This window comes from Capnocytophaga sp. oral taxon 338 str. F0234, assembly GCF_000192225.1.
In the GTDB taxonomy this organism is placed as follows: domain Bacteria; phylum Bacteroidota; class Bacteroidia; order Flavobacteriales; family Flavobacteriaceae; genus Capnocytophaga.
Genome location: NZ_GL872413.1, coordinates 163,488 through 218,194, shown reverse-complemented (window position 1 = coordinate 218,194; position 54,707 = coordinate 163,488). Strand labels below are relative to the sequence as shown.

Here is a 54,707-nt window from a genome sequence, read left to right as displayed (position 1 = left end):
AAAAAACCGTGATCAAAACATGGTCAAGAGCATCTATGATTACTCCTGATTTTGTAGGAGAAACTATCGCAGTGCACAATGGAAAACAATTCGTTCCTGTATATATCACTGAAAACATGGTAGGACATAAATTAGGAGAATTTGCACCTACTCGTTCTTTTAGAGGACATGCAGGAGCAAAAAATAAAGGTAAAAAATAAAAGCTATGGGAGTTCGTAAAAGAGAAAAAGCATTAGAGATTAAAGAAGCGAAACAAAAAGTGGCTTTTGCAAAATTGAATAATTGCCCTACATCGCCACGCAAAATGCGTTTAGTGGCAGATTTGGTACGCGGTATTCCCGTAGATAAGGCACTTGCTATTTTAAAGTTCAACCAAAAAGAAGCAGCAACTTCTTTGCACAAGTTATTACTTTCAGCTATTGAAAACTGGAAAGTTAAAAATGAGGGGGTTGATATAGAAACAGCACAAGTATTCATTAAAGAAATCCGCGTAGATGGTGGTGCAATGCTCAAAAGGCTTCGCCCAGCTCCACAAGGAAGAGCACACAGAATTCGCAAATGTTCCAATCACGTAACCATCGTATTAGGAGCTAAAAATAACACTGAAAGCTAAGATAAAGGTATGGGACAAAAAACAAATCCAATAGGAAATCGCCTTGGAATTATCAGAGGATGGGAATCCAACTGGTACGGAGGAAATGACTACGGTGACAAATTGGCTGAGGACGATAAAATCAGAAAATACGTTCATACTCGTTTGTCAAAGGCTAGTGTTTCTCGTGTAATTATTGAAAGAACCTTAAAACTTGTAACCGTTACTATCACTACTGCCCGTCCTGGTAGCATTATCGGAAAAGGAGGACAAGAGGTAGACAAGCTTAAGGAGGAACTTAAGAAAATTACTGGAAAGGATATTCAGATCAATATCTTTGAAATTAAAAGACCAGAACTTGATGCACCCCTTGTAGCAGCAAGTATTGCTCGACAAATTGAAAATCGTATTTCTTACCGTAGAGCAATCAAAATGGCTATTGCCGCTACTATGCGTATGAACGCTGAAGGTATCAAAATTCAAATATCTGGGCGTTTGAATGGAGCTGAAATGGCTCGTTCTGAAAGTTATAAGGAGGGACGTATTCCTCTTTCTACTTTCCGTGCAGATATTGATTATGCTATTGATGAAGCTCATACTACTTATGGACGTATGGGGATCAAGGTATGGATCATGAAAGGTGAAGTATATGGTAAGAGAGAACTTTCTCCATTGGTAGGAATGACTAAGAAAAACCTAAATGGTTCTTCTTCCAAGGAAGGAAACTCAGATGCAAAACGTGCTCGCCGAAGAAAATAATATTAAAATCAGTTAGCAATGTTACAACCAAAAAGAACAAAATATCGTAAGGCACAAAAGGGAAGAATGAAGGGAATTTCCCAAAGAGGACACCAACTCTCTAATGGGACATTCGGTGTTAAATCCTTAGAATCCGCCTTTATCACTGCTCGCCAAATTGAGTCCGCCCGTGTAGCGGCTACCCGTTATATGAAACGTGAAGGACAGCTTTGGATTAAGATCTTCCCAGATAAGCCTATTACCAAGAAACCTTTGGAAGTACGTATGGGGAAAGGAAAAGGGGCTGTTGAATACTGGGTGGCTGTAGTGAAGCCTGGAAGAGTCTTATTTGAAGTAGGAGGTGTACCTTTGGATGTCGCCAAAGAAGCTCTCCGCCTTGCTGCTCAAAAGTTACCCGTAACTACTAAGTTCGTTGTAGCGAGAGATTATCAAGATTAATTTTACTAACAATGAAACAGTCAGAAGTTAAAAATTTATCAGTCGCTGAGCTTGAGCAGAAGCTCACCGAACTTAAGAAAGCATATTCGGGAATGAAAATGGCTCATGCCATTTCTCCAATAGAAAATCCACTTACTATTCGTACTACTCGTAGAGATATTGCCCGTATAGCAAGTGAATTAACCCGTAGAGAATTACAATAATCATTGTGGCTTTAATATGGAAAAGAGAAATATCAGAAAAGAAAGAATAGGGGTTGTTACCAGTAATAAAATGGAAAAATCCATTGTGGTATCTGTCGTAAAACGTGTAAAACACCCTATGTACGGAAAATTCGTATTGCAAACTAAAAAGTTTGTTGCACACGATGAAAAAAATGACTGCAACATCGGTGATACCGTGCGCATTATGGAAACACGCCCACTTAGTAAAACTAAATGTTGGCGATTAGTAGAAATCATAGAAAGAGCGAAGTAATTATGGTACAACAAGAATCAAGATTAAAAGTAGCAGATAACACAGGAGCCAAAGAAGTTTTGACTATTCGTGTACTTGGAGGAACCAAACGTCGTTATGCTTCTGTGGGGGATAAAATCGTTGTTACCGTAAAGGAAGCAACCCCTAATGGAAGTATAAAAAAAGGACAAGTTTCCACTGCTGTAGTAGTAAGAACAAAAAAAGAAGTAAGGCGCCAAGATGGTTCTTATATTCGTTTTGATGAAAATGCTTGCGTACTACTGAATGCTGCTGGTGAAATGAGAGGTACCCGTGTCTTCGGTCCTGTAGCACGTGAACTCCGTGACAAGCAGTTTATGAAAATTGTGTCATTAGCACCTGAGGTGCTTTAATCTATGCAATGATGATAAAGCTAAAAATAAAAACAGGCGATACAGTACAGGTAATCGCTGGCGACCACAAAGGGGAAAAAGGAAAAGTACTCAAAGTGGATCGTGAAAAGAACAGAGCTATCGTGGAAGGTGTGAACTTAGTATCAAAACATACCAAACCCAGTGCACAAAATCCTCAAGGAGGCATTGTCAAAAAGGAAGCTCCTATCCATATTTCTAACCTTTCTCTCTTAGACCCTAAGAGTGGTGAGGTAACCCGTGTAGGATATGAAGTGCGTGATGGCAAAAAAATAAGAATTTCTAAAAAATCAAAACAAGTAGTGTAATTATGACATATATACCTAGACTCAAACAGGAATATAAGGAGCGCATAATTGCAGCTCTTAAAGAAGAATTTGGTTACAAAAATGTAATGCAAGTTCCTAAACTTGAAAAAATTGTAGTAAGCCGTGGAGTAGGGGCTGCTGTTGCAGATAAAAAGCAAATAGAATATGCCGTAGAGGAACTTACTAAGATTACAGGTCAAAAAGCCGTAGCAACTACTTCTAAAAAGGATGTAGCTTCTTTCAAGCTCCGTCGCGGTATGTCCATTGGAGCTAAAGTTACTCTTCGTGGAGAGCGTATGTACGAATTTTTGGACAGACTTATTACTACAGCTCTACCTCGTGTGAGAGATTTTCAAGGAGTAAAAGCAACAGGATTTGACGGACGTGGTAACTATAACTTAGGTATTACTGAGCAAATTATCTTCCCTGAAATTGATATTGACAAAATCAATAAAATTGCAGGTATGGATATTACTTTCGTTACTTCTGCTCATACAGATAAAGAAGCAAAATCATTATTAACCGAATTAGGATTACCTTTTAAAAAGAATTAATATGGCGAAAGAATCAATGAAAGCTCGTGAAGTCAAAAGAGCTAAATTGGTAGCAAAATATGCAGAAAAACGCAAAGCTCTTAAAAAAGCTGGTGATTATGAAGCATTACAGAAACTACCTAAGAATGCATCTCCTGTACGCTTGCATAATCGTTGCAAACTCACAGGTCGCCCTAAAGGATATATGCGCACATTTGGAATCTCTCGTGTGCTTTTCCGTGAAATGGCAAATAAAGGACTTATTCCGGGTGTAAAAAAAGCAAGTTGGTAATTAAAAAAGAAAAATTATGTACACAGACCCAATCGCGGACTATTTGACAAGAATTCGCAACGCCAGTAGTGCAGGGCATCGAGTAGTAGAAATCCCAGCTTCAAACCTCAAAAAGGAGATTACCAAAATCCTTTTTGATCAAGGCTATATTCTTAGCTATAAGTTTGAAGAAAATGATATACAAGGAATCATCAAGATAGCCCTCAAATACGATAAAGAAACTAAGGAACCTGTTATCAGAAAAATTGTACGTGTAAGCACCCCAGGGCTCCGCAGATATGTAGGGGCTAGCAAACTTCCACGTGTGCTCAATGGACTTGGAATCACTATCGTTTCTACCTCTCAAGGGGTAATGACTGGCAAACAAGCCAGAGCCCTTAATATAGGAGGAGAAGTAATTTGTAATGTTTACTAAAAAAATAGACTTAAAGCAATGTCAAGAATAGGTAAAGCACCCATCAGTATTCCTCAAGGAGTAACAGTTACTATCAAAGATAATATCGTTACTGTGAAAGGAAAACTCGGCGAATTAACTCAAGTGGTTAAAGGCGCTGTTATAAAGCAAGAAGATGGACAACTCATAGTGGAAAGACAAGGAGATACTAAGCAAAGCAATGCCTTACATGGTCTCTATCGTGCCTTACTACATAATATGGTAGTAGGAGTATCTGAAGGTTTTACCAAAGAGTTAGAACTTGTGGGGGTAGGGTACCGTGCAACTAATCAAGGACAAAAACTTGATTTAGCACTTGGTTTCTCTCATAACATCCTTATGGAACTCCCTCAAGAAATTAAATTAGAGACAATTAATGAAAAAGGGAAAAACCCGATCATTAAGCTTACTTCTCACGATAAACAATTACTCGGACAAGTAGCAGCTAAAATTCGTTCTTTCCGTAAACCAGAACCTTACAAAGGAAAAGGTGTTAAGTTTGTAGGGGAAGAACTTAGAAGAAAAGCAGGTAAATCAGCTTAAAACGTAACATAATGGCATTATCAAAAATAGAAAGAAGACAACGTATCAAGTACAGAATCAAAAAGACCGTTTCTGGAACTCCTGAAAGACCTCGTTTGGTTGTTTTTAGAAGCAATAGTGAAATCTATGCACAAATTATAGATGATACCAAGGGTGTTACTTTAGTAGCAGCCTCATCACGTGATAAAGATTTGAAATTATCAGGTACCAAAACTGAAAAAGCTAAGCAAGTAGGTGAATCCATTGCTAAGAAAGCGCTTGCAGCAGGTATTGAAACCATCTCTTTTGACCGAGGGGGTTACTTGTATCATGGACGTGTAAAATCCTTAGCAGAAGGAGCAAGAGAAGGCGGACTTAAATTCTAAGAAACTATGTATCAGAATTATAAAAATGTAGAATATGTAAAACCAAGCGGATTAGAACTAAAGGATCGCTTGGTAGGAGTGCAACGTGTAACTAAAGTTACCAAAGGAGGACGTGCTTTCGGTTTCTCTGCTATTGTAGTGGTAGGAGATGAGAATGGAGTCGTAGGACAGGGCTTAGGCAAATCCAAAGAAGTATCTGACGCTATTGCTAAAGCAGTAGAAGATGCAAAGAAGAATTTAGTACGTATTCCCCTTAATGGGACTACCCTTCCTCATGAACAAAAAGGGAAATTTGGAGGTGCTCGTGTATATCTCCAACCAGCAGCTGAAGGTACTGGAGTAATCGCTGGAGGTGCAGTACGTGCCGTATTGGAAGCCGTAGGTGTACATAACGTACTTTCTAAATCACAAGGCTCTTCTAACCCTCACAATGTAGTAAAAGCAACTTTTGATGCACTCTTAAAACTTAGAAGTGCTAAGAGAATTGCTGAGCAAAGAGGAGTTTCCTTAGAAAAAATGTTTAAAGGTTAAAAACAAGCACTATGGCAAAGAATATTATCGTAACACAAATACGTAGTAGCATAAAACGTGCCAAAACTCAAAAGTTAACTCTCGCCTCTTTGGGCTTGGGAGCTATTGGTAAGTCGGTAACTCATGAGGCTACCCCAAGTATCTTGGGAATGGTTAATAAAGTAAAACACTTAGTTTCTGTACAAGAAGCATAACAAAAAAGTAGCATTTAATTATGAATTTAAGTAATTTGAAACCTGCACAAGGTTCAGTACACAAAGAAGGGAAGCGCGTAGGTAGAGGACAAGGTTCAGGTAAAGGAGGTACCTCCACACGTGGACACAAAGGAGCTAAATCTCGCTCTGGGTTCGCTACCAAAATTGGCTTTGAAGGAGGACAGATGCCTCTTCAACGTCGCGTACCAAAATTTGGTTTCAAAAACTTCAACCGTAAGGAATATACAGGTATCAACCTTGGAAAACTACAAGAATTAGTGGATAAGGGGATTGTTACCGATACTGTAAATATAGATATTTTAGTAGAAAATCGTTTAGCTAAAAGATCTGATTTAGTAAAGATTCTTGGTGGAGGAGAGTTAAAAACAAAACTTAAAATCTCTGTTCATAAATTTACAGCTAGCGCTAAAGAAGCCGTTGAAAAATTAGGAGGAGAAGCTATAACGCTCTAATATAATATCTTATGAAGAAGTTTGTAGAGACCTTAACGAATGTTTGGAAAATAGAGGAATTACGTAACCGTATTATCCTTACTTTGGGAATTCTTTTGGTATATCGCTTTGGTGCACATATCATTCTTCCAGGGATTGATGCGGAGAAATTAAGTAATCTTACTCAAAAAACTTCGGAAGGAGGTTTGTTAGATATTCTTAATGCTTTCACAGGGGGAGCATTTGCTAAAGCCTCTGTATTTGCCTTGGGAATTATGCCTTATATCTCTGCCTCTATTGTGGTACAGCTTATGGGAATTGCCATTCCTTATTTGCAAAAGTTACAACAAGAAGGAGAAAGTGGACGTAGGCGAATCAATCAGATTACACGTTGGCTTACTATTGCTATTTGTATTGTTCAAGCTCCTGCCTATCTTTATTCCATCAGTGCTTTGGGAGTCCCTGAAGAAGCCTTCCTTTTAGGAAAAGGATTAAGTTTTATTATTCCTTCAGTAATTATCTTAGTAACAGGAACCATTTTTGCTATGTGGCTTGGTGAGAAAATTACTGATAAAGGAGTGGGGAATGGTATTTCTTTACTTATTATGGTAGGGATTATCGCTCGTATGCCTCATGCTTTCTTCGGTGAGATGAATAGGGTACATAGTCCTATGATTGTAATTGTAGAAATTCTTTTATGGTTATTGGTTATTTTGGGATGTATCTATCTTACTTTGGCTGTAAGACAAATCCCTGTACAATATGCAAGAAGAACTACAGGAGGGCAAGTAGAGAGAAATATCTTTGGAGCAAGACAGTATATTCCTCTGAAGCTTAATTCAGCAGGAGTAATGCCGATCATCTTTGCACAAGCAATTATGTTCGTTCCAGCTGCGCTAGCAGGTCTTTCTAAATCAGATTGGGCAATACGTATCCAGAACGCTTTCCGTTCACCTTTTGAGTTTTGGTATAATGTACTCTTTGGATTGCTTATTATCATCTTCACTTATTTCTACACTGCAATTACTGTTCCAAGTAATAAGATGGCTGATGACCTTAAGCGTAATGGAGGGTTTATACCAGGAGTAAAACCAGGACAGGAAACCAGTGAGTATTTGGATAAGATTATGTCTCTTATCACTTTCCCAGGTTCTTTATTCTTAGTAGCTATTGCAGTACTTCCTGCTATAGTCAATAAGATACCTTTATTGGAGATAGACCAACAATGGGCATTATTCTATGGGGGTACCTCCTTGCTCATCTTGGTAGGGGTAGCTATTGATACAATGCAACAAGTGAATTCATATCTACTCAACCGTCATTACGATGGTCTTATGAAAACAGGTAAAAAGAGGAGATAATGGCAAAGCAAGCAGCGATAGAACAAGATGGGACTATTATAGAGTCACTCTCTAATGCAATGTTCCGTGTGGAGTTGGATAATGGTCATGTGGTAACGGCTCATATATCTGGGAAAATGCGTATGCACTACATAAAGCTCCTTCCTGGTGATAGAGTAAAACTTGAAATGACTCCCTATGACCTTACCAAGGCACGCATTACTTACCGATATTAATAATAAAATTCGTTTTTAAAACAGACAACAGATGAAAGTAAGAGCATCTATTAAGAAAAGAAGCCCTGAGTGCAAGATTGTACGAAGAAAAGGGGTATTGTACGTAATTAATAAAAAGAATCCGAGATTCAAACAAAGACAAGGATAAATTATGGCACGAATAGCAGGTATTGACTTACCAAAACACAAAAGAGGCGTCATAGGACTTACCTATATTTTTGGAATTGGTAAAAGCAGAGCTAAAGAAATTTTAAAAAAAGCTCAAGTAGATGAAGACATCAAAGTAAGCGACTGGAACGATGAGCAAATCACTCGTATCCGTGAAGCAGTTTCATCCTATAAAATAGAGGGAGAATTGCGTTCAGAAGTGCAATTAAATATTAAGCGACTTATGGATATTGGTTGTTACCGTGGTATCCGTCACCGCTCTGGATTGCCTTTACGCGGTCAAAAAACAAAAAATAACTCTCGTACAAGAAAAGGAAAACGAAAAACTGTTGCTAACAAGAAGAAAGCAACTAAATAATAAGTAGCGATATGGCAAAAACAAATACAAAAGTTACCAAAAAACGTAAAGTAGTTATAGAATCTTCAGGAGAAGCACATATCTCAGCTACTTTCAATAATATCATTATCTCCTTAACTAACAAAAAGGGAGATGTGATTTCTTGGTCTTCTGCAGGAAAGATGAAGTTCAGAGGCTCTAAAAAGAATACTCCTTATGCTGCTCAAGTAGCTGCTGAAGATGCCGCTAAAATGGCTTTTGACGCAGGACTTAAGAAAGTACGGGTATTCGTAAAGGGTCCTGGAGTAGGTAGAGAGTCTGCCATCAGAAGTATTCATAATGCTGGGATAGAAGTTACTGAAATTGTTGATGTAACTCCACTTCCTCACAATGGTTGTCGTCCTCCAAAAAGACGTAAAGTATAACAAGTTATAACCTATGGGAGAGGGCTCCGATTATCGAAGGATAAGCCTTAATTCATAATCCTCTCTCACTTTTAAACAAAAAAATGTAAAATGGCAAGATATATAGGCCCTAAAAGTAAAATCGCTCGTAAATTTGGGGAAGCGATTTTCGGTGAAGATAAGTCTTTTGCTAAGAAAAACTATCCTCCCGGACAGCATGGAATTAATCGTAAGAGAGCAAAACGCTCTGAGTATGCAATCCAGCTACAAGAAAAACAAAAAGCAAAATATACCTATGGGATTTTGGAACGACAATTCCAAAATATGTATGAAAAGGCGCGCCGTAGCAAAGGAGTTACCGGTGAAGTATTGCTTCAACTCTGTGAAGCTCGCTTGGATAATGTAGTATATCGTATGGGGATAGCCCCTTCTCGCCGTGCTGCTCGTCAGCTTGTTTCTCACCGTCATATTACTGTTAATGGTGAAGTAGTGAATATCCCTTCTTACTCTCTAAAGGCAGGAGATATTGTAGGAGTACGTCACAAGTCACAATCGCTTACTGTGATAGAAAATGCCTTAGCAAGTAACAGCTCTGTATATGAATGGATTACTTGGAATCCTGAAAAAATGGAAGGTACTTTTGTGGCACTCCCTCAGCGTATTCAGATACCTGAAAACATTAAAGAACAATTAATCGTAGAGTTGTACTCTAAATAATATTAGTCAGCAGTCAGATTATGGCATTATTCAATTTTCAAAAACCAGATAAGGTTATCATGATTGAATCCTCCGAGTTCGAGGGCAAGTTTGAGTTTCGCCCCTTGGAACCTGGTTATGGACTCACCATTGGTAACGCATTACGACGAGTGATGCTCTCCTCCTTAGAGGGCTACGCAATCACTTCGGTTAAAATAGATACAGTAGAACATGAATTCTCCACAATCGCAGGGGTAGTAGAAGATGTTACTGAAATTATTTTGAACTTGAAGCAAGTGCGTTTCAAACTGCAAACAGAAGGAACCGATCATGAAAAAGCATCCATTTCTGTAACAGGAAAGAAACAATTGACTGCGGGTGATTTTCAAAAATTTATAACAGGATTTCAAGTACTGAACCCCGATTTGGTAATTTGTAATATGGAACCTGAGGTAGAAATCAAAATGGATATTACCATTGATAAGGGTATGGGATATGTTTCCGCTGAGGAAAATGCCAAACCTAATATGCCTGTGGGAACCATCCCTACTGATGCTATTTTTACTCCTATTAAGAATGTAAAATACAGTATTGAGAACTATCGAGTAGAACAAAAAACCGATTATGAAAAGTTGATTTTTGAAATCAAAACAGACGGGTCTATTCATCCTAAGGATGCCTTAATGGAAGCGGCTAAAACATTGATTCATCACTTTATGCTTTTCTCTGATGAGCGTATTACCATTGAACCAGAAGAGGTGGTACAGCCAGAAAGCTATGATGAAGAATCTTTACACATGCGCCAACTCCTTAAGACCAAATTGATTGATATGGATCTTTCTGTACGCGCACTGAACTGCCTCAAAGCAGCCGAAGTAGATACTTTAGGGGATTTGGTTTCTTTTACTAAAACTGATTTGATGAAATTCCGTAACTTTGGTAAAAAATCACTTACTGAACTTGATGAGTTGGTAGAAAGCAAAGGACTTACTTTCGGAATGGATCTGTCAAAGTACAAATTAGAAAAAGAATAGTAAATTCTGTTATAATATATTAATTCAACGAAAATGAGACACGGAGATAAAATAAATAATTTAGGAAGAACCGCCGCTCATAGGAAATCTATGTTGGCGAATATGGCTTGTTCTTTAATACAGCATAAGCGAATCAATACTACTTTGGCTAAAGCTAAAGCTTTGAAGATATTTGTAGAACCTTTGATTACCAGATCTAAGGAGGATACTACACATAATCGTCGTATAGCATTCAGCCGATTACATAGCAAATATGCCGTTACTGAACTTTTCAAGAATATTTCAGTGAAGGTAGCTAACCGTCCAGGTGGATACACCCGTATCATCAAACTTGGTAACCGATTGGGAGATAACGCTGAGATGGCTCTTATTGAATTGGTAGATTATAATGAAGCAGGATACTCACCTAAGGGAACTGCTAAGAAAAAATCTACTCGTAGGGGACGAGGAGGGAAAAAGGCAGCAGAGCAGCCTACTCCTGAAGCGCCACAGGCAAAGGAAGAGACTTCCTCTGAAGCATAAAATAAAAACCGCCTTAAACATAGGGCGGTTTTTTGTTGTAAAATGTCTTGAAAAAGTGTACCTTTGCTTCTTAAAGTAACAGGTAATGACAAGTATCAAGCAAAGAGAAGAATTACAAGCCGCTATTTGGAAGATAGCCAATGAAGTACGCGGCGCGGTAGATGGTTGGGATTTTAAACAATTTGTTTTAGGTACCCTTTTCTATCGTTTTATCAGCGAGAATTTTACTAATTTCATCGAAGGTGGCGATGAGAGTGTGCAGTACGCCGAGCTGCCCGATGAGGCTATTACCCCTGAAATAAAAGACGATGCTACGAAAACTAAGGGTTATTTTATCTACCCCTCTCAGCTGTTTGTAAATGTAGCTAAAAATGCGAATACCAATTCCAATCTCAATACCGATTTAGCAGCTATCTTCTCGGCTATCGAAAGTTCCGCCAATGGCTACCCGTCCGAAGCCGATATTAAAGGACTGTTTGCCGACTTCGACACTACCTCCAACCGCCTTGGCAATACCGTTGAGGAAAAAAACAAACGCCTCGCCGCGGTAGTTAACGGAGTGGCAGGGCTTAGTTTTGGCGATTTTGAAAACCACCAAATTGACCTCTTTGGCGATGCTTATGAGTTCCTCATCTCTAACTATGCTGCCAATGCAGGCAAATCGGGTGGGGAGTTTTTTACCCCTCAGAATGTATCAAAACTCATTGCGCAATTGGCTTTGTTGGGGCAATCATCAGTAAACAAGATTTACGACCCTGCTTGTGGGTCAGGCTCTCTCCTACTACAAGCTAAAAAACACTTCGATGACTACCAGATAGAAGAAGGTTTTTTTGGGCAAGAAATCAATCATACTACCTACAACTTGGTGCGTATGAATATGTTCTTGCACAATATCAACTATGACAAGTTCAATATTGCATTAGGCGATACGCTCATAAACCCCTGCTTTGGCGATGAAAAACCTTTTGATGCCATCGTTTCCAATCCTCCTTATTCGGTGAACTGGATAGGTAGCGACGACCCTACCCTTATCAACGACGACCGTTTTGCGCCAGCAGGCGTATTAGCCCCAAAATCTAAAGCCGACTTTGCCTTTGTATTGCATTCCCTCAGCTACCTTTCGGCTAAGGGGCGTGCCGCTATTGTGTGTTTCCCTGGTATCTTTTACCGCGGAGGTGCCGAGCAGAAAATACGCAAATACCTCATTGATAACAACTATGTAGAAACTGTTATCGCCCTACCGCCCAACCTCTTCTATGGCACCAGCATTGCGGTTAATATATTGGTACTTTCCAAACACAAACCCGATACCCAAACCCAATTTATAGATGCCAGTGGTGAGGACTTTTTTAAGAAAGAAACTAATAACAACGTACTTACTGATGACCATATAGCGCATATCGTTAGCATTTTTGCCGACAAAGAGGCGGTACCTCACACCGCTGTGCAAGTAGACAACCAGCAGATAGCCGAAAATGACTACAACCTATCCGTTAGTTCGTATGTAGAAGCAAAAGACACCCGTGAGGTGATAGATATTCAGCAACTCAACGCCGAAGTAGCGCAAACCATCATACGTATTAATGAGCTGAGGGCGGATATAGAGGAGATTATTAGAGAAATAGAAAACTAATTGATAAATATGGAAGCGCAAAAAGAAGAAATCATACTTTATCAGCGTGAAGATGGTGCTGTACAAATAGATGTAAGGGTAGAGGGGGAGACTGTTTGGCTCACACAAGAACAGATGGCCACATTGTTTGGAAAGGGACGCACCACTATAACAGAGCATATCTCTCATATTTTTGAGGAAGGAGAATTGGATGAAAAAGTGGTATGTCGGAAATTCCGACATACCACTCAACACGGCGCTATAGAAGGAAAAACTCAAGAAAGAGAAGTAAAATATTACAATTTAGAGGTTGTTATTTCTGTGGGTTATCGTGTTCGTTCTGTACAAGGAACACGCTTTAGGCAATGGGCTACTGAGAGATTAAAAGAATACATTGTAAAAGGTTTTACGATGGATGATGAGCGCCTAAAAGGCAATGGAGGCGGAAATTATTGGAAAGAACTCCTCAATAGAATACGAGATATCCGCTCAAGTGAAAAAGCGCTATACCGACAAGTGCTCGATTTGTATGCTACCAGTAGGGATTACAACCCTAAAAGTGAAATAACCCTTACTTTTTTTAAAATAGTACAAAACAAACTGCATTATGCCTGTAGCGAGCAAACATCAGCTGAACTGATCTATCGCAGAGCAGATAGTACTAAAGATTTTATGGGGCTTACAACTTTTAAAGGAGCTTTGCCTACCCTAAACGAGGCTAAAATAGCCAAGAATTATCTTACAGAAGAAGAACTATTCCGCTTAAACCGTCTTGTTTCTGCCTTCTTTGATCTGGCAGAGCTTAAAGCGCAAACACAAAGCCCTATGTATATGCAAGATTGGGTGGATGAATTGGATAAATTTTCAGCCAATTACGGCAAAGGAGTATTGAAAGGAGCAGGGACTATTAGCCACGAACAGGCGGAGCAGAAAGCAATACAAGAATACCGAGCTTATGAAGCCCGCACACTATCGCCTATAGAACAATCCTATTTAGAGAGTTTAAAAGCATTGGAGAAAAACACAGCTAAGCTATTGAAAACAAAACACAAATAACAATGACACAAGAACCAAAAATATTCCCTTATATAGAACATCTCCTGCAAGGCGCTGAAGTAGTATGGAAACCTCTGGGAGAGATAGCGGAATATGAACAGCCAACAAAATATCTAGTAAAGTCAAGTAATTATAAGGATATATATCCTACTCCTGTATTAACTGCTGGTAAAACATTTATTCTTGGTTATACAGATGAAACAGAAGGTATTTATAAGGCTTCTATAAGCCCTGTTATAATTTTTGACGATTTTACAACAGCTAACAAATGGGTAGATTTCGACTTCAAAGCCAAATCATCAGCAATGAAGATGATAACCTCTAAAAATGAGAAAGAAGTATTGTTGAAGTATATTTATTATTGGCTAAACACTTTACCAAGTGAACTTATAGAAGGTGATCATAAACGACAATGGATTAGTAACTATGCTAATAAAAAAATCCCCCTTCCCCCTCTTTCTGTCCAGCAAGAGATTGTTCGTATTCTGGACAAGTTCACCCAGCTGGAGGCGGAGCTGGACTGCCGCAAGCGGCAGTATGAATACTACCGAAATAAATTATTGACTTTCAATGAGATAGGGGGGGGTACTGAGATAGTTTGGAAAACGCTAGGAGAAGTAGGCACTTTTATACGGGGCAATGGTTTGCAGAAGAAAGACCTCATAACAAGTGGTGTTCCTGCTATCCATTATGGTCAAATTTATACTTACTATGGGATTTCTGTGGAACAAACAATTTCTTTTGTATCTCGTGAAACAGCTGAAGGACTTAGAAAAGTAGATTATGGAGACGTGATAATAACAAATACAAGTGAGAATATAGATGACGTAGGGAAAGCTGTTGCCTATTGTGTTAAAGAACAAGGTGTAACAGGAGGACACGCTACCATTTTTAAACCTTCAGAAAAAATCATAGGTAAATATTTGGTTTATTATACGCAGACAACAGAGTTTTCAAACCAAAAAAGAAAGTACGCTAAGGGAACCAAAGTGATAGATATATCGGCTAATGACTTAACTAAGATTACCATTCCTCTCCCTCCCCTCTCCGAGCAACAACGTATCGCCACTATTCTTGATAAGTTCGATACTTTAGTCAATTCTATTAGCGAGGGGTTACCCAAAGAAATTGCCCTGCGCAGAAAACAATATGAGTATTATAGGGAGAGATTATTGTCGTTCCCCTCGTAGGGGTCAATGGTAATTGATCCTAAATATTGAGGAAGGATTGTTGTTTGAAGGCGAATTGCCTCACATACTCAGCTGCGCCAGCTCGCTGACTTTGCCCTTACAGATAAGATAAAATAAATTATAATCATATTATGACCTACAACACTATCGCCGAAACACAAAACTACATCGTTTTAGACAATTATACTAAGCTCTCTAAAGTGAGTGAAGCACCCGCTACTTACCAAAGCGAGAATGCTTTAGAACGCGAATTTATAGAGGATTTGGTAGAACAAGGCTATGAATACCTGCCACAGCTTACTACCCCCGCAGCACTCTTGAATAATGTGCGCACACAGCTACAAAACATCAACAGCGTAACCTTCTCCGATGCCGAATGGGCGCGCTTTGTAGAGGAATATTTAGATGCCCCCAGCGATAACTTGGTAGAAAAATCGCGCAAACTGCACCGCGATTATATCTACGACTTTGTGTTCGACGATGGGCATATACAAAATATCTATTTGGTTGATAAGAAAAATATCATTCGCAATAAAGTACAGGTCATCAACCAGTTCGAACAGAAAGGCTCTCACGCCAATCGTTATGATGTAACGATTTTAGTGAACGGGTTGCCCTTAGTGCAAATCGAACTCAAAAAACGAGGCGTTGCTATCCGTGAGGCGTTCAACCAAGTGCACCGCTATAGCAAAGAGAGTTTCAACAGCGAGAGTTCTCTGTACAAATACCTGCAACTCTTTGTCATTTCCAACGGTACCGATACCCGCTATTTTGCTAATACCGTAAAGCGTAATAAAAACAGTTTCGACTTTACGATGAATTGGGCAAAAGCCGATAATACGCTCATCAAAGACCTGAAGGATTTTACTGCTACTTTCTTTCAGAAAAACACTTTGTTACAAGTGCTGCTCACCTATTCCGTGCTTGATGTAAGCGACACACTACTGGTGATGCGCCCCTACCAAATAGCCGCTACCGAACGACTGCTCTGGAAGATAAAAAGTGCCTATCAGGCTAAGCACTGGAGCTCTCTCGACGGGGGTGGTTATATATGGCACACTACAGGTTCGGGCAAAACTCTTACCAGCTTTAAAGCGGCACAACTGGCTACCCAGCTCGATTTTATCGATAAAGTGTTCTTTGTCGTAGACCGCAAAGATTTGGATTATCAAACGATGAAGGAGTACCAACGCTTTTCGCCCGATAGTGTAAATGGCTCAGGTAGTACTGCCGGACTCAAACAGAATTTAAACAAGAACGACCATAAAATTATCGTTACTACTATCCAAAAACTCAATAACCTGATGAGGGGCGAAGAGCATTTGCCGGTATACGACCAGCAAGTTGTCTTCATCTTTGATGAGGCACACCGTTCCCAATTTGGTGAAGCGCAAAAGAACCTTAAAAAGAAATTCAAGAAGTACTACCAATTTGGTTTTACAGGCACCTCTATTTTCCACGACAATGCCTTGGGCAGCGAAACTACTGCCAGCGTGTTTGGTCGCGAACTGCACGCCTACGTAATTACCGATGCCATTCGCGATGAAAAAGTGTTGAAATTCAAAGTAGATTACAACGATGTACGTCCGCAATTTAAGGGTATAGAAACCGAGCAAGATGAAGCCAAACTCAGTGTTGCCGAAAACAAACGCCTCTTGCTACACCCCGAACGTATTAGGGAAATATCTACGTACATCTTGCGCAATTTTCGCCTCAAAACCCACAGGAATGAGGGCAGTAATAAGGGGTTCAATGCAATGTTTGCCGTTAGCAGTGTAGAGGCTGCCAAATGCTACTACCAAGAGCTCAACGCCTTGCAAAAAGATAGCGACCGACCGCTTAAGATAGCGACTATCTTTTCTTATACTGCCAATGAAGAACAAAATGCTATAGGCGACATTACCGACGAAACTTTCGAACCTTCTGCTATGGACGTCAGTGCCAAAGAGTTTTTAGAAAAAGTCATTACCGACTATAATGCGATGTTTAAAACAAGTTTTTCATTAGAAAGCAAATCGTTTGAAAACTACTATCGCGATTTGAGTAACCGTGTGAAAAATCAAGAGGTCGACCTCTTGATAGTAGTGGGTATGTTCCTCACTGGTTTTGATGCCCCTATGCTCAATACGTTATTTGTAGACAAAAACTTGCGCTATCACGGACTTTTGCAGGCTTATTCTCGCACCAATCGCATCTACAACAGCACTAAGAGCTTTGGTAATATCGTTACTTTCCGCGATTTAGAAAAAGCTACCATCGATGCTATTACCCTTTTCGGCGATAAGAGCACCAAGAATGTAATCCTCGAAAAAAGCTACCAAGAGTATCTTGAGGGCTTTACTGATATCATTACTGGTAAAGCTTGCCGAGGCTATAACGAAATTGTAAAAGAACTAAAAGAACAATTCCCCGACCCTGATGAAATTCACACTACAGCCGATAAGAAAGCCTTTGTAAAACTTTTTGGTGAATATTTGCAGGTGGAAAACATCTTGCAGAACTATGATGAGTTTGCCCATCTCAAAGCGCTACAAACGATTGATAAAAACGATCCTGAAGCGTTAAAAGCCTTTGCCGAGGAGCATTTCCTAACCGAAGAACAAGTCGCTTCTATGGTACAATTAGAGGTACTAAAAGACCGATTAGTGCAAGATTATAAATCCACTTATAACGATATACGTGATTGGGTAAGCAAGGAACGAGAGAATGCAGCGCAAGAAAAACAGTTAATTGACTGGGAAGAGGTGGTTTTTGAAGTAGATTTGCTCAAATCTCAAGAAATAGACCTCGATTATATCCTCGAACTCATCTTAGAACACCACAAAAAGAACAAAAACAAAGAGGCTTTAGTAGAGGAAGTGCGTCGCATTATCCGTGCCAGCATAGGTAACCGTGCCAAGGAAAGCCTTATAGTGGATTTTATCAACGAAACTAATTTAGATATTATTGACGACAAACCGACTATCATAGCAGCGTTCTTCACTTATGCCCAAGAGCGACAAAAAGCTGAAGCGGCTGAGCTAATCGCGGAAGAAAACTTAAATGAAGAGGCGGCTAAACGATATATACAGCTTTCTCTAAAACGAGAATACGCTAGCGAAAATGGCACTGACCTCAATAGCATTTTGCCTAAAATGAGTCCGTTAAACCCACAATATCGAACCAAAAAACAAACTGTCTTTCGCAAAATAACAGCTTTTGTAGAAAAATACAAAGGCGTAGGGGGTGAGGTATGATAATAGATTGACAAATGTTTTTTAAGTTTTTTTGGTCAGTATGTTTTTCTCAATCAATTAGTCATATAGACGAGCTAATTTCAAAAGTAAATGTGAAATAATTATATTGAAATGATAAATACTTTTCCACATAAGCAGGATAATCCCTAAAAAAGCCGTACCTTTGTGGCATAAAAATCATAAGTTATGTACGAAAAATACGAGCAGACAGCTCATTATATCCGACAATTTATTAAGGAACAGACCCCAGAATTTGCTATTATACTTGGCTCTGGACTATCTTCCTTACAGGATGAAGTAACCCCTATTGTGGAAATTCCCTATGCCGGCATTCCTAATTTCCCACAATCCACGGTAGAGGGACATGGTAACAAACTTATCTATGGTACTTTAGCAGGTAAGTATGTCCTTCTAATGAGCGGGCGTTTCCATTACTATGAAGGTTATCCCATGCAGGAGGTTACTTTTCCCATCCGTATTTTTCACCTTTTAGGAATAAAAAAACTCATTGTCTCCAATGCCTCCGGAGGGGTTAATCCTAATTTTTCTATTGGAGATATTATGGTAATTCGCGACCATATTAATATGTTCCCTGAGCACCCTTTGCGAGGCAGGAACTTGGAAAAATTTGGCACTCGTTTCCCTGATATGAGTGAGGCTTATAATCGTGCTATGATTACTCTTGCAGAAACTATAGCTAAGGAGCAGGGAACAAAACTTCAAAAAGGAGTATATGTAGGCTTGCAAGGACCTACTTTTGAAACTCCATCAGAATATGGTATGGTACGTGCCATAGGTGGAGATGCCGTAGGAATGAGTACTGTTCCTGAAGTAATCGTTGCTCGTCATCAGGGAATGAAGGTCTTTGCCCTCTCTATTATTTCAGATTTAGGAGGTGCTGGCATTGCTCCAAACGTATCTCATACAGAAGTACTCCATGCGGTGAATAATGCCATGCCGAAAGTATTGAACTTGGTGAGAGAGTTTGTAAAACGAGAAAATTCGTAAAATGAGATTAACTTTTTGAAAAGGCACTGAATAAAGTGTCTTTTTTTTATTCATAATAATTTATTCTTATTTTGTTTAATTAAAAATAAATCGTAAATTTGCAGCTTATTAAATATTTATATAAAATGAAAATGAGAATTTTGATTCCTGTTTTAGTAACAGGATTGTTCGTATTTGCCTCTTGTAGCAAAGAGGAAAGTAAAAAAGAAGAAAATAAGAAAGAGAAATCTGCTGTAGTGAATGCCTCAGGAACTGATTGGAAGTATTTCTCCTTTGCCAAAGGCAAGGAAGTTACAGTGGAAGACCCAAAGACTTCTTTGGATTGGGATATTGCTTTTAACCGTTATTATGTAAAGCTTAACGGAGGTGATTCAGGCAAAGGGCAAGCAGAGGTAATCAAAACAGATAAAACAGTCCTATCAGAGGTTAAAGAAGTACCTGCTTCTGGTTATAGTAAAGATAAGCAAGGAGTAATGTCATTAGGAATGCCTCCTAAGCCTACAAAAGGAAGTTTTTCTGCAACCATCTCGGGCGGTATAAAAGGAGAGAATACTACAGGCTATGTTACTATTGACATGGCTAATATGATGACAGGCAAGGGTGATATTTATGGTATAACCAAGTATGTATATGTGGTAAAAACGGCAGAAGGGAAGCCTTTGAAGCTACAATTTACCGATTATACAAGTAGTGAAGGAAAAGGAGGATATCCAGCTTTTAGCTATCAATTCGCTGAAGGAGGTAAATTTTAAATAAGGATAAAATAATCCATTTATTTTTTTTTATTCTAAATAAAATTGTATCTTTGCACCCACAAAATTAATAAAACTCGAAGTAAGATGAAAGTAAAATTTTTAGTGCCCGCACTTCTTGTAGGGCTCATGACCTTTACCTCTTGTAGTAAGGATGATAACAAAGAGGAACCTAAGCCAAAACCTACACCAGAAAAAACAGCAAAAGAAATTAAGAACTTAGATGCCTCCGATCAGCAGAAATGGACTTATTTCTCTTTTGAAACAGGTAAAGTAGTAGAAGTAACCAATCCTAAAACAAGTGATAATTGGGATATTGCTTTTAACCGCTTTAATATCCGTACCAATGGAGGTGTATCAGGCATAGGAGAAGCTGAAGTAGTGAATACCAACAGCAAAGATTTCGCTGCCATTACCAAAGCCCCTGCTGAAGGTTATCAAAAGGATACAAAGGTTAATGAATATGGTCGCCCTTTACCTGGACAGACACAGCCATCTATAACAGAAGTAGAGAAAAATCCTGTAATCTCAGGAACTGTAGAAAGTACAAATCCTAAAGGTTGGTATAACTACAAACGCCCAAAAGAAGGGGAAAACGCTCCTCACTTTGAGATTACTAAATATGTATATGTACTCAAAACAGCTAAAGGAGATAAATATGTAAAAATCCAACTTACAGGATATACTAATGATAAAAATAAATCAGGGTATATTACTTTTACTTATGACTTCTTAAGGGAAAAAGAAGCTCCTAAGCCTGTAGAAAAAGTAGCTTTGGATTTCTCTGGTAATGAAGCAAAAGAAGTACAATTGGATGCCACTGGAGATTGGAAATATTTTTCCCTAAAAAATGGAGAGGTAACTCCCGTTAAACCAGAAGAAGATCTCTCTTGGGATATTGCTTTCAAGGGGTATTATGTGAGACTCAATGGAGGTACTTCTGGGAAAGGAAAAGCAGAAGCTTTGAGATTGGAGGAAAAAGATTTTGCTAAAGTTATAGAAACTCCTAAAAAGGGATTTGAAAAAGATAAAGAAGTTATCTTTAAGAGTATGAAAGGAACAGAATCAAAGGAAAATGTCTCTCCCGTACTTACAGGAGGTTTTGGTTCTACCACAGGGGCTATTCAAATCAATCCCTCTCCTGAATGGAGAAAGAAAAATGGAGGTGTATTTGGTCCTAACGAATGGGTATATGTTATAAAAACAGCTGATGGTACTTATGCTAAGGTACAGGTAACCGACTTCTACAAAAAGATAGGAGATAAAAAAGCACCTAATTTTCCTAAGCTAAAATACCAATTGAGTAAAACTAAAAGCGAATAAAAGAAAATTATGAAAGTAAAATTATTATTTGCTACCTTATTAGTGGGGGTATTCGCACTTAGCTCTTGTAGTAAGGATGATAATAAGGAAGAGAAAAAACCTGCCAATGTAAAGCAGGAGAAAAATCTCAATGCAGGACAAAAAAAATGGGTGTATTATTCTTTTGAAAAAAATGCTATTGTAGAGGTGGCTGACCCTCAAAATAGTTTGGATTGGGATATAGCCTTTTTTGCCTACTATGTAAAACTCAATGGAGGTGAGTCAGGTAAGGGAAAAGCAGGAGTTGTAAAAGTTGGAGGGAATGATTTTTCTGCTCCTATCGCTACATTGCCTAAAGAAAAAGAATATATACAGGATGCTAAAGGGGTAATGTATTATGGGAGTTACCCTAACCTAACAGAAAGGAATGACACTTTTTCCCATTTACTTTCAGGAGGTTTTGATACCAAGACAGGTTATGTATCACTTAATCCTAAAAACATGCAATCTAAAGGAGGTAAGTGGCCAAATGTATATGCTCCTACCAAGTTTGTCTATATTATTAGAACCGCCAAGGGAGCTTTTGCTAAATTCCAAGTAACGGATTTCTATAATGATAGAACACAGGAAAACTATCCTTCTTTCCAATATATCCTCAGTGAGGATGGCAAGTTTTAGATAATAATACCTTTCTAATCTATGTGAATTGATAGAATTGCTATGTCTTTCCCAAGTATAGCAATTCTATTTTTCTTTCAATAAAAAGATTCAATAAATGTCAAAGATTTTCATTATTATAGGCTGCTTTTTTTCTCTGTTGAGTGTGAGGGCACAATATTCCTTTTCAGGGAAAGTTATTGATTGTCAAACGAAAGAACCTTTATCAGGGGTGACTATAGAGCTTACTTCTCTGAAGAAAAAGCTACAAACAGATGTTCAGGGACGGTTTTCTTTTCAGGGCTTACCCAGAGGGACTCATCATTTTTATGTAACTCAAGATGACTATGAAGGCAGTTTCTTTAAAGTATCTCTAAAAAGAGATGAGAAAAATTATATTTTTACTCTTTGTAGAAATAAGGAAGTAGAGGTAGGAGAAGTAGTAGTAACTGCTACCCGTACCGAGCGTAATCTTAAGAATGTACCTATTACAGTACAAGTGATAACCGCTAAGGATATACAGAAATCTCAGGCTCCTGACTTCCAATCTTTTTTGGAAAATGAATTTTCAGGGATCAACTTTACCTATAATGGAGGAATGCCTAATATTAATATGATGGGCTTCGGAGGTAAATATGTTCTTTTCCTTATGGATGGAGAACGCATGGCAGGGGAGACCTTTGATAATATTGATTATGATCGTATAGATTTGGATAATATTGAGCGTATTGAGATTATCAAGGGAGCATCTTCTTCTCTTTATGGTTCTAATGCACTGGGAGGGGTAATTAATATTATTACTAAGGAAACACAAAAGCCCTTGGAGATGAATGTAGGATACCTTTATAATACTAAGAAAGATCATAAAGCGAACTTATCCTTAGGAACTAAGCAAAAATGGGGAAGCATCCGTCTTTCCTCTTTCTATAATTTTAGAGAGCCTTATATTCTAACAGACAAGGAGCCTCTGAAAACCTACAAAAAGGATTCTATTATATATTCTGAGAAGGGGGAACTTAATGTTGCAGGCTATACCAATTATGGATTTACTCCTAAAGTAGGATTGGATTTCTCACCCAAATGGAATCTGACACTTACTCCAAGTTATTATTTTAGTGAACGAAATTCAGGGACAGAATCCTCTAAAAAGTTAAGAGATCGCTATTATAACTATACGATAGCACTTAAGTCCGATTATAAGATAAAGGAGGATAAAACACTTAGCCTTTCAGGAGCGTATGACCGTTATGATAAGTTTAAGTATTATAGAATTCTGAAAGAGAAAGATAAGAACTATGAAAATTCTATTTGGCGAGCAGGTGGGCAGTATAACCAGTCACTCTATAAAAAGCATTCTTTAGTAGTAGGGGCTGAGATGTCTTCGGATGAACTTTTAAGTTTCCGGTTTAATAATACGGGGACTGAAGCTAAAAAGAATGCTCAAAATTACACTCTTTTTACTCAGCAAGAGTGGGCTCTTTCTGATGCATTTACTTTAGTAACAGGAGTGAGAATGGACTATCATTCTCTTTTTAAGGGATTCCTCACCTATCGCTTGTCAGGAATGTTTAAGATAGAAGCCTTTACCTTTCGTGGAGGTTATTCTACAGGCTTTCGCTCTCCTACGTTAAAAGAACTTTATACTAATTGGTTTCATCCCTGGGGAGGAGGATTTCAGATTATGGGAAATAAGGATTTGAAGCCTGAGAAGAGTAATAATATTAACTTTTCTGTAGATTTTAATGCTAAGAAATGGAATATTACAGCCATGACTCAGTATTCCAAAGTGAAGGATAAGATTGCTTATCATTGGTCACGTTCTAATGATACCATTCGTTATATCAATTTTGATGGAAATACGGACATTATAAGTTCTGAATTTTCAGGAACATATCGTCCTAACAAATCTTTCCGTTTTAAAGGATCTTATGCCTATTATGTAACAAGCAAAAGTAGGGATGATGTACGTCCTCATACCTTCACTCTAAAAGCAGAATACGTAGAACAGACAGATATGAAATATCTCCCTAATATCATCCTTAGTGGGAAATATGTGAGTGAAACCAATATCTATGAGGAAGGAGATGCCTATACATATTATCCTTCTTATAGTATCTGGCGGCTACAATTCTCTAAAAAATTACCTTATCATCTTACCTTGAATGCTGGAATAGATAATCTTTTTGATTATATAACTAAGACTACAAGTTTTTACTCCAGCGTTTCACCCGGAAGAACCTACTTTGTAGGGTTAAAATGGAATTTGTAAATAAATAAAAAAGTATATGAAATATATTTATAATGTTACTTTTCATATAGAACAGGAAGTATTCCCTCAGTGGCAATCTTGGATAGAGCAACATTTTGATCGGTTGCTCAAGGAGAGTGAATTCCTACAGATAAGGCTTTTGCAGATACATACAGAACATGTCCAGAGTAAGGCATTCAGTGTGCAATATGAGGCAGATACAAAGCAGGCAATCACTCATTTTCAATCTGCTTTGGAGGAAAAATATAGGAGAGAACTCTTTTTACAATTTGGAGAAAAAGTACTTACTTTCGCTACTTTGCTTACGGTGGAGAAGGAAGTAAAGAAGTAGAAAATGTTAAATTTTGAGATTGTGAATAAAAAAGTTTTTTTTCATTTGTCAATTCAAAAAAAAGCAGTACCTTTGCACCTCAAAAATAAGAAGAAATATCAGAAAATATGAAAAAAGAAATACATCCCTCTAATTATCGTTTGGTTGTTTTCAAAGATATGTCCAATGATGATATTTTCATCACTAAGTCAACCATTGAAGCTAAAGATACTATTGAAGTAGATGGAGTAGAATATCCTTTAGTGAAATTGGAGATTTCTCGTACCTCACACCCTTATTATACAGGGAAGACAAAGCTTATTGATACAGCAGGACGTATAGATAAGTTCAAGAGTAAATATGCTAAATTTCAAAAATAGTAAAGGTTTTTCATAATAAATAAGTTTTAAAATTATTTTGGCAAACTCCTTCCTTTGCTGGGAAGGAGTTTTGTTTTTAGGAAATTTTAAAAAAAATAACAATTAACCTTGTTCTCTATAAAAAAAAGTGTAATTTTGCCCTTATTTTAAAAACCATGAAATTATGGATTTAGGACTTATCATAACATACATTGTCACAGCAATTTATTGTTTGTCATTGGTGCTTATCTTCTTCTATAGTTTGACTATATTAAACCTTGCTGTTAACTATTTGAAGAATAAAAATCAAAATAGCGAAGCACCTAAGTTCAATTTACTTGATCCCAATGAAATTCCTTATGTTACTGTACAGCTTCCTATTTATAATGAGAAGTATGTAGTACCAAGGCTTTTGGAGAATATTGCTAAGTTAGAATATCCTAGGAACAAATTGGAAATACAAGTATTAGATGATTCTACCGATGATTCAGTGGCAGAGACCGCGCGAATTATAGGAGAATTGCAGAAAACAGGCTTAGATATTGTTCATATACGTAGGGAAAAACGAGAAGGTTTTAAGGCAGGAGCTCTTAAGTATGGAACCGCTATTGCTAAAGGAGATTTTCTTGCTATCTTTGACGCTGACTTTCTTCCTAAACCTGATTGGCTCAAGCAAACAGTTATCTATTTCAAGGATGAGCATATAGGAGTAGTACAAACCCGATGGGGACATATCAATCGTAATTATTCTCTACTAACTAAAATACAGGCATTGGCTCTGGATACTCACTTTACTTTGGAGCAAGTAGGACGTAGTAGTAAAGGACACTTTATTAACTTTAATGGGACTGCAGGTATTTGGCGTAAGAAAACAATCTTGGATGCAGGTAATTGGGAGGGAGACACTCTTACAGAGGATTTGGATTTGAGTTATCGAGCACAACTTAAGAACTGGAAATTTAAATATTTGGAAGATGTAGAGACCCCAGCAGAACTTCCTGTAGTAGTTTCTGCAGCACGCTCTCAGCAATTCCGTTGGAACAAAGGAGGTGCTGAGGTATTCAGAAAATCCGTTCGTAATGTATTGGCTTCCAAGAATATTAGTTGGAAAACAAAGTTTCATGGAGTAATGCATTTGCTTAATAGCTCTATGTTCCTGTATGTGTTCTTAGTAGCAGTATTGAGTGTGCCAATGATGTATATTAAGAGTATCTATCCACATTTGGCTTGGGTATTTAAGGTAACTAGTTTCTTTATGGTTAGTACCTTGATATTATTCTGTTGTTATTGGATTACTTATAAAAATATTCAAGGGAAAACGTTTGATGATTTTGTGGATTATATCAAGCTATTCTTTAGTTTCTTCTCAGTAGCTTTAGGTTTTTCTTTGCATAATGTAACGGCTGTATTGCAGGGTTATTGGGGTAAAAAGACAGAATTCGTTCGTACACCTAAGTTCAATATCAGTTCCTTGAAGGACTCTTGGAAGGGTAATAAGTATATTAATAAAAAGCTTTCTCCCAATATGATTCTGGAATTTCTCCTTATGTGTTATTTCTTATTTGGATTGTACAGTGGTATTAAGCTTAATGACTTTGGACTCTTTCCTTTTCATTTGATGCTTACCTTTGGATTTGGATTTGTTTTCTATAAATCACTTATACCAAAGGCATAATAAACAAAATTGGTTTTTATTCTAGAGTAAGGCTTTGTTTGGAAAAATGAAGCCTTATTTTTTCGTTTTTCGTTTTTCATTTTTCACTTTAAGTTGTATCTTTGTGCCTTATTATTTAAGATGAATTTTATGAAGATATTAGTTTGTATTAATCAGGTGCCGGATACCACCTCTCAGATAAATTTTACTGCAGACCATAAGGCTTTTGACCCCTCTGGAGTGCAGTTTGTGATTAATCCTAGTGATGAAGCTGCCCTAATACGTGCTTTACAACTCAAAGAACAAAGAGGGGCTCATATTACTTTAGTACATGTAGGACTTTCGGACAGTGAGCCGGTGTTGCGTAAGGCATTTGCTTTAGGAGCAGATGAAATGATTCGGGTGGAGACAACACCTATGGATGGCTTCTTTGTTGCTCAGCAATTAGCCCCTATTGCTAAAGACTACGAAGTTGTATTCTGTGGGAGAGAATCTTTAGACTATAATGGAGGTATGGTAGGAGGGATGTTAGCCTCTCTGTTAGATTTTAATTTTGTAGATGATGTAATTGCTTTTTCATTGGAAGGGGCTATAGCCAAGATTACCCGTGCAATTGATGGAGGTAAGGAACTTTTGGAGAGCCCCTTACCTGTAGTAGTAGGTATCCAAAAAGAGATTATCCCAGAGGAGGAAATACGTATTCCTAGTATGAAAGGGATTATGATGGCTCGCAAAGCCCCTTTACAAATAATTTCACCGATAGAGGCTACCACACAACCAGCTATTGACTCTTTGGAAAAGCCAAAGGGGAAAGCCCCTATAAAAATGATTTCTCCGGATAATTTGGATGAATTGATAGAAGAACTTCACGATAAAAGAAAATTATTTTAAGCAAAAAATATGATTTTAGTATATACAGAATACCATAATGGACAATTTACTAAAAAAACATTAGAAACTATCTCTTATGCTAGAGCATTGTCCAAAGATATAATAGCCCTTACAATTAATGTAGAAGATCCTATTATTTTGCAACAATATGGAGTAAGTAGAATCATAAGGGTAACTAATCAGGAACTTTCCGTATTTCAGGCAAGAGCTTATGTGGATCTCATCAGGCAAATAGTTCAGAAAAAGCAAGTAAGTACAATACTGTTACCAAGCTCCGCTAATATACGTTATATGTCCCCTATGTTAGCTATAAAATTGGGAGCAAGTTATCTATCAAATGTAAGTTCACTTCCTAAGGAAGGTAAGGTACAAAAGGTGATTTTCTCCTCTAAAGCAATAGCTTGGATTCCTATTGCGTCTAAGCAAGTGATGACTCTTTCTGGGAATATCGTGGAGGTAACAGAAGCCCCTGTACAAGCTACTATAGAGGATTTCTCTGTAGAATTCTCTAAGGAAGATTTTCCCATTAAGCATTTGGAAACGCAGAAGTTTACTAATAAGATTTCCATAGATGATGCTTCTATTGTAGTTTCTGGGGGTCGTGGTATGCAAACTCCTGAAAATTGGCATATAGTGGAGGATCTTGCGGATGCTTTAGGAGCGGCAACGGCTTGTACAAAGCCTGTGTCTGACATGGGATGGCGCCCTCATAGCGAGCACATTGGACAGACAGGGAAGCCCTTAGCTTGTGATTTGTATATTGCGCTGGGAGTGTCGGGAGCTATTCAGCATATAGCAGGAGTAAGTGCCTCTAAGGTAAAAGTAGTTATTAATTCCGATCCTGAAGCACCTTTTTTCAAGGAGGCAGATTATGGAATTGTGGGCAACCTTTTTGACATAGTCCCTAAACTCACAGAGAAGATTAAGAACTTACCTAAATAATTGTATCTTTACTTTTAATTCTATGATGAATATCACCAAGGCTGTAAAACATTTGATAATTGCCAATATATTATTCTTTTTATTGGCACAGTTCCTGCCTGGATTACAGATGAATGCAGCTCTCTATTACTTTGAGAATCCGAACTTCCATTGGTGGCAGATATTTTCTCATTTGTTTATGCATGGTTCTCTGGCACATATTTTCTTTAATATGTTTGCCCTATATTCTTTTGGAGCCCCTTTGGAAAGCTACTTTGGAAGTAATCGTTTTATTGTGTTTTATTTTGCTTGTGGGATTGGAGCCGCCCTGTTACATACCGCAGTGAATTACTATGAATTTCATTCAGGAATAGAACTGTTACTTAAGGATGGATATACATACGACCAGATAACCAGTATGCTTGACCAGGAGAAAGTATATACTCATTGGAAAGACTTACTCCCAGAGAAAACGCTTGATAGTATGTGTAGTGCCTATATTTCTCCAGCGGTAGGAGCCTCTGGAGCTATTTATGGGATATTAGTAGCCTTTGGAATGCTTTTCCCAGATGCCAAGTTGATAATGATCTTCTTACCTATTCCTATTAAGGCAAAGTATTTTATTCCTATCCTAATAGCCTTAGATTTATTCTCTGGAGTTACCAAATTTCCTATCTTTGGAGGAAATATTGCTCATTTTGCCCATGTAGGGGGAGCTCTGATAGGTTTTATCCTGATGAAAATATGGCAGAAAAACTCTTTTAATGGCAAGCGATTGTATTAGTAAAATGAACTCGGTAATTACTAAAATATTTGCCAAACATTCTCTTGGAGTGGTCTATATATTACTTGTTGGGTATTTGTGTGGATATTTATTTCCTTCTATCATAGCATTCCTGTGGCAAACAACAGTTCCCTTTATCAGAGATATGTTTGCTCTCTCACAGAGTTTCTCCGCTTTGATGGGAAAACCGTGGACATTACTTACTTATAGTTTTTTTCATACAAGTTTTGGACATTGGTTCTTTAACATGGTTATGCTTTATTTTGTGGGAATATTATTTATGAATCTCTTTCCTCCTAAGCGATTTTTAGGAATCTATGCTATGGGAATTATTATGGGAGGTCTATTTTTTATACTTACTTATCAACTATTCCCTGTTTTTTCACAAAGAGAGGATTTTCTTTTAGGTGCTTCAGCAGGGATTATGGCAGTTTTAATATTTTTATCCACTTATACACCATTCTATAGGATTTACTTGTTTAGGATATTCTCATTACCCTTATGGATTTTAGGTGCTTTATTGATAATTATTGATTTGGCAAGTATTCCTATTAGTAATGCAGGAGGGCATATTGCCCATTTGGGAGGAGCCCTTGCGGGATGTTTGTATGCTTTATATCTTAAGAGGAATATTTCCTTCCTTTCGCTTAAGAGAAAGAAAAGACAGTCTTCTCAAGGGAGATATCCTAATAAGGCAACAGAAGAACGTATAAATGTTATTTTGGATAAGATTACCAGGAGCGGCTATGATAGTCTTACGAGAGAAGAAAAAAAATATCTATTTTTGGCAAGCAAAGAGAATGCTGATCAATAACTTTTTTGAATGCAACTTGTAACAGATACAACACACTTTCAATCCCCTAAGGAGAGTGCCCTTACCATTGGGACATTTGATGGTATACATATAGGGCATCAGAGAATTATTGCCCAAGTGGTAGATACTGCAAGGCAGAGGCATCTTATTCCTACAGTGCTTACATTCTTTCCTCATCCGCGTATGGTTCTGAATCCGTCCGCTCCCATCGCTCTTATACAGACCATAGAGGAACGGGCTAACTTACTGGAGAAATATGGAATAGAACAGTTAGTGATACAACCTTTTGATAAAGAATTTGCTTCTCTTACAGCGGAAGATTATGTAAAAGAAGTTTTGGTAAAGAAACTTAAAGCAAAGGTAATTATTATAGGCTATGATCATCGTTTTGGCAAGAATCGTTCAGCAGGAATAGAAGAGCTTAAAGCATTTGGAGAGCAGTATCATTTTGAAGTAATTGAAATTCCTGTACAGGAAGTGGATTCTCTTTCAGTAAGTTCTACTAAAATACGCAGTGCCCTTAATCAAGGAAATATAAAACAGGCTACCCATTACTTAGGATATCCTTTTTCTCTTTCAGGCAAGGTAGTTCATGGACAAAAGATAGGACGTACTTTAGGATATCCGACGGCTAATATACAAGTGGCAAATACTCATAAACTCATTCCAAAGATTGGAGTGTATGCTGTGTATAGTATTATAGAAGGGAAAAAAATATATGGGATGCTTTCTATAGGGAAGAATCCTACTATTGAAGGGAAAGGAGAAAGCATAGAAGTCTATTTCTTTGACTTTGATAAGGATTTGTATGGAAAGGAGATTAGGGTTTATTTTGTAGCTTTTTTACGTGAAGAAGTCAAGTTTCATTCATTAGAAGCCCTGAAAACACAGTTGAAAATGGATGAAAATATTGCCAGACAATACTTTGTATAGAGATTATTTAGGACTAACTGTTATAAGAAGCTGGTTATCATTATTTTATAAAAATAGAAGAAATCTATACAAATATAGAAAAAAATAATGAGAAACTTGTGGAGGAAAGAGAAAACTGTTATATCTTTGCACTGTAAAAGTTGAAAAGATAAATTGTTTTTCATATATTAGATTTTGTGGTTAGAATTGGTAAAAGAGAGCGCAGGCTCTCTTTTATTTTTATATGAAGTCAACACTCATAGGATTCCCTCTTTTCATCCCTATAAGAGTAGAGCTACTCCCTGAAGAGGTAGGGTCTCCTTTATAGATAGCCATCTCCAGATATCCTAACTTATTGAAGACTAAGAAAGGATTTCCTTCTGAATATTGTTGTTTTTCTGCTTGGTTATATTGGGTATAGATTTCTTCCACACTAATATTTTTGACTACCTGATAACGAAAATAAACGTTAAACCGCCTTCCTTGTGATTCTCTTTCCAGAAGTTCTTTTGTAATATTGGAAATAAGGTTCCCAAAATAGTCTATGTAAATAATACTTCCTTCTATACGGTTAGGATGTATCTTTGGCATAAAGTCAGAAACATATAAGTGTTCTTTATAAGGGATTCCTATTTGTGATAGAGGTGTTTTTTGGCAAAGAAGTTGAGCTATCTTTGCTGAAAAATCAAGAGTAGGAAATATAGAATATTCACTTTCAAGAGGGATACAATAAATCTCTAAATTACTTTCATTTCTGGTAAATAGGGAAATAAAACCATTATCAGCGACAATAAAGTATTGCTCATTATATTTAAGTACCAACAGGGGTTTTTTAAAGTGAAGTTCATTATTTACCCCTATAATGTGTATCGTCCCTTGTGGGAAGTAGCTATAGGCTCCCTGTAATAAGTAGGCAGCCTCTGAGATACTATAACGTTCTACTTGGTGGGAGATATCTACAATTCTAGCCTCTGGGAGTAAGTGATATAAGTGTCCTTTCAGAGCACCTACACTATAGTCCTGTTCTCCGAAGTCTGTAGTAAGGGTAATGATATTCATCAACAATCAAAAATGAATTTAGTATAAAATTCCTGGGGAGAATTATTCTTTTTCAAACTTTTTATAATTAAGGATTTCCTTTAAGCCTATTCAGGAAGTAACCTCTGCAACATCTCGTTCCTAATAGCTATTAAAAGTAGCTTCTGTACAACTTTAAAACCTACTTACTTAAGAATATGAGTAGGGGTACAATTAGAAAACTTTAATTTGAGCGCAAATGTAAGGAAAAAAGCGGAGATAAATTCATTTATTTCTATTTTCTTTTATTTTTCCACTTTAAGTGCTGTAGAATCATAGACAAATGACAAAGAAAGTTTTGAAACACTTCTAATTTATAGGAGTAAATGAGCTATTATTTATTCTTTTCCCTTTGATTATATTGTTCAAAGTTCATCAATCTTAATATGTGATGTAGCATAGTGAGATTTAACTAAAAAGACTATTACTAACACTCTTTAGGACAATATAATTCTATTGTTATTTGTTCAACAAAAATATAAATTTTGTTCTGTAGGTCTATTTTTTTTCATATTTTTTGAATCACCTAATAATTTTATAGATGCCTGTTTAGAGTCCTTTTAAGAGGCAAGATAACACAATAGAGAGAATAAAGAAAGATATCCTCTTATTTTGAAAATCAGATTGCTAATAATTCGGAATAAAATGTGAAAATATAATAAAGTGTGAGCTGCTTTTTTATTCATTCTGAAAAATATTGTACCTTTACCCTCTTAAAACAGAAAGTGTAATGAAATCATTTATAGGTGGTTTTTTTCTTTTTTCATTATTTTTAGTAGGTTGTCGCTCCACGAAGGTAACTAATACACAGGGAACAGCAGATAGTTCTTTAGGAACTAAAGAAATACTCTCCAATCATGTCCATTCTTTTCCTACCTTTGAGACTTTAGTAGGCACACTTGATGTATCATTTGATAATGGAAGGAAACAGCAGAACCTTCCTCTTTCATTTCGTATGAAGAAAAATGAAACTATTTGGCTTAGTGCACCCTTGGGAATAGCCAAAGCATTAATTACTAAAGATAAAGTACGGTTCTATAATAAGTTAGATGCAACCTATTTTGAAGGAGACTATAGTATCTCTCAGCAATACTTAGGGGTAAGCTTTACCTTTGAGATGCTTCAAAACTTACTTATGGGACAGCTTATCCTTAAGAGTAGGCATACAGAAATAGAACCAGATCATGAAAAATATAAGGGAAAGCTCTCAGCGGAGCATTTCGAGGTTGCCTTTGAGTTAAATTCTAAATTTCGTATGGAGACGACCGAACTTCTGCAGGAGAGTGAAAATCGTTCTCTACAGGCTTCCTATACATACCAAAGCTTAGATGATCAACTTTTCCCTTTGATAATCTCTCTGCTTGCCAGGCAAGAGGAAAAGGTAACAAAACTTACATTGCAATTTAACAATCTACAGAAAAACACTCCTGTTAGGTTCCCATATAATGTTCCTACAGGATACCAACCTTTAACCCTTAATCTATAATGTACCGTATTATATTATTTCTTTTTCTTATAGGTTCTCTCTCAGATGCTTTTGCGCAATCATCTCATAAACAGAGACAGTTGGAGCGACAAAAGAAAGCTCTCATGGAACAAATCCGAGAGATGTCCGCCCTGCGTTCTCAGCAAGCACAGGAAAGGAAATCTCTGTCCTCACAGATAGAAGAAATTAGTGAAAAGATCAATGCTCGTACGCAACTAATTCGCTTAACGAATCATCAAGCAAATCTGTTAAATCAGCAAATAAAAGAAAATCAATCCCAAATTACTACCTTAAAAGATGAATTGGCTTCTTTAAAAAAAAGTTATGCAGCTGTCATTGCCCAGTCTTACAAAACACATTCCCCACGGAGTAGATGGTTATTTTTGTTATCCTCAGATAATTTTGCTCAAGGCTATAAACGCTTGAGGTATATCCAACAGTATGCCCAGTATCGTAAGAAACAAGCGGTGGAAATCCAACAGAAGAGCACACTTTTGCAGCAATTGACGGATTCTCTTTCCTTACAATACCAATATCAACAGAATATTTTAGAGGAAAATCAAAGGGAACAGAATCGTCTTTCTCAGGAGAAAAAACAACAAGAAACATTGGTGGCTTCTATTAAGAAAAAAGAAGGAGAATATGCTACTGAAATAAGGAAAAAGCAAGCACAGGCTAATAAGATAGATAGGGAAATAGATCGCCTTATTCGCCTTGCAATTGCAGAGGCAAATGCCAAAAAAGCCAAATCGGCTAAAGGGAAGAATGTATCCTCTACTACAGGTAAGGTCTCCGATAGGACCTTTGACTTAACACCAGAGGGGCAAGCTCTTTCTTCAGACTTTGAAGCTAACAAAGGGAAACTTATCTGGCCTATTGAACGAGGTTATAAGTCACAAGGTTTTGGTACTTATGACGACCCTGTGTATCCTGACTTAAAACATTATAATAATGGAATATCTTTAGTGGCACCTAAGGGAGCAGATGCACGATGTGTGTTTAATGGAGAAGTCTCTGCCATTATCTCTGTTCCTGGAGGAAATAAAGCCGTACAAGTAAGGCATGGAAATTTTATCACTATTTATTATAATCTTATAGAGGTATTTGTAACTAAAGGACAAAAGGTATTTACCAAAACACCCTTAGGAAAGATTTTTACTGATAGTGAAGGAAAAACAGAAATGAAGTTTTTTGTATATAAGAATACTAATAAGCTCAATCCGGAACATTGGATACGAGAATAAAGAAAAGAAAATGGCGAAAATAAAACTTTGGAAACAGGATCCTTTTGGGCATGCCTTGTGGATAAAAAAGTTTATCATACGGGTATTAGGATCTCTTACACATAGGCGCTACAGAGGGTTCAATCATTTACAGATAGAAGGCTCTGAGATTATTCGTTCTCTGCCAGAGAAAGGAGTACTATTTATTTCCAATCATCAAACCTATTTTGCTGATGTGATAGCAATGTATCATGTATTTAATGCAAGCTTAAAAGGGAGAGAGAATTCTCTGAAGAATATAGGATATGTATGGCGCCCTAAGTTAAACCTTTATTATGTGGCCGCTTCGGAGACTATGCATGCAGGATTACTTCCTAGAATCCTTTCCTATGTAGGAGCCGTACAAGTGAACCGTACATGGAGGGAGAAAGGTAAAGAAATACATCGGGAAGTGAGACCGGATGATATAAAGAATATAGGAATAGCTCTTAATGACGGATGGCTCATTACTTTCCCTCAAGGAACTACTTCTCCTTGGAAACCTATTCGTAAGGGAACAGCACATTTGATAAAGACCTATAAGCCTATAGTGGTACCTATTGTAATAGATGGATTCCGACGTTCTTTTGATAGGAAAGGAGTTGTAGTTAAAAAAAAGGGCATTCAACAGACCATGCGTATAAAACCCCCTTTGAAGATTGATTACGAAAGAGAAAGTATAGAAGAAATTGTTGAAAAAGTTGCTCTTTCTATAGAACAGCACCCTACATTTCTTGTAAATAAAGAGTAAAAATAAGGTTGTTAATAAATTATTTTAAAAAAAAGCCTTTTTTTATTTGTAGAATAAAAATTTGTCGTATATTTGCACCTCGCTAAACAAGGAGCGAATTTTTGTTTAACAGGGTCAGATGCCGGTATAGCTCAGTTGGCCAGAGCACGTGATTTGTAATCTCGGGGTCGTGGGTTCGAATCCCTCTACCGGCTCACATACTCATCATTTTACTATTATCAATAGGGGAGATACTCAAGCGGCCAACGAGGGCAGACTGTAAATCTGCTGGTTTTACCTTCACAGGTTCGAATCCTGTTCTCCCCACTATTATGTCTGCGGGAGTAGCTCAGTTGGTAGAGCGTCAGCCTTCCAAGCTGAATGTCGCGAGTTCGAACCTCGTCTCCCGCTCTTTAAAAGCCGATGTAGCTCAGGGGTAGAGCGCTTCCTTGGTAAGGAAGAGGTCACGAGTTCAAATCTCGTCATTGGCTCTTTCGCAGTATATAGTATATAATTACTTTATATATATTGTTTTCTATTATAACTAAGATTAAAATTATTTAAACATGGCAAAAGAGAATTTTGATCGTTCCAAACCGCACCTTAATATTGGTACTATTGGACACGTTGACCACGGTAAAACAACATTAACTGCGGCTATTACAAAAGTATTAGCCGATGAAGGTCTCTCCGAAGCGAGAAGTTTTGACTCTATTGATAACGCGCCTGAAGAAAAAGAGCGTGGTATTACTATTAACACCTCACATGTTGAATATCAAACAGCTAAACGTCACTATGCACACGTTGACTGTCCAGGACACGCCGACTATGTAAAGAACATGGTTACTGGTGCTGCACAAATGGATGGTGCGATCCTTGTAGTAGCTGCTACCGATGGACCTATGCCACAAACACGTGAGCATATCCTTCTAGGTCGTCAAGTAGGTATTCCTCGTATCGTTGTTTTCTTAAACAAAGTAGATATGGTGGATGACCCAGAATTATTAGAACTTGTGGAAATGGAAGTGCGTGAGTTACTTAACTTCTATGAATACGACGGAGATAATGGTCCTGTAATTCAAGGTTCTGCTCTTGGAGCATTGAACGGAGAAAAGAAATGGGTAGATAGTGTACTTAAATTGATGGATGCAGTAGATACTTGGATTGAACTTCCTCAACGTGATATTGATAAACCTTTCTTGATGCCTATTGAGGATGTGTTCACTATCACAGGTCGTGGTACTGTAGCTACAGGACGTATTGAAACAGGTATTGCTAATACTGGTGATGCTGTGGAAATTATCGGTATGGGAGCTGATAAACTTACTTCTACTATTACAGGAGTTGAAATGTTCAAGAAAATCCTTGATCGTGGAGAAGCTGGAGATAATGTAGGTTTGTTACTTCGTGGTATTGATAAGAAAGATATCCGTCGTGGTATGGTAATTTGCAAGCCAGGTTCTGTAAAACCACATGCTAAATTTAAAGCAGAGGTGTATATCTTGAAAAAAGAAGAAGGTGGACGTCACACTCCATTCCATGAAAATTATCGTCCTCAGTTCTATGTACGTACAACCGACGTTACAGGAACTATCCATCTTCCTGAAGGAGTAGATATGGTAATGCCTGGTGATAACCTTACTATTACTGTAGAGCTTCTTCAACCAATTGCTCTTAATGTAGGTCTTCGTTTTGCAATCCGTGAAGGAGGTCGTACTGTAGGAGCTGGTCAGGTAACTGAAATCTTAGATTAATCAAGAGGTTATTGAATTTTCATAAGATAAATTGATTTTAGAAAGGGTTTTGGTAACAAAACTCTTTTTATACGGGTGTAGTTCAAGGGTAGAATAGCGGTCTCCAAAACCGTTGATGGGGGTTCGAATCCCTCCACCCGTGCAGATAGTTTTAAGGAACTTTATAAAAACCAAAGAGTAATGATAAATTATATCAAAGAATCTTATACAGAATTAACACAGAATGTTACGTGGACACCTTTTGGGGAAGCACAACGGCTATTATGGGTGGTAACTATTTTCTCTGTTATATTTTCCTTGTTTATTGCAGGTGTAGATTTCATTTTTGAAAGCTTTATTGCACAGATATTTAAAATTTTCTAAATGACAGTCCTTGAAAAAAAATGGTATGTAGTACGTGCTGTAAGCGGACAGGAGAATAAAGTAAAGAGTTATATTGAGTCCGAGATAAGTCGCTTAGGGTATGCTGATTATGTGGAACAGGTACTTGTTCCTACTGAAAAGGTGCCTCAGTTACGTAATGGAAAGAAGATTAATGTAGAAAAGGTGTTCTTTCCTGGATATGTAATGGTAAAGGCTGATCTTTCTGGAGAAGTTTCCCATATTATTAAGAATATTTCAGGAGTTATAGGATTTTTGGGAGAAACAAAGGGAGGTACTCCTACGCCTATTCGTAAATCCGAAGTGAATAGAATGCTCGGAATAGTGGATGAACTCCAAGAAAAGGTGGAGACAGTACTTATTCCTTATGAAATAGGCGAATCAGTTAAGGTGATTGATGGTCCTTTCAATGGATTTACAGGAAATGTAGAGAAAGTAAACGAAGAGAAAAGGAAGTTAGAGGTAATTGTGAAAATCTTTGGAAGGAAAACACCTTTGGAACTTAGTTATACACAAGTAGAAAAAATATAGTATCTTTGTTTGGTCAAAGATTAAAAAATAATTTAATAAATTAAAGTTGAACAATGGCAAAAGAATTACACAAAGTAGTTAAACTACAAGTTAAGGGAGGTGCTGCGAATCCTTCGCCACCGGTTGGACCTGCCTTGGGAGCTGCCGGAGTTAACATTATGGAGTTCTGTAAGCAATTCAATGCACGTACTCAGGACAAGCCAGGTAAGATATTACCAGTTGTTATCTCCGTATACAAAGATAAATCTTTTGATTTTATTGTAAAGACCCCACCTGCGGCAGTTCAACTCTTGGAAGCAGCCAAAATCAAAGGAGGTTCAGGAGAGCCTAACCGTAAGAAAGTAGCTAATATCACTTGGGATCAAGTGCGTGCTATAGCAGAGGATAAAATGCAGGATTTGAATGCATTTACTATTGAATCTGCTATGAGTATGGTGGCTGGGACAGCACGTTCCATGGGAATCGCAATCACTGGAGATAAACCTTTTTAATTGATTTATTATGGCAAAATTGACAAAGAAATACAAAGAGGCTTTATCTAAAATAGAAGCTGATAAACTATATAGCCTTGCAGAAGCAAGTAAGAAAATAAAAGAAATTTCTTTTACTAAGTTTGATGCTTCTGTGGATATTGCAGTAAGGTTGGGAGTAGATCCTCGTAAGGCAAACCAAATGGTACGTGGGGTAGTTACTCTTCCTCATGGAACAGGGAAAGATATACGTGTACTTGCCTTAGTAACCCCTGATAAAGAAGCCGAAGCACAAGCTGCTGGTGCTGACTATGTAGGATTGGATGAGTACCTACAAAAAATCAAGGACGGCTGGACAGATATAGATGTGATTGTAACTATGCCAGCGGTAATGGGTAAGTTAGGGCCTTTAGGACGTATACTGGGTCCTCGTGGGCTTATGCCTAACCCTAAGACAGGTACTGTAACTATGGAAATCGGTAAAGCTGTACAAGAAGTAAAAGCAGGGAAAATTGATTTTCGTGTAGATAAAACGGGTATTGTCCATGCTTCTATAGGGAAAGTTTCCTTTTCCCCTGAGAAACTAATGGAAAATGCCAATGAACTAATCCAAACCCTTATTAAGCTAAAACCTACTACCGCTAAAGGTACTTATATCAAGTCTATTTACTTATCAAGTACTATGAGCCCAAGTGTAGCTATAGATACAAAAGCAGTCTAACAACGTAGTTAAAAGAGAAAATTATGACAAAAGAAGAAAAATCAGTAATAATAGAGGATTTAACCGCACAGTTAGCAGCAAATCATGTAATCTATCTGGCAGACCTCACAGGGCTTGATGCAAAGACAACCTCCGACCTTCGTCGTGCTTGCTTCAAAGCAAATATTAAATTATCGGTGGTGAAGAATACTTTCTTAGCAAAAGCTATGGAAGCCTCAGATAAGGACTTTGGAGAACTTCCATCTGTTCTTAAAGGAAATACTTCCCTAATGTATGCTGAAGTAGGAAATGCCCCTGCTAAGTTGATTAAGAACTTTAGAAAAAAATCAGAAAAGCCCCTCCTAAAAGGAGCTTATATAGAAGAGGCAATATTTATTGGTGATAACCAGTTGGAAGCACTCTCTTCTATCAAATCCAAAGAGGAACTTATCGGAGAGGTTATTACCCTCTTGCAATCGCCTGCTAAAAATGTTATTTCTGCTCTTAAGTCAGGTAGCGGAAAGTTGGCAGGAATTGTTAAAACACTCTCTGAACGTCAATAGTACACACACATTAATTATTTATAAACCATTAAAAAACGATAGAAATGGCAGATTTAAAAAATTTTGCAGAACAATTAGTAAACTTAACTGTTAAAGAAGTAAACGAACTTGCTCAAATCCTTAAGGATGAGTATGGTATTGAACCCGCAGCGGCTGCTGTTGCTGTAGCTGCAGGTCCTGCTGCTGGCGGTGGAGAAGCTGCTGCTGAAAAAACAGAATTTGATGTAATCCTCAAAAGTGCAGGAGCTAACAAATTGGCAGTAGTGAAATTAGTAAAAGATCTTACTGGGCTTGGACTAAAAGAAGCTAAAGAAATGGTAGATGGAGCTCCTTCTAAAGTAAAAGAAGGTGTTTCTAAAGCGGATGCAGAAAATCTTAAGAAATCATTAGAAGAAGCCGGAGCAGAAGTAGAATTAAAATAATTCTTTTCTTAGTTTTGACAATATGAAAGCCCCTATTAAAGGGGCTTTTTTATTGAATTTTGCATCCGTACGACCTTGTTTTATCGAAGGTTAAAATGTGTTGTTTCCCTTGATAGGTGAATCTTAATCCTATTTGTGTGGTGTTTTCAAAAGTTTCTGTATGGGGTAACTCTGAAAGACTTATATCGCCCACTTGAATAATATGCATAAACAGATCTTCCTTAGAAGATGTTTTTGGGCTCACTTCTATACGCCAATGTCCTAACTGTGGATGATTGGCAGGAGGGAGGTTCATAGCATACCCGTAATCTTGTGGTGTGAGTTTGGGTATAGGCCAGTTGCGACCGTCAGACCAGAAATCCTTTCCATTCCCTCCTATTTTGGTAAGTATAGCATCGGAAGGGAATAGGGTACGGCAAATCATCTTACCTCCATCAGAAGTTTCGGAAAATTCATTGTTCCCTTTCATTATAGGCTCATTAATAGTGTGTAGTAGCCATGTTTTAGGATAATTTTTGTCAGTAGCCGTTACTCTGTCAAATACTACAAAAAGGTCAGGGTAGAAGTATATAAATTCACGCATTACTAGCGATGCTTTTTTGGGGTTATAGCTTTTGGTAGCATCTGAAGCTAAATACACATAATCATTAGTGGTACGCATCTCTTTCATTACAGATTCGGTCATCTTGTATTGCCCGCCATCATTAGGAATGGGAAGGTTCTTAGGTTCGTTAGCAGCACCAGCCACTATGCCCCAGTATAAAGGGAATTTTTCATTAGGCATTTTGATGGTTACACAGTTATGAGCTACAGTACGTGCATAATAATGCGACAGGTGCCAGCTGGGTTCAGGACGAGTACCAGTATCTAAGGCACGGTAACCATGTTTGTATATAATAAAATGATTGTTGTCAAAATGCTTGTGATAATCTGATTTAGCACCAGTTACGAAGACTGCGTAAGTATCGTTATCACCTGTTCCTGAGCGCATAATAGCTTCACCCACCCCTTCAAAATACATAGCTCCTTTACCTGAAGAATTAACGCCTTGTACGCCTTGAGGAACTTGTTGCAAAAAGGGCATAAAGGGAAGACGTTCGGTAGCATGTTTCTTATGGAAAGAACCTAAAAGTCGTTGTAAATTGGAAGAATTCCCATAAATAGTAGCTATTTCCCTTAGATGGTAATTGATATCTCTTTCAGGAAGCAAGCAATCGTTATGATAGCTATCTGCTAATCCGAATTCGCGATTGCCTGGCAAACGATTCCAATCAATGAATTTTAAATATCCAAATACGTACTTCAGTTGACCAGAGATATCTACCCCTGTGGCTGCCTGGTAAGAACGGATAAAATTAAAGTCAGCGATAGGATTAGCTCCTACTGCATAGCCCATACAGGCAGTAATACCTCCACCACTATTGCCACTCATTTCACGACGAAAATCTGTCATTTTCAGATTCAAAGCCAGCCCTTTCTGGAACATCTCTTCACAACGAGCATTGTCAAAACCGTCATTGTGGAAAGTGATACCTATATACCACGGTAGGGATTCAGTACCATAAAAACCAGTATCATACCCACCCGTGTTCTCACGGATGCGTTCTGGACGTATGCCCTTTCCGTGCCAAGCAATTTCCATCATTATATCATAAAGAGGATGACCTATTTGCTCACGTTCGGCAGGAGTTAGGCTGTTATAAATCCAATCATAAGCACATAGTACACTGATTTGAGAGAATACATACCAATCGGCATTTAAGTTGTGTTGTATCCGAAGATGGTAATATTCGATGATTTTTTGCAAAGACTTTTTGGTATAATCCAGATATTTTATCTCTCCTGTTATGAGATATAACATAGCTACTTGCGATACTTTGCCTACTTTTATGCTGTTTTGAGTAGGGGTAATGATAGTAGGATTTTCAAAAAAGAGAGGCTCTGTTATGAATTTATCAATTTCTTTTTTAGTGTGTGTATACACCTCTGACAACGAAGTTTGGACTGCATTTTTGATTTTTGGAATATCTTCTTTGGTAATAAAAAGGCGAGGATGTTCATTGCGTACTACCCCCACGATATGTTGTGTATCTGAATCAGTATCTTTACGGCATGATACCATTATTAAGATAACACATACGATGAATACTGCATTTTTCATAAGTAAATAGAATGTTTTATTTTACTTTGTACAAAGGTATGACTTTCCCTTGGTTGTGGAATTAGATTGTAGTTTTTATTTTAACATGTCCTTCTTTCCGATGGCTTATTGTTGGACATGATTTGTATAGTGTTCTTTATTTTAAATTTTGTCGAAACATTTTTCTAAAGCGCATTTCATATTTTTTAGGATTAAGTTCTACGATAGGTTTATTTTTGCCATCGTACAGAACTAAACCTGCAATGGTAGGGAGTTCTTTGATATCAATAATCCATGATTTTTTTTCACCATCAATTCGGATAATACCTCCATGTACTGTTATTCCACATAAGCAATCGGAGGATGCAGCGGGGAGCTGGGCAGTGATAGCTTCCTTAGCTTCTTTATAAGAGGGGTTCTTTTGGGCTACCTTATAGTAGGCATCATCCTCCACGAAAGCAACAATCTTATGAGTACCTCCTGTATGAAGACTGGTGGAGATTTTTGTCTCTTGGGGGATTTCAGTAATATAAGACGACCTACAAGCTATAGCAAATATAGGTAAAAGGAGTAGATATTTTCTCATAGTATAAGGATTTAATGATATGCAGAGGCAAATATACAAATTTTAAAGCAAGAAACCATCTGTAATCCCTAAATATTTTTTACCTTTGCCCTTATGAAAATAGAAGTATTAAAATCAAAAATTCACCGCGTAAAAGTAACTGGTGCGGACTTGGATTATATAGGGAGCATCACTATTGATGAAGCTCTTTTGGAGGCGGCTAACCTTATTGTAGGAGAGAAGGTCTCCATTGTAAATGTGAATAATGGAGAACGCTTTGACACCTACATTATTCGTGGAGAGCGAAATTCAGGAACGATTACCCTTAATGGACCTGCTGCACGCAAGGTACAAAAGGGGGATATTGTTATTATTATTTCGTATGCATTGCTGGATTTTGAGGAAGCTAAGACTTTCCAGCCCACCGTCATTTTTCCTGATGAACAAACGAATTTGTTGCCTTAAAATGCTTTAGATAATGAAAATAGGAATACTTTTCTTATCAATTTTTCTTTTTTTCTTTGGCAATGCACAAGAGAAAAGGACAGATTATTTAAACTATCCATACAAATATCTAAACAAGAATTATCAAATAACTATGGATAGTAAAACTTTTGAGAAAGCAATTCAGAAACATCGATTTCTCAAGGAACGTGTTCGTGCCTATCCGGATTCTCTGGCTGTAGTACTTATGTATGAACTTAATGATTGGAGAGCTACGCGGGAAGCTATGGCTGCTATTACCTATACTTGGGATAGAATTCCTTATTACACGCTACTTAAGAATGTTGAAGAGGCAAAACAACTTGCTAGGCAATGGAATATTACTCATCCTTATAAGTTATATACCTTTCTTGCTGCAGAGGACAACAAAGACAAAAGAGTAGAAGTTTTTTTTAAAGAATTAAAAAAGAAAATCCGGAAAATAGATGGAGGTGCCTATGACCTGAGTGATGCTTCACGAGAAGAGATTCTCCGTTATGCTTTCAAGATTAGCCCCGAACGAGCTAAACTTTGGGAGGAAATCCAGAAAAAGTACAACAAATAGGAGTTTGTGAAATTCAATTCCTATTTCAATAGAGTAGTTACATTCTCTAAAACTTCTTTAACGAGCACATTCTCTTCTATAATATTTTCAGAAAGTTCTTTTTTGTTTTGTTGCAGATGAATAATTTTCTCTTCTAAAGTGTCCTGGGTAACAAAACGAATGACAGTTACTTTATGCTGCTGTCCTAAGCGATGAGCACGGGCAATAGCTTGTCGTTCAGCAAAAGGATTCCACCAAGGATCTAACAGGAGTACATATGAGGCAGTGGTGAGGTTCAGCCCCACTTCACCTGCCTTGAGAGAGATAAAGAAGAACATAATATCCTTGTCCTTCTGAAAGGACTCTACCTGTATTTTTCGCTCTGGTATAGGGGTGTCCCCCGTCAGAGTAGTGAACTTAATATTATTTGTCTTACACCAATCTTCATAAATTTCTAAGTGAGAGATAAAACTACTGAAAATAAGAGCTTTATGTTGTGAGAGCAATAGCTGCTCTAAGAGATTAATTACCTCTTCATATTTTCCTGAGGGGATACTGCTTTGCTTATCCAATAGCTTGGGATGGTTGCTGATTTGTCGCAATAGGGTAAGCATATTTAGAATATTTAAGGTTTGGGAATGATTGTCAATATGTAAGAGTTTGTTACGAACTTTTGATTTTTCACGCTCATACCATTTCTTTTGCTCTTCACTCATAGGGCAATAAACAATTTGTTCCTCCATATCAGGCAAGTCCTGTAATACTTGCGCCTTAGTACGTCTAAGGAGAAAAGGGCTAATAATGGTTTTGAGTTCTTCCATTATAATGGGATCGTGTTTCTTTTCAATTCCAATTCTGAAGTAGTTATTGAATTTTGTAAAACTTCCCAATATATTAGGGTTGATAAACTGCATTTGTGACCATAAGTCGGTTAGTGTATTCTCAATGGGGGTACCACTGAGGGAAAAGCGATGATCTGCCTTAAGGAGATTAATGGATTTGAAAATTTGGGAATTCTTGTTTTTTATCCGTTGGCTTTCATCTAATATAATAATTCGGAAAAGACACCCTTCTAATAACTTGGCGTCTCGGGTAATGATAGGATAGGTAGTGAAAATAATATCATAGTTTATGAGTCGTCTTATCTTTGTTTTTCTTTCTTCTCCTACATATTGTGTACATTTGAATTGTGGTGTGAATCGTTTCACCTCTTCATACCAGTTGAAAAGAAGAGTTGATGGCAGAATAATAAGGGCTCTTAAAGGTTCTTTTTGTTTTTGCCCGAGTTCAAAAAGGTTAGAAGGTTGTTCTATTTCTTTTTCTGAAAAGGTATCATGGATAGCTACCAATAGAGCAAGTATCTGGAGCGTTTTCCCCAATCCCATATCATCAGCTAAACAAGCACCCATTCCACTGTAATAATGTTCTAAAAGCCACTTAACACCATCTTTTTGATAAGGTCGTAGGGTTGCTTTCAGGTTAGAAGAAGGGGAATATGTAATATCAGGAGAAATATATTTGGGTTTTATCTCAGGCAGATTTTTCAGTAGAGCATAGTTGTTCTTGGGAAGTTGTATTTTCCCATTATTAACTTTTCCGAATTTAGCAAGTTTCTCATATTTGGCAAACCATTCCTTAGGAATGATAAAAAGTGTTCCATTAGCGAGGGTATATATAGGATTATTCTCCTGAATATTCTGAATAAGGTTGGCAAAAGAGAATATCTCGTTGCCTTGTTCTATCCATAATTCTATATCAAACCAATCTTTTTTATTAGTGGCTTCTTTGGAGTGGATCTTAGGAAGTTGTAAAGAAACTCTCCTACCATGAATTTCTATAGGTTCAATGAAAAAATCTGCAGCTATTAATTCTTCTTTATGCTTGAGCAGATGAAAATAAGAAGCAAAAGGGTCATTATCATCTACAAAGAAAATCCCTCCTTCATTTATAAATCCTATTGCTTCCAGAATATGATGCTTTTGGGCTTCTTCAGAGAGATTCCTTTTATAATTATCAATTGTTATAGTGCCATTGGAAGCAATATTTAAGTTAGAATGATATCCTTTATTTTGGTTACTACCAAAAATATATCCATCGTAGTCAAAAGAAAGGAAAAACTTGTAATGTTGGGTAAGGAAGTCATGGACAAACTTTATAGTGACTGATTTTATACTGTTCTTCTGGATAATATCAAATCCAATGGTGTTAATCTCTACCTTTTTAATAATTTCTTTAAGAAACTTATTGAAGTATTCAGGGATTATTTTTTCAGGGATAGTAACTGTTGTTTTCTCTAAAAAAGGCTTTAGGTTAAGAGCTTTGATATCTTTAATGCTGACTAATTTTTTATCAATAACTATCCATGATTTTTCATAACTAAGGAGTGTTATCTTATGTTCAGAGGGAGATAGTTTGTCTTGATTATCATACAAGGATAATCGGTAGATGATGCCATCAGGTACTTTCTCAAATTCCAAAGAAGGAATGAGTACTTTTGTAGTATTTTCTATATATTGATTCTCCAAAGGCTGTTCTTTGTTAAGAGATACCGTAAGGAGTAGCTGGTTTGTTGCAATAATTTCTAATAGTTTTGAAATTTTTTCCTCTATTTGTTGTTGTATATATTTCTTTTTATCATTATCATTGTATAATTTTTGTATAGAAATCTCCCTTTTAGTAAATTTCTCTAACAAAGAAGGAAGTTGTAGGCTATTGGCTATGAGCAGCGCTTCTTCCTTATAAGGGTTTAGTGGAATAGGAGTGCTTTTCAGGACTTCGTCTGTAGCTTTTCTGAGGAAATACCAATGGTTATTCTTTTGCTGAGCAATGTATGGAATGGGTAATAATCGTTGGAAATTAGGATCAAAGGAGAAATCAAAGAAAAGTTGGTACATATTCAGGTATTATGGAACTTAGAAATATAAGATTGAAAAAGGGAATATTTTTAATTCTATATATTATTTCTCTTTTACTATTTTCTCCTGTCGGTTAATGGACTCCTGATGGATGGCTTTAAATATTTGGATAACGAATTCTTCGCTGAGTCCATCACGATCTCCTTCGGAAGTTGCCTTTTGGAGAATTTCATACCATCGTTGACTCTGTAGGATAGCCACGTTATGGGTCTTCTTGAGCTTTCCTATCTCATCGGAGAGGAGCATACGCTTTTTTAGTAGGGCAAGGAGCTGGTCATCAATGAGATCAATATGGGAACGTAGGGTATTGAGTTGATAAGAAAAACTTTCCTCTGCAAAAGAAGTTTTCCTAACACGTAAATCATTCATTATCTGTATTAATCTCTTAGGGGTAATTTGTTGAGAGGCATCACTCCATGCCTTATCTGGAGTGCAATGGGTCTCTATCATGAGTCCATTAAAGTTCAAGTCAAGGGCAGTTTGTGAGACGTCAAAGATTAATTCTCGCTTACCTGTAATATGTGAAGGGTCACAAATCAGGGGTAGGTCAGGAAACTTGTTTTGTAGTTCAATGACCAATTGCCATTCAGGAATATTTCTATATTTTGTTTTCTCGTAAGTGGAGAATCCACGATGAATAACTCCTAGGTTTTTAATGTCTGCTCGTAGGAGTCGTTCTATAGCTCCCAGCCATAGAGCCAAATCAGGATTAACAGGATTTTTAACTAAGACAGTCTTATCTGTACCTTTAAGTGCGTCAGCGATTTCTTGTACTATAAAAGGGCTTACTGTGGATCGGGCACCTATCCAGAGCATATCAATATCATGTTCTAAGGCGAGCTTCACATGGTCTCTATTGGCTACTTCGGTCGCTGTTTTTAACCCTGTTTCTTCCTTTACTTGTTGAAGCCATCGGAGTCCTAAAGCACCTACTCCTTCGAACATACCTGGTCGTGTACGCGGTTTCCAGATACCAGCACGGAAGTAAGATACATCAGTATCCTTAAGGGCATGGGCAATTTCAAGTACTTGCTCTTGTGTTTCAGCACTGCAAGGACCTGCAATCACAACAGGGTGGGAAAGGTGTAAATCCTCTAACCATTTTCGATTCTCTTTGTTAATTTCCATGGGTAAGTTTTTAAATAGAGTAGGCTAATTAATCGTTAATGTATCTTAAGGAATATCTGTATAAATAAAAAAAAGCCTTCCAAAGGAAAGCCTTTCATTGGTTAAAATAACCTGTGTAAAACCAAATATTACACAAAACAACACAACTAAATTTAGCGGTCTGGACGGGACTCGAACCCGCGACCCCATGCGTGACAGGCATGTATTCTAACCAGCTGAACTACCAGACCTCGGTTTTGTTTTGCGGTGCAAAGATACAACATTTTTTTATATCAACAACATTTTTTTGAAAAATAATTAATTATTTTATTTTTTGCTTATAATCAATAATTTATAAATATATTTATTGGATATCCTCCGAAAAAATATTTAAAGAAAGGCTTCTTTTTCCTTAAAAAATATTTTCTTTGAAGAAGAGAAAGGTAAATAGAGGTCTTTTATTTTAATTCTTGTAAAAAATTTTCTACTTTTGCACCTAAATTCACATGCAATGAAAAGAGACGAAATTATAGAAACTATCAATGAAGTATTGGTAGAGGAGTTTGAGGTAGATGGAGCACTCATCCATCCTAAAGCAAATTTTAGAGAATCCCTGGAACTTGACAGTCTTGATTATGTAGACTTGGTAGTGGTCATTGAGGAAAAATTTGGAGTAAAACTCGTAGAGTCTGATTTTAAACCTATAGTTACTTTTGATGATTTCTATACTATCTTAGAGCAAAAAATCAATGCAAAAGAAAAAAGTTGTTAGAACAAAATGGCAAGGAAAGTCAAAAGGAAATGTATTGGGTTATAGGATTTTTGTATTCCTCATTAAGTACTTAGGGATTCGCTCAGCGTATGTATTACTTATCTTTGTAGCTTTTTATTATTTTCTCTCTCAATGGAAGTCTAATGGATATCTTTACAGGTATTTCCATAGACGATTGGGGTATTCTCCTCTGAAGGCTTTTGTATCGGTATATCGGAATTATTTTGTATTTGGACAAACGATTATAGATAAGGTGGCTATTTTTGCTCAGTTTCATCATCAGTTCACCTATGAATTTGATGGAGTGGAGCTGCTCCGTTCTCTTCTACAAAGGCACAAAGGAGGAATTCTTATTTCGGCTCATATAGGTAACTTTGAAGTAGCAGAGCTTTTTTTCAGAGAGCTTGATGTGGATTGCCAGATACATACAGTTACTACGGATATGGAGCGCTCTGCGATTAAGGAGTATCTGGAAGGAATTTCCTTACGGAAGTATACCCCTAAGTTTATTTTTGTGAAGGAGGATATGTCTCACATTTTTGAAATCAGCGATGCCTTACAGAATAATGGAATTATCTGCTTAACAGGGGATCGCTATTTTGAAGGAACAAAATATCTTAGAGCAACTTTATTAGGGAAGGAGACACATTTCCCAGCGGGACCTTTTATGATAGCTTCTCGCTTGGGAGTGCCTGTAATATTTGTATATGTGATGAAGGAGAAGAACTTGCATTATCATCTTTATGCACGTATGGCTCAGGCTAAGCACCGTGATGCTCAAGGACTCCTTAATGCTTTTACAGAGAATATGGAGCAAATGCTTCGTAAGTATCCCCTACAATGGTTTAACTATTTTGATTTCTGGGAGGAAGATGAAAAAGAGGCTTAATGAGCCTCTTTTCTTATCCATAAATAGTATATTTGTACCAAGCAAATTAAGGCATTAGGGATAATCACAGGCCATAATTTGTGATCATACATGAAGCCATAAATAACAAAGCAAAGGCATCCCACTAAGTTAATCATTCTGATGTGGGTAATTTTTTTCATTATAAAACTCAGTACAAGGCATACGGAGGCAAGATAACCGATGTATTCAGGATTTATCATTATTTCTTCTTTCTGTTTTTATTATTAATAGATGTTTTTGTTGGAGATGTTTTCTTTACTCCCTTCTTTTCTTTTTTAGGTACGGGTACAAGGGCGGCAGCCTTAGGGTCAAGAATACGATGTACCCCTTTAGGAGATATATTCACGGCGATAATCTTTCCTTGTTCGTCCAAGAGAAAGTTCGCAGGGATATCAATAATTCCTAAGGATTGTATCGTTTCTTCTTTGAACTTTCTAGGAGCGATGGTACTTGTCCAGCGAATACCTTCTCGGTGGAGATGGTCAATCCATGTATTCCTATCATTATCTAAATATATGGAATAGATTGTAAAGCCATGTGAACGATGGTATTCCTTGAATAAGTTCCCAAACTGGCGATCTGCCTCTACACAAGCGATACAGTCAGAGGCAGTGAAATTCACTAAGGTAAGTTTTTTTCTGACAGCGGAGAGCTTTTCAGTTCCCTTTTCTGTAGAGAGTTCAATATCGGGGAAAGTACTTCCAACCTGTGTTTTACTCATGGCACTTAGTAGTACTTCTATTCTTTGGAGATCTTCCTTATCCTGAGTGTTCTTGTCCAGAAGGCTATATAGTCTTTGTGCTTGTTTATAGGAAATATCCCTATTGGTAAGTAGTTCTGAGAGTAACATTCCTGCAAACTGACTTTTAGGGTCTTTACGAATAATTTGCTCTAAGCGTGCGGTAAGTAGCTCCGGCAGATTGGCGGCTTTGGCACTCTTAGTTCTAAAGAGTAGAAAGTTCTTTACCTCATTAAGGGTTTGGCTTCCATTGAGACTTTTGATGTATACTTGTCGTTTGTTCTCAATGGCAATATCCAAAGAAAGGTCTCCTTTGTCTAAGATGAAAAAGCCTGTCTCCTTAAATTTTCTGTTTACTGATAGGGAGGCTTTCATAGGATAAGCAATATTCCCTTGAAAGTGGAATTCCTTATTATTAACAGTAGTGCTATCCACCTTATCTCCATACCATAGGTAAATTTTTCCTTCATAAGGAGTACTTATATTACCATCCAAGGTGAAGTTTTGGCTTCTTCCCCACCAGGTAAGGAATAGGAATAAATATAGAAAATAATTTCTCATGAGTTATAAATAATGGGCAAAAATATAAAATATTTTTTATTTTACCTATTAAAAAGAACAAAAGAAGAATATTTTAGGTGAAAAAGATGAATTTTTTAATGGTTTTTTAGTAACTGAACGTAAGATTTTGTAGGGTAAAAAGAGTAATTTATATTTTATAAAACAATGATATTTAGCATTTTATATAAAAAACAATGCTTTTTTTTCAACAAAGTAGTGTTAATCAAAAAAACTTTATTACTTTTGCAACGAGTTAAATTAAAATTTAAAATTATGTCAGACATCGCATCAAGAGTAAAAGCTATTATCGTGGATAAGCTCGGAGTTGATGAAACAGAAGTGGTACCTGAAGCAAGTTTCACAAATGATTTAGGAGCTGATTCCTTGGACACTGTAGAATTGATTATGGAATTCGAAAAAGAATTTGATATCCAAATTCCTGATGATCAAGCTGAAAACATCTCAACAGTGGGACAAGCTATTAAGTATATTGAAGAAGCAAAACAATAGCATTCACTCACTTGAAAAAATGCTCTACGGGGAGGCAAAACTCCCCGTTTTGGTATATGTAGGCGATACATTTTAATTTTAAACCTAAATTATTATGCAAACCAGAAGAGTCGTTATAACAGGATTAGGAGCCATTACTCCTATAGGAAATACTTTAGAGGAATATTGGAAAGGACTTCTTGAAGGGATTAGTGGGGCAAACCTTATTACTCACTTTGATGCTTCTAAGTTCAAAACACAGTTCGCTTGTGAGGTAAAGGGCTTTGATGTTGCCCAATTTATTGATAAGAAGGAGGCTCGCAAAATGGATCGATTCGCCCAATTTGCCATCGTAGCCTCTGATGAAGCGCTGAGAAATTCAGGACTTGACCTGACAAAGGAAGACAAAGGTCGTATAGGAGTAATTTGGGGTGCTGGAATAGGAGGACTTACTACTTTCCAAGAGGAAGTACTTGCCTTTGGCAAGGGTGATGGTACTCCTCGCTTCAACCCCTTCTTTATTCCCAAAATGATTGCAGATATCGCTCCAGGGATAATTTCTATTCGTCATGGACTTCGGGGGCCTAACTTTACTACCGTTTCAGCCTGTGCCTCTTCTGCTAATGCACTGATAGATGCATTGAGTTATATCCGTTTGGGTTATGCTGATGTAATTGTCTCAGGAGGTTCGGAAGCGGCTGTAATAGAAGCTGGTATCGGAGGATTCAATGCCTTACACGCTCTTTCTACACGTAATGATGATTATAAAACTGCATCACGTCCATTTGATGTAACTCGGGATGGTTTCGTTCTTGGAGAAGGAGCTGGAGCTCTTGTCTTGGAAGAATATGAACATGCCAAAGCACGTGGTGCAAAAATATATTGTGAATTAGCAGGAGCAGGACTCTCTGCGGATGCTTATCACCTTACAGCTCCCCATCCAGAGGGAATAGGTGCTAAGGATGTGATGAAGAATTGTTTGGCAGATGCTAAAGTCGCTCCTGAGCAAGTGGATGCTATTAACCTACATGGTACCTCCACTCCTCTGGGAGATATTGCAGAAACAAAGGCTGTAAAAGAAGTATTTGGAGACCATGCTTATCAAATTAACCTTAATTCCACTAAGTCCATGACAGGACATTTGCTGGGAGCAGCAGGTGCTATTGAAGCTATTGCCTCTGTTTTGTCCATTGAACACCAAATAGTGCCTCCTACTATCAACTTTGTAAATCCAGATGAGAATATTGACCAAAAGTTGAACTTTACCTTTAATAAGGCACAAAAACGCTCAATAAAGGTTGCTATGAGTAATACTTTTGGTTTTGGAGGACATAACGCTTGTGTACTATTTAAAAAAATAGATTAAATGAATTTTTTCCATAAAATAATGTCCCGTTTTCAGAGAAGAGACGGGATTTTTTTTATAGAGATGGAGAAACTATTAGGGTTTCCACCTAAAGAGATTCGTTATTATGAAGAAGCCTTTACCCTTGGTTCCAATAGATCACAGGATTTAGGGCATCCTATTAGCTATGAGCGCTTAGAGTTTTTGGGAGATGCCATTCTTGGAGCGGTGATCGCTCATTTTGTTTTCCTACAAGCACCTAATAAGGATGAGGGAGACCTTACTAAAATGCGTACTCGGATGGTCCGCCGGGATAATCTTAACCAAATAGGTGAGGAATTACAGCTAAGGGAATATCTGCAAACAGAGAGAAAGTCATTGCTTTTGAGTGGGAATATCAGTGGTAATCTTCTGGAAGCCTTAGTAGGAGCTATTTACCTAGACCGAGGATATCAGAAGGCAACGGAATTTATTCATAGGATTCTGATTGATGCCAATTTAAGCATGAAAGACTTGGAGAATAAAGTAATTAGTTACAAATCACTTATGGTGGAATGGGCACAGAAATATCATAAAACCATTGCTTTCATAGCCGAAGAAGACCCTACTTACAAAGGGAAAATAAAATATTTCCAAGCACGAGTGATGATCAATGACAAGGTATATACCAAAGCCCATGATACTTCTAAGAAAAAAGCAGAAGAGCGTGCCGCCAAGCGTGCCTATTTTAGGGCTCTTGACCGAAGAAAAGATAGTAAAAAGAAAAAGCAGAAGAACAAAGAGGAATAAATTAACATGCCACAGACACAACCTACTCCCCAACAAGAATCCCAAGAGGAACTCCTTACTCAATATGCTGACCTCTACCAGATAATTCTTTATAATGATGATTATAATACCTTCGATTATGTGATAGATTTGCTTATGGAGGTATGTGAACACACGTACGAGCAAGCTGAACAATGCGCTATGATTGTCCATTATTCAGGAAAATGTCCCGTAAAAGAAGGTACTTATGAGGATTTGCTTCCTCGCTGTAGTAAACTCCTCGTCGCAGGTCTCACTGCTGAGATACTGCCGAGATAAATGAGAGTGTCAAGGATAAAGGCTATTACTATTTAGTAGAGACCAAGGTTATTTCTTATTAAAGATATTTATTTTGTCAGGAATGACTTTTACAGAGAGGGCTTTTTTAGAAGTCCTTTTTATGTCCTGTATGACCTCATCAGTTCCATCTATGCTAAGCTTAACAATTTTATTGGACAAAAGGAATAAGGAACTATCCAAGTCTATGTTTTTTGAAATATAAAGTTTTTGGGGCTTTAGATAAATAAATGCCTTTTTAAGTTTGGTAAAGAATTTTGCTACTTTTGTCGAAAAATCTTTATTATTGGTACGAGTATAAAAACGTCCACTTACATAGACTCCCGTGGGATTTTTGAAAGCTGTACAATATTCTAATATACAACTATTATATTCATCTAATATAAGGGCTTTCCTCTAAAGTATGCTCCCTATAGGTAATATGTTCCTTACCATCCACATCAGTTAGAAGGTAAAATTTTTTATCTTCTGTATTTTCAAACAGTTGTAGGCTATCTTTCGAACTAAGAACCTCTATCATTTCTCCAAAATGCTGGCGTAATATATCTGATATGATTTTTCTATCAGTATTCGTGGCATAAAAATTTAGCTGTCTACTCATACTCTTTAATTTTTTTGTTCTTATTAACGATTTTTTAAGTATAGTCTCTTTTGTTTTAATTACAATTATTGTCTTATTTAGCATCTAATGCTCAGAAATGAGTTCTTTCTTAAGTGGCAAATATACATTATTTTTCCAAGTTATACAAACCTAATGAGCTGATTACTCTCTTTTCTTCTTATCAATCCTATTTGATAGTGGTTTCAAAAAAAACTGATAACCAACTACCTAAAAAATAATTTCAAATTTTCTCCATAATTATTTTGCCAATTCAAAAACTTGTTAT

67 protein-coding genes and 6 tRNA genes (1 of these 73 only partly in view) are annotated in these 54,707 nt (G+C 37.3%); 64 read left to right on the top strand and 9 right to left on the bottom strand.

Annotation, left to right across the window (positions count from 1 at the left end; translation table 11 throughout):
• The 41 genes from rpsS to HMPREF9071_RS00885 form a co-directional block, all read left to right on the top strand.
• Positions 1 to 200 carry the 3' portion of a 30S ribosomal protein S19 gene (gene rpsS, locus HMPREF9071_RS01080; RefSeq protein WP_009744677.1) on the top strand. Its footprint begins 79 nt before the window's first position, so the window shows 200 of its 279 coding nt (coding positions 80–279); the start codon falls outside the window, past its left edge; the stop codon is at positions 198 to 200.
• Between the two features lie 5 nt (positions 201 to 205).
• Positions 206 to 613, top strand: coding sequence for a 50S ribosomal protein L22 (gene rplV / locus HMPREF9071_RS01075; protein WP_009744676.1), 408 nt, complete (start codon positions 206 to 208; stop codon positions 611 to 613).
• A 9-nt stretch (positions 614 to 622) separates the two neighbouring features.
• Positions 623 to 1,351, top strand: a complete 729-nt coding sequence (rpsC, locus tag HMPREF9071_RS01070) for a 30S ribosomal protein S3 (RefSeq protein ID WP_009744675.1) — start codon at positions 623 to 625, stop codon at positions 1,349 to 1,351.
• A gap of 18 nt (positions 1,352 to 1,369) precedes the next feature.
• On the top strand, positions 1,370 to 1,789 hold the full coding sequence (gene rplP, locus HMPREF9071_RS01065) for a 50S ribosomal protein L16 (protein WP_009744674.1): 420 nt from the start codon (positions 1,370 to 1,372) through the stop codon (positions 1,787 to 1,789).
• Positions 1,790 to 1,800: 11 nt separating this feature from the next.
• Positions 1,801 to 1,992, top strand: coding sequence for a 50S ribosomal protein L29 (gene rpmC, locus HMPREF9071_RS01060; RefSeq protein WP_009744673.1), 192 nt, complete (start codon positions 1,801 to 1,803; stop codon positions 1,990 to 1,992).
• A 16-nt stretch (positions 1,993 to 2,008) separates the two neighbouring features.
• Complete coding sequence (rpsQ, locus tag HMPREF9071_RS01055; protein WP_009744672.1) at positions 2,009 to 2,266, top strand: 30S ribosomal protein S17; 258 nt, start codon at positions 2,009 to 2,011, stop codon at positions 2,264 to 2,266.
• A 2-nt stretch (positions 2,267 to 2,268) separates the two neighbouring features.
• Positions 2,269 to 2,637, top strand: a complete 369-nt coding sequence (rplN, locus tag HMPREF9071_RS01050) for a 50S ribosomal protein L14 (protein ID WP_009744671.1) — start codon at positions 2,269 to 2,271, stop codon at positions 2,635 to 2,637.
• Between the two features lie 11 nt (positions 2,638 to 2,648).
• Complete coding sequence (rplX, locus tag HMPREF9071_RS01045; RefSeq protein ID WP_173301480.1) at positions 2,649 to 2,963, top strand: 50S ribosomal protein L24; 315 nt, start codon at positions 2,649 to 2,651, stop codon at positions 2,961 to 2,963.
• Between the two features lie 2 nt (positions 2,964 to 2,965).
• Entirely contained in the window at positions 2,966 to 3,517 is a 552-nt protein-coding gene (gene rplE, locus HMPREF9071_RS01040; protein ID WP_009744669.1) for a 50S ribosomal protein L5, read from the top strand.
• A 1-nt stretch (position 3,518) separates the two neighbouring features.
• Positions 3,519 to 3,788 (top strand): 30S ribosomal protein S14, encoded by a 270-nt coding sequence (rpsN, locus tag HMPREF9071_RS01035; protein ID WP_009744668.1) that lies wholly within the window; start codon positions 3,519 to 3,521, stop codon positions 3,786 to 3,788.
• 16 nt (positions 3,789 to 3,804) lie between these two features.
• Complete coding sequence (gene rpsH / locus HMPREF9071_RS01030; RefSeq protein WP_009744667.1) at positions 3,805 to 4,203, top strand: 30S ribosomal protein S8; 399 nt, start codon at positions 3,805 to 3,807, stop codon at positions 4,201 to 4,203.
• Positions 4,204 to 4,221: 18 nt separating this feature from the next.
• Positions 4,222 to 4,764, top strand: coding sequence for a 50S ribosomal protein L6 (rplF, locus tag HMPREF9071_RS01025; RefSeq protein WP_009744666.1), 543 nt, complete (start codon positions 4,222 to 4,224; stop codon positions 4,762 to 4,764).
• An 11-nt stretch (positions 4,765 to 4,775) separates the two neighbouring features.
• Entirely contained in the window at positions 4,776 to 5,129 is a 354-nt protein-coding gene (rplR, locus tag HMPREF9071_RS01020) for a 50S ribosomal protein L18 (RefSeq protein WP_009744665.1), read from the top strand.
• A gap of 6 nt (positions 5,130 to 5,135) precedes the next feature.
• Positions 5,136 to 5,660 carry a 30S ribosomal protein S5 gene (gene rpsE, locus HMPREF9071_RS01015; RefSeq protein WP_009744664.1) on the top strand — a complete coding sequence of 175 codons (525 nt, stop codon included), beginning with the start codon at positions 5,136 to 5,138 and terminating at the stop codon, positions 5,658 to 5,660.
• Between the two features lie 11 nt (positions 5,661 to 5,671).
• The gene (gene rpmD / locus HMPREF9071_RS01010; RefSeq protein WP_009744663.1) at positions 5,672 to 5,854 is read left to right on the top strand and encodes a 50S ribosomal protein L30; all 183 of its coding nucleotides are present in this window, start codon (positions 5,672 to 5,674) and stop codon (positions 5,852 to 5,854) included.
• Positions 5,855 to 5,874: 20 nt separating this feature from the next.
• Complete coding sequence (gene rplO / locus HMPREF9071_RS01005; RefSeq protein WP_009744662.1) at positions 5,875 to 6,327, top strand: 50S ribosomal protein L15; 453 nt, start codon at positions 5,875 to 5,877, stop codon at positions 6,325 to 6,327.
• Between the two features lie 11 nt (positions 6,328 to 6,338).
• On the top strand, positions 6,339 to 7,667 hold the full coding sequence (gene secY, locus HMPREF9071_RS01000; protein ID WP_009744661.1) for a preprotein translocase subunit SecY: 1,329 nt from the start codon (positions 6,339 to 6,341) through the stop codon (positions 7,665 to 7,667).
• Positions 7,667 to 7,882 (top strand): translation initiation factor IF-1, encoded by a 216-nt coding sequence (gene infA / locus HMPREF9071_RS00995; RefSeq protein ID WP_002666434.1) that lies wholly within the window; start codon positions 7,667 to 7,669, stop codon positions 7,880 to 7,882. The genes secY and infA overlap by 1 nt, the downstream gene beginning before the upstream one ends.
• 31 nt (positions 7,883 to 7,913) lie before the next feature.
• Complete coding sequence (gene ykgO, locus HMPREF9071_RS11860; protein ID WP_002666762.1) at positions 7,914 to 8,030, top strand: type B 50S ribosomal protein L36; 117 nt, start codon at positions 7,914 to 7,916, stop codon at positions 8,028 to 8,030.
• A 3-nt stretch (positions 8,031 to 8,033) separates the two neighbouring features.
• Positions 8,034 to 8,408 carry a 30S ribosomal protein S13 gene (gene rpsM / locus HMPREF9071_RS00990; protein WP_009744660.1) on the top strand — a complete coding sequence of 125 codons (375 nt, stop codon included), beginning with the start codon at positions 8,034 to 8,036 and terminating at the stop codon, positions 8,406 to 8,408.
• Positions 8,409 to 8,419: 11 nt separating this feature from the next.
• The gene (gene rpsK, locus HMPREF9071_RS00985; RefSeq protein ID WP_009744659.1) at positions 8,420 to 8,812 is read left to right on the top strand and encodes a 30S ribosomal protein S11; all 393 of its coding nucleotides are present in this window, start codon (positions 8,420 to 8,422) and stop codon (positions 8,810 to 8,812) included.
• A 90-nt stretch (positions 8,813 to 8,902) separates the two neighbouring features.
• A complete protein-coding gene (gene rpsD, locus HMPREF9071_RS00980; RefSeq protein WP_009744658.1) occupies positions 8,903 to 9,508 on the top strand; it encodes a 30S ribosomal protein S4 in 606 nt (201 codons plus the stop codon).
• A 20-nt stretch (positions 9,509 to 9,528) separates the two neighbouring features.
• Entirely contained in the window at positions 9,529 to 10,521 is a 993-nt protein-coding gene (locus HMPREF9071_RS00975) for a DNA-directed RNA polymerase subunit alpha (protein WP_009744657.1), read from the top strand.
• Positions 10,522 to 10,554: 33 nt separating this feature from the next.
• Positions 10,555 to 11,043: a 50S ribosomal protein L17 gene (rplQ, locus tag HMPREF9071_RS00970; protein ID WP_009744656.1), complete on the top strand. Its 489-nt coding sequence runs from the start codon at positions 10,555 to 10,557 to the stop codon at positions 11,041 to 11,043.
• A gap of 85 nt (positions 11,044 to 11,128) precedes the next feature.
• The gene (locus HMPREF9071_RS00965; RefSeq protein WP_009744655.1) at positions 11,129 to 12,676 is read left to right on the top strand and encodes a type I restriction-modification system subunit M; all 1,548 of its coding nucleotides are present in this window, start codon (positions 11,129 to 11,131) and stop codon (positions 12,674 to 12,676) included.
• A gap of 9 nt (positions 12,677 to 12,685) precedes the next feature.
• The gene (locus HMPREF9071_RS00960; protein ID WP_040357881.1) at positions 12,686 to 13,711 is read left to right on the top strand and encodes a virulence RhuM family protein; all 1,026 of its coding nucleotides are present in this window, start codon (positions 12,686 to 12,688) and stop codon (positions 13,709 to 13,711) included.
• 2 nt (positions 13,712 to 13,713) lie between these two features.
• Complete coding sequence (locus tag HMPREF9071_RS00955; protein ID WP_009744653.1) at positions 13,714 to 14,901, top strand: restriction endonuclease subunit S; 1,188 nt, start codon at positions 13,714 to 13,716, stop codon at positions 14,899 to 14,901.
• A gap of 131 nt (positions 14,902 to 15,032) precedes the next feature.
• Positions 15,033 to 18,137 carry a type I restriction endonuclease subunit R gene (locus HMPREF9071_RS00950; protein ID WP_009744652.1) on the top strand — a complete coding sequence of 1,035 codons (3,105 nt, stop codon included), beginning with the start codon at positions 15,033 to 15,035 and terminating at the stop codon, positions 18,135 to 18,137.
• 186 nt (positions 18,138 to 18,323) lie between these two features.
• The gene (locus HMPREF9071_RS00945; RefSeq protein WP_009744651.1) at positions 18,324 to 19,145 is read left to right on the top strand and encodes a purine-nucleoside phosphorylase; all 822 of its coding nucleotides are present in this window, start codon (positions 18,324 to 18,326) and stop codon (positions 19,143 to 19,145) included.
• Positions 19,146 to 19,270: 125 nt separating this feature from the next.
• Positions 19,271 to 19,897 carry an HmuY family protein gene (locus tag HMPREF9071_RS00940; RefSeq protein ID WP_009744650.1) on the top strand — a complete coding sequence of 209 codons (627 nt, stop codon included), beginning with the start codon at positions 19,271 to 19,273 and terminating at the stop codon, positions 19,895 to 19,897.
• Between the two features lie 87 nt (positions 19,898 to 19,984).
• On the top strand, positions 19,985 to 21,220 hold the full coding sequence (locus tag HMPREF9071_RS00935) for an HmuY family protein (RefSeq protein ID WP_009744649.1): 1,236 nt from the start codon (positions 19,985 to 19,987) through the stop codon (positions 21,218 to 21,220).
• Between the two features lie 9 nt (positions 21,221 to 21,229).
• Complete coding sequence (locus HMPREF9071_RS00930; protein ID WP_009744648.1) at positions 21,230 to 21,877, top strand: HmuY family protein; 648 nt, start codon at positions 21,230 to 21,232, stop codon at positions 21,875 to 21,877.
• Between the two features lie 97 nt (positions 21,878 to 21,974).
• Positions 21,975 to 24,125 carry a TonB-dependent receptor domain-containing protein gene (locus HMPREF9071_RS00925; protein WP_009744647.1) on the top strand — a complete coding sequence of 717 codons (2,151 nt, stop codon included), beginning with the start codon at positions 21,975 to 21,977 and terminating at the stop codon, positions 24,123 to 24,125.
• Positions 24,126 to 24,141: 16 nt separating this feature from the next.
• Complete coding sequence (locus HMPREF9071_RS00920) at positions 24,142 to 24,456, top strand: DUF4286 family protein (RefSeq protein WP_009744646.1); 315 nt, start codon at positions 24,142 to 24,144, stop codon at positions 24,454 to 24,456.
• A gap of 107 nt (positions 24,457 to 24,563) precedes the next feature.
• A complete protein-coding gene (locus HMPREF9071_RS00915; protein WP_009744645.1) occupies positions 24,564 to 24,815 on the top strand; it encodes a type B 50S ribosomal protein L31 in 252 nt (83 codons plus the stop codon).
• A gap of 163 nt (positions 24,816 to 24,978) precedes the next feature.
• Positions 24,979 to 26,469, top strand: a complete 1,491-nt coding sequence (locus tag HMPREF9071_RS00910; RefSeq protein WP_009744644.1) for a cellulose synthase family protein — start codon at positions 24,979 to 24,981, stop codon at positions 26,467 to 26,469.
• A 129-nt stretch (positions 26,470 to 26,598) separates the two neighbouring features.
• On the top strand, positions 26,599 to 27,339 hold the full coding sequence (locus HMPREF9071_RS00905) for an electron transfer flavoprotein subunit alpha (RefSeq protein ID WP_040358136.1): 741 nt from the start codon (positions 26,599 to 26,601) through the stop codon (positions 27,337 to 27,339).
• A gap of 9 nt (positions 27,340 to 27,348) precedes the next feature.
• Positions 27,349 to 28,281: an electron transfer flavoprotein subunit alpha/FixB family protein gene (locus HMPREF9071_RS00900; protein ID WP_009744642.1), complete on the top strand. Its 933-nt coding sequence runs from the start codon at positions 27,349 to 27,351 to the stop codon at positions 28,279 to 28,281.
• A gap of 22 nt (positions 28,282 to 28,303) precedes the next feature.
• Entirely contained in the window at positions 28,304 to 29,044 is a 741-nt protein-coding gene (locus HMPREF9071_RS00895) for a rhomboid family intramembrane serine protease (protein WP_009744641.1), read from the top strand.
• A complete protein-coding gene (locus HMPREF9071_RS00890; protein WP_009744640.1) occupies positions 29,025 to 29,858 on the top strand; it encodes a rhomboid family intramembrane serine protease in 834 nt (277 codons plus the stop codon). The genes HMPREF9071_RS00895 and HMPREF9071_RS00890 overlap by 20 nt, the downstream gene beginning before the upstream one ends.
• 9 nt (positions 29,859 to 29,867) lie before the next feature.
• Positions 29,868 to 30,791, top strand: coding sequence for a bifunctional riboflavin kinase/FAD synthetase (locus tag HMPREF9071_RS00885; protein WP_009744639.1), 924 nt, complete (start codon positions 29,868 to 29,870; stop codon positions 30,789 to 30,791).
• A 219-nt stretch (positions 30,792 to 31,010) separates the two neighbouring features.
• Here HMPREF9071_RS00885 and HMPREF9071_RS00880 read toward each other — a convergent pair whose 3' ends face one another.
• Entirely contained in the window at positions 31,011 to 31,829 is an 819-nt protein-coding gene (locus HMPREF9071_RS00880) for an S-adenosyl-l-methionine hydroxide adenosyltransferase family protein (RefSeq protein WP_009744637.1), read from the bottom strand.
• A gap of 748 nt (positions 31,830 to 32,577) precedes the next feature.
• Here HMPREF9071_RS00880 and HMPREF9071_RS00875 point away from each other — a divergent pair.
• The 15 genes from HMPREF9071_RS00875 to rplL all read left to right on the top strand — a co-directional run bounded on the left by HMPREF9071_RS00875 (position 32,578) and on the right by rplL (position 40,146).
• Positions 32,578 to 33,333 (top strand): DUF4292 domain-containing protein, encoded by a 756-nt coding sequence (locus tag HMPREF9071_RS00875; RefSeq protein ID WP_009744635.1) that lies wholly within the window; start codon positions 32,578 to 32,580, stop codon positions 33,331 to 33,333.
• A complete protein-coding gene (locus HMPREF9071_RS00870; RefSeq protein ID WP_009744634.1) occupies positions 33,333 to 34,577 on the top strand; it encodes a murein hydrolase activator EnvC in 1,245 nt (414 codons plus the stop codon). The genes HMPREF9071_RS00875 and HMPREF9071_RS00870 overlap by 1 nt, the downstream gene beginning before the upstream one ends.
• A 10-nt stretch (positions 34,578 to 34,587) precedes the next feature.
• Positions 34,588 to 35,346, top strand: coding sequence for a 1-acyl-sn-glycerol-3-phosphate acyltransferase (locus HMPREF9071_RS00865; RefSeq protein WP_009744633.1), 759 nt, complete (start codon positions 34,588 to 34,590; stop codon positions 35,344 to 35,346).
• A 120-nt stretch (positions 35,347 to 35,466) separates the two neighbouring features.
• Positions 35,467 to 35,540 (top strand) — tRNA-Thr (locus HMPREF9071_RS00860).
• 30 nt (positions 35,541 to 35,570) lie between these two features.
• Positions 35,571 to 35,652 (top strand) — tRNA-Tyr (locus HMPREF9071_RS00855).
• A gap of 11 nt (positions 35,653 to 35,663) precedes the next feature.
• A tRNA-Gly gene (locus tag HMPREF9071_RS00850) sits at positions 35,664 to 35,736 on the top strand.
• Between the two features lie 8 nt (positions 35,737 to 35,744).
• Positions 35,745 to 35,816, top strand: a tRNA-Thr gene (locus HMPREF9071_RS00845).
• Positions 35,817 to 35,891: 75 nt separating this feature from the next.
• Positions 35,892 to 37,079 (top strand): elongation factor Tu, encoded by a 1,188-nt coding sequence (gene tuf, locus HMPREF9071_RS00840; protein WP_009744632.1) that lies wholly within the window; start codon positions 35,892 to 35,894, stop codon positions 37,077 to 37,079.
• A gap of 71 nt (positions 37,080 to 37,150) precedes the next feature.
• Positions 37,151 to 37,221: transfer RNA gene (locus tag HMPREF9071_RS00835), tRNA-Trp, on the top strand.
• A gap of 38 nt (positions 37,222 to 37,259) precedes the next feature.
• Positions 37,260 to 37,442 carry a preprotein translocase subunit SecE gene (gene secE, locus HMPREF9071_RS00830; RefSeq protein ID WP_009744631.1) on the top strand — a complete coding sequence of 61 codons (183 nt, stop codon included), beginning with the start codon at positions 37,260 to 37,262 and terminating at the stop codon, positions 37,440 to 37,442.
• Complete coding sequence (gene nusG / locus HMPREF9071_RS00825; protein WP_009744630.1) at positions 37,443 to 37,991, top strand: transcription termination/antitermination protein NusG; 549 nt, start codon at positions 37,443 to 37,445, stop codon at positions 37,989 to 37,991.
• Between the two features lie 53 nt (positions 37,992 to 38,044).
• Positions 38,045 to 38,482, top strand: a complete 438-nt coding sequence (gene rplK / locus HMPREF9071_RS00820) for a 50S ribosomal protein L11 (protein WP_009744629.1) — start codon at positions 38,045 to 38,047, stop codon at positions 38,480 to 38,482.
• A gap of 10 nt (positions 38,483 to 38,492) precedes the next feature.
• Positions 38,493 to 39,182 carry a 50S ribosomal protein L1 gene (gene rplA, locus HMPREF9071_RS00815; RefSeq protein ID WP_009744628.1) on the top strand — a complete coding sequence of 230 codons (690 nt, stop codon included), beginning with the start codon at positions 38,493 to 38,495 and terminating at the stop codon, positions 39,180 to 39,182.
• A gap of 23 nt (positions 39,183 to 39,205) precedes the next feature.
• Positions 39,206 to 39,724, top strand: a complete 519-nt coding sequence (gene rplJ / locus HMPREF9071_RS00810; RefSeq protein ID WP_009744627.1) for a 50S ribosomal protein L10 — start codon at positions 39,206 to 39,208, stop codon at positions 39,722 to 39,724.
• 44 nt (positions 39,725 to 39,768) lie between these two features.
• Positions 39,769 to 40,146, top strand: a complete 378-nt coding sequence (gene rplL, locus HMPREF9071_RS00805; protein ID WP_009744626.1) for a 50S ribosomal protein L7/L12 — start codon at positions 39,769 to 39,771, stop codon at positions 40,144 to 40,146.
• Positions 40,147 to 40,195: 49 nt separating this feature from the next.
• On the opposite strand, the gene HMPREF9071_RS00800 is transcribed toward rplL, so the two are convergent.
• Together HMPREF9071_RS00800 and HMPREF9071_RS00795 are read right to left on the bottom strand one after the other, a co-directional pair.
• Positions 40,196 to 42,307 carry a heparinase II/III family protein gene (locus HMPREF9071_RS00800; RefSeq protein WP_009744625.1) on the bottom strand — a complete coding sequence of 704 codons (2,112 nt, stop codon included), beginning with the start codon at positions 42,305 to 42,307 and terminating at the stop codon, positions 40,196 to 40,198.
• Between the two features lie 136 nt (positions 42,308 to 42,443).
• A complete protein-coding gene (locus HMPREF9071_RS00795; RefSeq protein ID WP_009744624.1) occupies positions 42,444 to 42,872 on the bottom strand; it encodes a hypothetical protein in 429 nt (142 codons plus the stop codon).
• A gap of 93 nt (positions 42,873 to 42,965) precedes the next feature.
• On the opposite strand from HMPREF9071_RS00795, the gene panD reads away from it, so the two are divergent.
• A complete protein-coding gene (gene panD / locus HMPREF9071_RS00790) occupies positions 42,966 to 43,316 on the top strand; it encodes an aspartate 1-decarboxylase (RefSeq protein ID WP_009744623.1) in 351 nt (116 codons plus the stop codon).
• Between the two features lie 13 nt (positions 43,317 to 43,329).
• Positions 43,330 to 43,899 carry a hypothetical protein gene (locus HMPREF9071_RS00785; protein ID WP_009744622.1) on the top strand — a complete coding sequence of 190 codons (570 nt, stop codon included), beginning with the start codon at positions 43,330 to 43,332 and terminating at the stop codon, positions 43,897 to 43,899.
• Between the two features lie 20 nt (positions 43,900 to 43,919).
• On the opposite strand, the gene HMPREF9071_RS00780 is transcribed toward HMPREF9071_RS00785, so the two are convergent.
• The 3 genes from HMPREF9071_RS00780 to HMPREF9071_RS00770 all read right to left on the bottom strand — a co-directional run bounded on the left by HMPREF9071_RS00780 (position 43,920) and on the right by HMPREF9071_RS00770 (position 48,151).
• Entirely contained in the window at positions 43,920 to 46,772 is a 2,853-nt protein-coding gene (locus HMPREF9071_RS00780; protein WP_009744621.1) for a DEAD/DEAH box helicase, read from the bottom strand.
• A 63-nt stretch (positions 46,773 to 46,835) separates the two neighbouring features.
• On the bottom strand, positions 46,836 to 47,921 hold the full coding sequence (locus HMPREF9071_RS00775) for a bifunctional 3-deoxy-7-phosphoheptulonate synthase/chorismate mutase type II (protein ID WP_009744620.1): 1,086 nt from the start codon (positions 47,919 to 47,921) through the stop codon (positions 46,836 to 46,838).
• A gap of 156 nt (positions 47,922 to 48,077) precedes the next feature.
• Positions 48,078 to 48,151, bottom strand: a tRNA-Asp gene (locus HMPREF9071_RS00770).
• A 260-nt stretch (positions 48,152 to 48,411) separates the two neighbouring features.
• Here HMPREF9071_RS00770 and HMPREF9071_RS00765 point away from each other — a divergent pair.
• Entirely contained in the window at positions 48,412 to 48,672 is a 261-nt protein-coding gene (locus tag HMPREF9071_RS00765) for a phosphopantetheine-binding protein (protein WP_009744619.1), read from the top strand.
• Complete coding sequence (locus tag HMPREF9071_RS00760) at positions 48,650 to 49,561, top strand: lipid A biosynthesis acyltransferase (RefSeq protein ID WP_009744618.1); 912 nt, start codon at positions 48,650 to 48,652, stop codon at positions 49,559 to 49,561. The genes HMPREF9071_RS00765 and HMPREF9071_RS00760 overlap by 23 nt, the downstream gene beginning before the upstream one ends.
• Here HMPREF9071_RS00760 and HMPREF9071_RS00755 read toward each other — a convergent pair.
• Entirely contained in the window at positions 49,558 to 49,782 is a 225-nt protein-coding gene (locus HMPREF9071_RS00755) for a hypothetical protein (RefSeq protein WP_009744617.1), read from the bottom strand. The genes HMPREF9071_RS00760 and HMPREF9071_RS00755 overlap by 4 nt on opposite strands.
• Entirely contained in the window at positions 49,782 to 50,882 is a 1,101-nt protein-coding gene (locus tag HMPREF9071_RS00750) for a TlpA disulfide reductase family protein (RefSeq protein ID WP_009744616.1), read from the bottom strand. The genes HMPREF9071_RS00755 and HMPREF9071_RS00750 overlap by 1 nt, the downstream gene beginning before the upstream one ends.
• A 273-nt stretch (positions 50,883 to 51,155) precedes the next feature.
• Here HMPREF9071_RS00750 and HMPREF9071_RS00745 point away from each other — a divergent pair, with 273 nt between their 5' ends.
• The 4 genes from HMPREF9071_RS00745 to HMPREF9071_RS00730 all read left to right on the top strand — a co-directional run bounded on the left by HMPREF9071_RS00745 (position 51,156) and on the right by HMPREF9071_RS00730 (position 53,802).
• Positions 51,156 to 51,392 carry an acyl carrier protein gene (locus HMPREF9071_RS00745; protein ID WP_040357877.1) on the top strand — a complete coding sequence of 79 codons (237 nt, stop codon included), beginning with the start codon at positions 51,156 to 51,158 and terminating at the stop codon, positions 51,390 to 51,392.
• A gap of 94 nt (positions 51,393 to 51,486) precedes the next feature.
• Positions 51,487 to 52,737, top strand: coding sequence for a beta-ketoacyl-ACP synthase II (gene fabF / locus HMPREF9071_RS00740; RefSeq protein ID WP_009744614.1), 1,251 nt, complete (start codon positions 51,487 to 51,489; stop codon positions 52,735 to 52,737).
• Positions 52,738 to 53,505, top strand: a complete 768-nt coding sequence (locus tag HMPREF9071_RS00735; protein ID WP_009744613.1) for a ribonuclease III domain-containing protein — start codon at positions 52,738 to 52,740, stop codon at positions 53,503 to 53,505.
• Positions 53,506 to 53,511: 6 nt separating this feature from the next.
• Complete coding sequence (locus HMPREF9071_RS00730; protein ID WP_009744612.1) at positions 53,512 to 53,802, top strand: ATP-dependent Clp protease adaptor ClpS; 291 nt, start codon at positions 53,512 to 53,514, stop codon at positions 53,800 to 53,802.
• 391 nt (positions 53,803 to 54,193) lie between these two features.
• On the opposite strand, the gene HMPREF9071_RS12420 is transcribed toward HMPREF9071_RS00730, so the two are convergent.
• On the bottom strand, positions 54,194 to 54,421 hold the full coding sequence (locus HMPREF9071_RS12420) for a hypothetical protein (RefSeq protein ID WP_253908239.1): 228 nt from the start codon (positions 54,419 to 54,421) through the stop codon (positions 54,194 to 54,196).
• Positions 54,422 to 54,707: the final 286 nt, after the last annotated feature.

Bases quoted from the DNA above. Each gene is read 5' to 3' on its own strand.
- nusG (WP_009744630.1), top strand. From the start codon at position 37,443: ATGACAGTCCTTGAAAAAAAATGGTATGTAGTACGTGCTGTAAGCGGA.
- rpsQ (WP_009744672.1), top strand. From the start codon at position 2,009: ATGGAAAAGAGAAATATCAGAAAAGAAAGAATAGGGGTTGTTACCAGT.
- rpsD (WP_009744658.1), top strand. From the start codon at position 8,903: ATGGCAAGATATATAGGCCCTAAAAGTAAAATCGCTCGTAAATTTGGG.
- tuf (WP_009744632.1), top strand. From the start codon at position 35,892: ATGGCAAAAGAGAATTTTGATCGTTCCAAACCGCACCTTAATATTGGT.
- rplP (WP_009744674.1), top strand. From the start codon at position 1,370: ATGTTACAACCAAAAAGAACAAAATATCGTAAGGCACAAAAGGGAAGA.
- HMPREF9071_RS00775 (WP_009744620.1), bottom strand. From the start codon at position 47,921: ATGGAAATTAACAAAGAGAATCGAAAATGGTTAGAGGATTTACACCTT.
- rplK (WP_009744629.1), top strand. From the start codon at position 38,045: ATGGCAAAAGAATTACACAAAGTAGTTAAACTACAAGTTAAGGGAGGT.
- rplN (WP_009744671.1), top strand. From the start codon at position 2,269: ATGGTACAACAAGAATCAAGATTAAAAGTAGCAGATAACACAGGAGCC.
- HMPREF9071_RS12420 (WP_253908239.1), bottom strand. From the start codon at position 54,421: ATGAGTAGACAGCTAAATTTTTATGCCACGAATACTGATAGAAAAATC.
- rpsH (WP_009744667.1), top strand. From the start codon at position 3,805: ATGTACACAGACCCAATCGCGGACTATTTGACAAGAATTCGCAACGCC.
- HMPREF9071_RS00895 (WP_009744641.1), top strand. From the start codon at position 28,304: ATGATGAATATCACCAAGGCTGTAAAACATTTGATAATTGCCAATATA.
- HMPREF9071_RS00795 (WP_009744624.1), bottom strand. From the start codon at position 42,872: ATGAGAAAATATCTACTCCTTTTACCTATATTTGCTATAGCTTGTAGG.
- HMPREF9071_RS00960 (WP_040357881.1), top strand. From the start codon at position 12,686: ATGGAAGCGCAAAAAGAAGAAATCATACTTTATCAGCGTGAAGATGGT.
- HMPREF9071_RS00865 (WP_009744633.1), top strand. From the start codon at position 34,588: ATGGCGAAAATAAAACTTTGGAAACAGGATCCTTTTGGGCATGCCTTG.
- HMPREF9071_RS00870 (WP_009744634.1), top strand. From the start codon at position 33,333: ATGTACCGTATTATATTATTTCTTTTTCTTATAGGTTCTCTCTCAGAT.
- infA (WP_002666434.1), top strand. From the start codon at position 7,667: ATGGCAAAGCAAGCAGCGATAGAACAAGATGGGACTATTATAGAGTCA.
- secE (WP_009744631.1), top strand. From the start codon at position 37,260: ATGATAAATTATATCAAAGAATCTTATACAGAATTAACACAGAATGTT.
- HMPREF9071_RS00885 (WP_009744639.1), top strand. From the start codon at position 29,868: ATGCAACTTGTAACAGATACAACACACTTTCAATCCCCTAAGGAGAGT.
- secY (WP_009744661.1), top strand. From the start codon at position 6,339: ATGAAGAAGTTTGTAGAGACCTTAACGAATGTTTGGAAAATAGAGGAA.
- fabF (WP_009744614.1), top strand. From the start codon at position 51,487: ATGCAAACCAGAAGAGTCGTTATAACAGGATTAGGAGCCATTACTCCT.
- rplE (WP_009744669.1), top strand. From the start codon at position 2,966: ATGACATATATACCTAGACTCAAACAGGAATATAAGGAGCGCATAATT.
- rplX (WP_173301480.1), top strand. From the start codon at position 2,649: ATGATAAAGCTAAAAATAAAAACAGGCGATACAGTACAGGTAATCGCT.
- HMPREF9071_RS00965 (WP_009744655.1), top strand. From the start codon at position 11,129: ATGACAAGTATCAAGCAAAGAGAAGAATTACAAGCCGCTATTTGGAAG.
- rplJ (WP_009744627.1), top strand. From the start codon at position 39,206: ATGACAAAAGAAGAAAAATCAGTAATAATAGAGGATTTAACCGCACAG.
- HMPREF9071_RS00925 (WP_009744647.1), top strand. From the start codon at position 21,975: ATGTCAAAGATTTTCATTATTATAGGCTGCTTTTTTTCTCTGTTGAGT.
- rpsM (WP_009744660.1), top strand. From the start codon at position 8,034: ATGGCACGAATAGCAGGTATTGACTTACCAAAACACAAAAGAGGCGTC.
- HMPREF9071_RS00940 (WP_009744650.1), top strand. From the start codon at position 19,271: ATGAAAATGAGAATTTTGATTCCTGTTTTAGTAACAGGATTGTTCGTA.
- HMPREF9071_RS00950 (WP_009744652.1), top strand. From the start codon at position 15,033: ATGACCTACAACACTATCGCCGAAACACAAAACTACATCGTTTTAGAC.
- HMPREF9071_RS00800 (WP_009744625.1), bottom strand. From the start codon at position 42,307: ATGAAAAATGCAGTATTCATCGTATGTGTTATCTTAATAATGGTATCA.
- ykgO (WP_002666762.1), top strand. From the start codon at position 7,914: ATGAAAGTAAGAGCATCTATTAAGAAAAGAAGCCCTGAGTGCAAGATT.
- HMPREF9071_RS00910 (WP_009744644.1), top strand. From the start codon at position 24,979: ATGGATTTAGGACTTATCATAACATACATTGTCACAGCAATTTATTGT.
- rplA (WP_009744628.1), top strand. From the start codon at position 38,493: ATGGCAAAATTGACAAAGAAATACAAAGAGGCTTTATCTAAAATAGAA.
- HMPREF9071_RS00920 (WP_009744646.1), top strand. From the start codon at position 24,142: ATGAAATATATTTATAATGTTACTTTTCATATAGAACAGGAAGTATTC.
- rpsK (WP_009744659.1), top strand. From the start codon at position 8,420: ATGGCAAAAACAAATACAAAAGTTACCAAAAAACGTAAAGTAGTTATA.
- rpmC (WP_009744673.1), top strand. From the start codon at position 1,801: ATGAAACAGTCAGAAGTTAAAAATTTATCAGTCGCTGAGCTTGAGCAG.
- HMPREF9071_RS00890 (WP_009744640.1), top strand. From the start codon at position 29,025: ATGGCAAGCGATTGTATTAGTAAAATGAACTCGGTAATTACTAAAATA.
- HMPREF9071_RS00930 (WP_009744648.1), top strand. From the start codon at position 21,230: ATGAAAGTAAAATTATTATTTGCTACCTTATTAGTGGGGGTATTCGCA.
- HMPREF9071_RS00765 (WP_009744619.1), top strand. From the start codon at position 48,412: ATGAAAAGAGACGAAATTATAGAAACTATCAATGAAGTATTGGTAGAG.
- HMPREF9071_RS00735 (WP_009744613.1), top strand. From the start codon at position 52,738: ATGAATTTTTTCCATAAAATAATGTCCCGTTTTCAGAGAAGAGACGGG.
- HMPREF9071_RS00955 (WP_009744653.1), top strand. From the start codon at position 13,714: ATGACACAAGAACCAAAAATATTCCCTTATATAGAACATCTCCTGCAA.
- HMPREF9071_RS00750 (WP_009744616.1), bottom strand. From the start codon at position 50,882: ATGAGAAATTATTTTCTATATTTATTCCTATTCCTTACCTGGTGGGGA.
- rpsN (WP_009744668.1), top strand. From the start codon at position 3,519: ATGGCGAAAGAATCAATGAAAGCTCGTGAAGTCAAAAGAGCTAAATTG.
- rpsE (WP_009744664.1), top strand. From the start codon at position 5,136: ATGTATCAGAATTATAAAAATGTAGAATATGTAAAACCAAGCGGATTA.
- HMPREF9071_RS00975 (WP_009744657.1), top strand. From the start codon at position 9,529: ATGGCATTATTCAATTTTCAAAAACCAGATAAGGTTATCATGATTGAA.
- HMPREF9071_RS00745 (WP_040357877.1), top strand. From the start codon at position 51,156: ATGTCAGACATCGCATCAAGAGTAAAAGCTATTATCGTGGATAAGCTC.
- rplO (WP_009744662.1), top strand. From the start codon at position 5,875: ATGAATTTAAGTAATTTGAAACCTGCACAAGGTTCAGTACACAAAGAA.
- HMPREF9071_RS00875 (WP_009744635.1), top strand. From the start codon at position 32,578: ATGAAATCATTTATAGGTGGTTTTTTTCTTTTTTCATTATTTTTAGTA.
- rpmD (WP_009744663.1), top strand. From the start codon at position 5,672: ATGGCAAAGAATATTATCGTAACACAAATACGTAGTAGCATAAAACGT.
- rplL (WP_009744626.1), top strand. From the start codon at position 39,769: ATGGCAGATTTAAAAAATTTTGCAGAACAATTAGTAAACTTAACTGTT.
- rpsC (WP_009744675.1), top strand. From the start codon at position 623: ATGGGACAAAAAACAAATCCAATAGGAAATCGCCTTGGAATTATCAGA.
- HMPREF9071_RS00945 (WP_009744651.1), top strand. From the start codon at position 18,324: ATGTACGAAAAATACGAGCAGACAGCTCATTATATCCGACAATTTATT.
- HMPREF9071_RS00905 (WP_040358136.1), top strand. From the start codon at position 26,599: ATGAAGATATTAGTTTGTATTAATCAGGTGCCGGATACCACCTCTCAG.
- HMPREF9071_RS00785 (WP_009744622.1), top strand. From the start codon at position 43,330: ATGAAAATAGGAATACTTTTCTTATCAATTTTTCTTTTTTTCTTTGGC.
- HMPREF9071_RS00780 (WP_009744621.1), bottom strand. From the start codon at position 46,772: ATGTACCAACTTTTCTTTGATTTCTCCTTTGATCCTAATTTCCAACGA.
- HMPREF9071_RS00760 (WP_009744618.1), top strand. From the start codon at position 48,650: ATGCAAAAGAAAAAAGTTGTTAGAACAAAATGGCAAGGAAAGTCAAAA.
- panD (WP_009744623.1), top strand. From the start codon at position 42,966: ATGAAAATAGAAGTATTAAAATCAAAAATTCACCGCGTAAAAGTAACT.
- HMPREF9071_RS00880 (WP_009744637.1), bottom strand. From the start codon at position 31,829: ATGAATATCATTACCCTTACTACAGACTTCGGAGAACAGGACTATAGT.
- rplV (WP_009744676.1), top strand. From the start codon at position 206: ATGGGAGTTCGTAAAAGAGAAAAAGCATTAGAGATTAAAGAAGCGAAA.
- HMPREF9071_RS00915 (WP_009744645.1), top strand. From the start codon at position 24,564: ATGAAAAAAGAAATACATCCCTCTAATTATCGTTTGGTTGTTTTCAAA.
- rplQ (WP_009744656.1), top strand. From the start codon at position 10,555: ATGAGACACGGAGATAAAATAAATAATTTAGGAAGAACCGCCGCTCAT.
- HMPREF9071_RS00900 (WP_009744642.1), top strand. From the start codon at position 27,349: ATGATTTTAGTATATACAGAATACCATAATGGACAATTTACTAAAAAA.
- HMPREF9071_RS00755 (WP_009744617.1), bottom strand. From the start codon at position 49,782: ATGATAAATCCTGAATACATCGGTTATCTTGCCTCCGTATGCCTTGTA.
- HMPREF9071_RS00730 (WP_009744612.1), top strand. From the start codon at position 53,512: ATGCCACAGACACAACCTACTCCCCAACAAGAATCCCAAGAGGAACTC.
- HMPREF9071_RS00935 (WP_009744649.1), top strand. From the start codon at position 19,985: ATGAAAGTAAAATTTTTAGTGCCCGCACTTCTTGTAGGGCTCATGACC.
- rplR (WP_009744665.1), top strand. From the start codon at position 4,776: ATGGCATTATCAAAAATAGAAAGAAGACAACGTATCAAGTACAGAATC.
- rplF (WP_009744666.1), top strand. From the start codon at position 4,222: ATGTCAAGAATAGGTAAAGCACCCATCAGTATTCCTCAAGGAGTAACA.